The following is a 57,671-nucleotide window of genomic DNA, read 5'->3' as shown; positions in this document are numbered from 1 at the left end:
CGATGGTAAAACCTGCGCTTTCAAAGCGTGCATAAATCGAACCAATCGCATTCTTGGCAACCGCATTAGGTTTTACGATGGAGAAGGTACGTTCTATCGTCATATTGACCTCATTAACTAAACTGTCAGATTACAGCCGGATTATAAGAATTGTATACCCGGCCAGTGAAAGTGGCGCAAATTATAGGTGCAGAGACCTTTGTTGCCTACCAAGGAAATAACATTTTATTAAAAAAATGTTACCTCTCATTTCCTCTTCATTAACGATTACGCCTCGCACTTTTTCGTCCCCCATAGCCCTTGCGCGGGATGTAACAAATCATCGGCGATCACAGTTCTGAAGGTTACTTGTAACGTTATAGGTTATTTGTTTTTAAAACAATAAGATAACTGGAATCTCTTTGTCATTCACTGCTAGCCTTGCTGCTGTACCCACCATAATGGCCAGTAAGAGGGCTGATAATGAAAAGAGCGGTCAATGCATTGCAAAATTTCGGCAAGTCCCTGTATGGGCCGGTGCTGATACTCCCGATTGTCGGGTTATTCATCGCATTTGGGAATGTGTTCGGTAACGGCAATTTAGCGGGCTATGTCCCTTTACTTAATCACCCCTTGATTCAGGATTTTGGCCAACTGGTTTCCAAATCTGCCGTGGCGATTCTGGCTAATTTGGCGCTGGTCTTCGCCGTTGGGATCCCGATTGGATTGGCAAAACGCGATAAGGGCTACGCTGCGCTGATCGGTCTGGTGATGTTCATCATCTTCATTAACGCCATGAATATCACGCTGCAATTACAGGGCAAACTCGTACCAGCCGCAGAGATGCGCGCCGCCGGGCAAGGCATGGTACTTGGCGTTCAGGTACTGGAAATGGGCGTTTTCGCCGGTATCCTGATCGGCGGATTCGCAGGCTATCTGTATAACCGCTATTCCAGTAAACAGTTTAACGGCGTCATGGCGATTTATTCCGGCCACTGCTTCGTCGCCATTCTGGTGATTCCGCTGGCGATTGCGCTGGGCTTTGCGATGAGCGCGCTGTGGCCGTTTGCTCAACAGGGCATTACCTGGCTGGCCTTCGCGATTAAAGGTGCAGGCCCTGTTGGCATCGCGATTTATGGCTTTCTCGAACGCGTGCTGATCCCCACCGGGCTGCATCATCTGGTCTATACCCCGTTCCTGTACACCGAACTGGGCGGAACCGCAGAGGTATGCGGCAAGCTGTATCAGGGCGCACGCAACATCTATTTTGCTGAAATGGCCTGTCAGAACGTCAAACAGCTGAGCTCCACCGTAGTCTGGGACGCGCGAGGCATCAGTAAAATGTTTGGCCTGACGGCCGCCGCATTGGCGATGTACGTCACGGCGAAGCCAGAAAAGCGTCTGGCCGCCAAAGCCATTCTGATTCCGGCTGCGTTTACCTCTTTCTTGCTGGGTGTCACCGAGCCGCTGGAGTTCTCCTTCCTGTTCGTCGCGCCCATGCTGTTTGCCGTTCACGCCGTACTGACCGGCATAGGCATGATGCTGTTCTCCATCATGGGCGTACACGCGATTGGTGCCAACGGCGTCATCGATTTCCTGCTTTATAACCTGCCGCTGGGCATCGAGAAATCCAACTGGCCGATGTACATCGTGGTTGGGCTGACTATGTCGGTGATTTACTTCTTCGTCTTCCGCTTCCTGATTCTGTACTTCGACATGCCAACACCAGGGCGTGAAACCGATGAGGAAGAGACGCGGCTGTATTCCAAAACCGAATATCAGTCCAAGACAGAGAATCCGGCAAAAACGCAGGACGCGGTGAAAGGCGATGCTCTGCTTGTTGGCTCCACCATCATCGCAGGACTAGGCGGTAAACCGAATATCGAGGTGGTGGATAACTGTTACACCCGCTTACGGGTCACGCTGATCGACCCGAATCTGGTAGACGAACAACAGCTTAAGAACACCGGTGCGAAAGCCGTTATCCGACAGGGTAACAACGTACAGGTGGTTTACGGACTTCACGTCAAAACGATACGCGAAGCAGTTGAAAACGCGCTTTAACAGGAGACTGACCATGACGAAACCCCCATTCATTCTGACCATTGCCGGCGGCGGCAGCACCTATACCCCAGGCATCGTAAAGAGTCTGATGGTACGTCTCGCGGATTTCCCGCTGGCAGAGATTCGTTTGTATGACATCGACGGCCCGCGGCAGGACATCATCGCGCCGGTGGTGGAAAAGGTGATTCGCGACCACAGTGACAGCATCGTTTTTACCGTCACGACCGACGCAGAAACCGCATTTACCGGCGCTCACTTTGTCTTTGCCCAGATGCGCGTCGGCCAGTACAAAATGCGCGAACAGGATGAAAAAATCCCACTACGCCACGGCGTCGTCGGGCAGGAAACCTGTGGCCCCGGCGGGCTGGCCTACGGCCTGCGTACTATTCTGCCAATGGCCGAACTGATCGATCTGGTTGAGCGCTATGCACATAAAGAGGCGTGGATCGTCAATTACTCCAACCCCGCCGCGATTGTTGCCGAAGGCGTGCGTCGTCTGCGCCCTAACGCCCGCGTGTTGAATATCTGCGACATGCCCGTTGCCGCGATGCGTAATATCGCCGCCGTGCTGGGCGTCGATCGTCACGACATCACGGTGGACTATTTCGGGCTGAATCACTTTGGCTGGTTTACCCGCGTGCTGGTCGATGGCGTCGATCGGATGCCGGAACTGCGCGAACACATCGCCCGCTATGGCCTGTTGACCGCCGATGCCGCCGATACCGATCCGCAGCACGCCGATCCATCGTGGGTGAAAACCTGGCGCAACATCAAACCCATCATGGATCATTTCCCAGAGTTCGTGCCGAATCCGTATTTGCAGTATTACCTGATGCCGAATCAGATCGTGGAGCATCAGGATCCTGACTACACGCGCGCCAATGAAGTGATGGACGGGCGTGAGAAGAAGCTGTTTGCAGCGGCGGCCAGCTACAAGGAAACCGGTATTCTGTCGGATGCGTTCCACGTTGGCGTGCACGGCTCGTTCATCGTTGATGTCGCCTGCTCGCTGGCGTTCGATCTGCGTCAGCGTCATCTGGTGATCGTCGAAAATAAAGGCGCTATCGCCAATCTGCCGTACGACGCGATGGTGGAGGTGCCCGCTTATATCACCGCGCAAGGGCCAGAGCCGGTGCGGATGGGGAATGTCCCACAGTTCCACCGTGCCTTGCTGGAACAGCAGCTGGCGTCCGAACAGCTGTTAGTGGAAGCCACGCTGGAAGGCAGCTACGAGAAGGCCTTGCAGGCGTTTACCTTGAACCGTACCGTGCCGACGATGCAGCACGCCAAAGCCATTCTGGATGAGATGATTGAAGCCAATCAGGATTACTGGCCGCAATTAAAACAAGCATATAGAGACGGTATCGCCCAATAATCTGCGACTTGTCGGATGAGGGAAAATCGCTGACAATGAATCTACCATTGCACATCAATGGTAGATTCGGGGCTGAATTCGTCGGCCCCAACGTGGAGGATCTATGTCAGCATCGTCTTCTGATTTGCCCGTTTCTCATGAGCGGTTTGTTTCCGCAGACTGGCTTGCCAGCCACCTGAATGACAGCAGTATCACACTCATTGATGCCCGAATGCTGCCACCGGGCAATACCACCCGTGATATTCATGCCGAATACCGCGCCGGCCACCTGCCTGGCGCGGTTTTTTTTGATATTGAAACCCTGTCCGATCACAGCAGCGATCTGCCACATATGATGCCAACGCGCGAAGACTTCGCGCGGGCAATGGGTGAGTTGGGGATTGATAACCAGCAGCATCTGGTGATTTACGATGAAGGCAATCTCTTCTCCGCGCCACGCGCGTGGTGGATGTTGCACACCTTCGGCGCGACATCCCTTTCAATCCTGAGCGGTGGCCTGGCAGGCTGGACAGCACAGAACCTGCCATTGGAACAGGGCGATGTAACGCCGAAGCCAACCACATTTCACGCTACGCTGGATGAGAACGCCATTCGCTCACGCGACGACGTGCTTTCCATCTGTCGGGATAAATCAGAGCAGATTGTCGATGCCCGTCCCGCGCCGCGCTTTCATGCCGAAGTGGATGAACCGCGCCCCGGCCTGCATCGCGGTCATATTCCCGGCAGCCTGAACGTGCCGTGGACCGATTTAGTGCATAACGGTGCGCTGAAACCCAACGCTGAACTGGCAACCATTCTGCATAAGCATGGGGTGGATTTCACTCGCCCTATCGTCGCCAGCTGCGGCTCCGGCGTCACGGCATCTGTCGTGGTGCTGGCGCTAACGCAGTTAAATGTCCCGAATGTGACGCTGTACGACGGTTCGTGGAGTGATTGGGGTAGCCGCGATAATGTTCCGATCGCACGCGATTAATCCCGTTCAGTATTTTATTACCGTCAATCAGGGGTAGCAGGTGGATAATCGGCTGGCATCCTTAATGCAACACGGCCAAGTGCTGACGCGTGCGGAATACCGCGTGCTGGCTTTTATCGCCGAACATTCGTCGCTGATAGGCAAAATCACGGTACGTGAACTGGCGCAGAAAACCTATGTCTCCACCGCAACCATCATGCGGCTGTGCCAGAAAATCGGCTTTAGCGGCTACAGCGAATTCATTTATCACTGTAAAACGCTGCTCACGGATCATCCGCGTCTGGCTCCCTCGCCCGCCGTCACGCCCGATGACGCTTCACTTCCCGATGCCTTCCAGCATTTTGTCGACAATTACCGCCGCACATTTGCCTACATTAGCCATCAGGATAGAGCGACGTTCAGCGCTATCCTGCGACAGAAAAGCCACTTTTTCCTCTATGGCGCGGGGTTTTCCCATCTGTTTGCCGAGTATTTAGCGAAGAAACTGCAGGTGTTAGGGAAAGATGCGTTCTCTTCTGGGTTAGGGGACAGTCGAGGTATTTTTCTCAATAACGCACCGAAATATCAGGTGTTTATCGCCATCTCCCGCAGTGGGGAAACCGAACAGGTTTTGGATAAGGCGCGTATCGCCAAAAACATTGGCATGAAGGTGATTGCGTTTACCCGAGCGTCGTTGAATTCATTAGGCGAGTTAGCCGATTTGCACTTCCGGCTCTACGATGATGCGGTTCACTATGCGGCGGAAGCGGGTGAGATTAGCTCATTTGAATCGAATCTGGTGATGCTGATCGATTTACTGCTATTGCAGGCAACAGCGGAAAAATCGTAATCCGCCGTTGCCTGTATCAAACTTATACCCGGTATCAGGCGTTGCCGGTGGCCTTAAACTCCCTCAGGAAACTCCCCCACTTGCGTTCGTAGAACGGCGTGGTGTGTTTAATCATGTAGTGGCTGATCCCCGGCTCGCCTTCTTTCACCAAACACAGATCGACAGGACGCTCGTCCGGTAAGGTATCACTGGCGACGCTGCCCGCTTCACGGATGATGGTTTCTTCATCCTGATCGACATCAATCCCAATCAGCAGGTGGGGCTGTTCTTCGCCCGGCTCCTGAATCTGCGCCAGAAACGCCCGTTTTACATGGCGATGCTTGGTAAACAGCTGCGTCAGGGAATCAATCATCTGTGCTGGCATCTCGGCTGGCTGACTCAGCAAGACCTGCATCTCTTCTTCGACGATACGCTGCTGAACAAAACCGTGACCTTCGCCAGACAGAATATGTTCAATTTCCTGCGGCAAAAACTCTTTGCCATACGGCAGCTTAGGATTGAGGAACAGCGTGACGCCCTGTGTCATTTCAAACAGCGAACGCGTCGGTAGCGCCAGAAAAGACGCTTCTTCCGTAATCACGCTCTGTAAGGCTTCCAGAGAAGAGAAGAAAGGAATAGCAGATGAGCCATCGTCTTTTTCCCAGTGTTGGATATTCACATTACTGCCCGCATGCAACACCACCTCACCGGATTCATCCCCGTCATCGGTCGTGCCCAACACAAACACCGTGGCTTCCATCAGTTCACTGAAAAACTCAGGACGATGTGCGGGTTCCGTTGCAGCCAGAATCAGCACTTCTTCCAGTTTATTACGTGGCGAAAACTCCATACATCCCTCAACATGATTACGTTAAAAACCGACGCGTGAGGCTCTAATGCCGATCGGTTAAGGATCGAGATACCGGGGGCTACCACGATGCGAGGCATCCCTGCGGGAGCCTCATCACCGTGTTTCCCCCTAAACCCATGCTTAAGTGACTAGCATTACGCATGAGGCGCGGCGTTATGTCTCAACACATTCGGTAAATGGCAGATAAGTCTGAAACGACTATTTGGCGTTGCTCAGCAAGAGATTCGCCAGCGTGCGTACGCCGAGCCCCGTTGCACCTGTCGCCCACTGCTCCACCGCGCCTTTACGGTACGTCGCGGAACAGTCGATGTGCAGCCAGCCCTGTTGGTAATTTTTCACAAAGTGCGACAGGAAAGCCGCCGCCGTGCTGGCACCGGCGGTGTGCGCACCGCTGGCAATATTGTTCAGATCGGCAAAGCTGGACGGCAGGTGACTACGGTGGAACTCTTCCAGCGGCAGACGCCAGAACGGCTCATTCTCTTCTTTCGCACTGTCCTGCAATGCCGCCACCAGCTCGTCATCAAAGCTGAACAGCGCGTGATAGTCGTTGCCCAGCGCCGTTTTCGCCGCGCCCGTCAGCGTTGCACAGTCGATAATCCACTGCGGGTTCTGCTCGGAGGCATCGATCAGGCCGTCCGCCAGTACCAGACGCCCTTCCGCATCGGTGTTCATGACTTCAACCGTCTTGCCGTTGCGGTAGCGAATAATATCGCCCAGTCGGAATGCATTGCCGCTCACCATGTTGTCCGCACAGCACAGATACAACTTCACACGCTGTTGCAAACCGCGTGACGCCGCCAGCGCCAGTGCGCCAGTCAGGGTAGCCGCACCGCCCATATCCGATTTCATGGAGTCCATAGAGCTGCTAGGCTTCAGGCTGTAGCCACCGGTATCAAACGTAATACCTTTGCCCACCAGACAGGCGAACACCGGCGCATCCGCATTACCCGTTGGGTTATAGTCCAGCGCCAGTAGCACCGGCTGACGTTCAGAGCCGCGGCCGACCGTGTGCAGGCCGGCATAATTCTGCTCACGCAGATCTTCACCTTTGGTGATGCGGTAGCTGACGGCATCGCAGGCTACGTCACACAGCAGATCAACTGCGCGGGTCGCCAGTTGCTCTGGCCCCAAATCTTCAGCAGGCAGGTTGATGGTGTCACGCACCCAGTCCACAATCTTCAGGCGAGCGTTCAGCTCTTGCTTGTCGGCGTCGTTCAGTTCCGCCCATTCAACCGTTCTTTGCCCTTTCGGCCCGCGATATCCCTGCCAGAATGCCCAGCTGTTTGCCAGATCCCAGCCTTCACCCGCTAACTTAACGTGTTTAATCCCCTGCCCATCAATTTTGCGGGCAGCACGCTGGATCACCGCCAGTGCAGCTTTGCCATTCAGGGACGCCCCTGCATGAATGGTAAACCCCTGCTCATTCACACTCAGCGTCGCTTTTTCTCCCCAGCGCGCGTCAGCAGGTTGGGTAGAGAGTGAAATCAGCATGGTATTGTTCGTCATAGTGCTTCTCCGATAATGGGTATGCCTGCCACTTTTCATGTTTGCAGGTGCTTTTCATATTTTTGCAGATAAATAAACGGTGCATGATGACATGAAAATGTTACGAATTTTGGCACAAAAATAAAACGAGCCACCAACCTAATACTGGTCACATAAGCCTCATATTAGGAGAAACACGGGGATGAGGTTCCCGCAGGGATACCTCGCCCTGTGGTCGCTCCGTGTATCTCGGTTCTCAAACGATCGGCATTAACCAGGCAGCCCCGTCATTGTGCTATTCTGCTTCATCTAACCAGACCAACAGGATCGCTTCCAGAATTTTTTCATTGGAAGCGTCCGGTCGATCGTCAAATTCATCCAATTCGCAGATCCACTGGTGCATATCCGTGAAACGCACGGTTTTCGGATCGAGATCGGGAAACTGGTCGTAAAGTGCTTCGCCGATAGCCCGGCTGTCTGTCCATTTTAATCCCATCGCGGTTTCTCCTTATTCAGATCAATGCTCGCGTGCATGGTTGATCGTATAGCGCGGGATCTCGACGACCAGATCGTCCCCGGCGATACGCGCCTGACAACCCAGACGACTTTCCGGCTCCAGACCCCAGGCCTTATCCAGCATGTCGTCTTCTTCTTCCGTACTTTCCACCAACGAGTCAAAGCCTTCACGCACGATGCAGTGGCAAGTGGTGCAGGCACAGGATTTCTCGCAGGCGTGTTCAACGTCAATACCGTTACGCAGGGCGACTTCCAAAATGCTTTCACCGCGTTCCGCTTCCAAAACCGCCCCTTCAGGGCACAGATCCTGATGCGGTAAAAAAACTATTTTAGGCATGTTACACCTCATCCACAGAATGGCCTGCCAGCGCGCGACGGATAGAAGCATCCATACGGCGAGCGGCGAATTCCTGGGTTTGTTGATCGACTGTTTTAATCGCGGCCTCAATCGCCACGGGATCGCTTCCCTGCATCATCGTGTACAGGTGTTCGGATGCCGCGACAATGATGCCTTTTTCGTCATTGCTCAATAACTCAGCGTCGGCCACCAGCGCGCTTTGCAAACTTTCCAGCACACGTGCCGCTTCCACTTTTTGCTCTGCCAGACGACGCGCGCCGACATCTTCCTTCGCATTCAGCATCGAGTCGGTGATCATGGTGGCAATTTCTGTATCGCTCAGGCCGTATGACGGCTTCACCTGAATGGATGCCTCAACGCCCGTCGATTTCTCCATCGCCGTCACGCTCAGCAGGCCATCCGCGTCAACCTGAAAGGTCACACGAATGTGAGCTCCACCAGCAGGCAACGGCGGTAAGCCACGCAGCGAGAAGCGAGCCAGCGAACGGCAATCCGCCACCATTTCGCGCTCGCCCTGCAAAACGTGGATCATCATGCCGCTTTGGCCGTCTTTGAAGGTGGTAAATTCCTGTGCGCGAACAACCGGGATCGTGGTATTGCGCGGAATGATTTTTTCCACCAGTCCGCCCATCGTCTCCAGCCCCAGCGACAGAGGAATCACGTCCAGCAGCAGCATTTCGCTGTCTGGTTTGTTGCCCACCAGAATATCCGCCTGGATCGCCGCGCCGATGGCCACGACTTTATCTGGATCGATCGACGTCAGCGGTGTACGGCCAAAAAACGTCCCTACCTGCTCACGCACCAGCGGAACGCGTGTCGATCCGCCCACCATCACGACTTCCAGCACCTCTTCCGGCGTCAGCCCCGCGTCTTTCAGCGTACGACGACAGGACAGCAGCGTGCGTTTCACCAGTTGAGCGATCAGCGAATCAAACTGCTCGCGGGTGATATCACCTTGCCAGCCTGCCACATCTACACGGACTGACTCGGCGCTGCTAAGTGCAATCTTGGCTTTCACCGCGGCATCGCGAAAGGCATGATCCAACTGGCGATCGTCACGATCGTGAATGCCGGCCTGTTCACGCAGCCACTCCGCCAGCAGATGATCGAAATCATCACCGCCCAGTGCAGAATCGCCGCCCGTTGCCAGCACCTCAAAGACGCCTCGGCTCAGACGCAGAATGGAAATATCAAAGGTGCCGCCGCCCAGATCGTAAATAGCGATCACGCCCTCTTTACCGGAATCCAGCCCGTAGGCAATCGCGGCGGCGGTCGGTTCATTCAGCAGGCGCAAGACGTGCAGCCCGGCAAGACGCGCTGCGTCTTTGGTGCCCTGACGCTGTGCGTCATCGAAATAAGCGGGAACGGTAATCACCACGCCATCCGGCACGCCGCCTAACGCCGCTTCCGCACGCGCAGCCAGCGCGGACAAAATATCCGCCGACACCTGTACAGGATTGAGGTTGCCAGCCGAGGTATGAATCAACGGCAGGCCGTTATCGCTGGCATGAAAGTGATACGGTAAATGCGGGTAGCGTTGCTGAATATCATCCAGAGAGCGCCCCATCAGGCGTTTGACTGAGCTGACGGTATTTTCCAGATCGTGGGCAGCATTGTCGCGTGCATCCCAGCCGACGCTGTGACCATCGTGACAATAGTGGACAACCGAGGGCAGCAGGTCGCGCCCGTCGCTATCTGCTAGCGTCTGAGCTTCACCGCTGCGTACGGTGGCAACAAGAGAATGGGTGGTGCCTAAATCAATACCGACAGCCAGACGACGCTGATGCGGTGCGGCGCTAAGGCCAGGCTCACTAATTTGTAATAAGGCCATATTGAGCTTCCATCAATTGGCTGGCGAAAAACCCGGAATGGCAATCACCATCGGGTTACCCGCCGGATTAACCAGTTATCTGTCCAGCAATTGTTCTTCGAGTGCTTCAACCTGTTGCTGGAGCTTGTCTAAAAAGCGTAGCTTGCGCACGGTATCTGCGGCGTCTGTCCACGTCTCATTATCGAGTTCATCACGCATATGCGAACGGCGCTTAACGATCGTTTCCTGCAATCGCTCAGCGAAGGCCGTCAGAGCCTCATCCGCATCCGATCGCTGCGAGATCGCATCCAATTCTTCGCGCAGTTCCAGCTGTTCCATCAGGAACGCCGTGTCCTTCATCGTATGCTGTTCGTTGTTCACATCAAACCCGTGCAACGACAGCATATACTCCGCGCGTTTCAGCGGATGCTTGAGCGCCTGATAGGCATTGTTGATCGTCGCCGCCTGCTGCACCGCCAGCATGCGCTCGCGCTCGGGGCTGGCAGCATAACGGTCAGGATGGAACTGACGTTGCAACGCCTGAAAACGGGATGCAAGCAGGCCGCCATCCACATCATAGCGAATCGGCAGCCCGAATAACGTAAAGTAATCCATAGTGGTACTCAGGGAGTTCTGGGTAGCAGCGCCGATCATTCACTGACAGCACGCGACTACCCGAGAGGGGTCAGACGTTGAAACTTTCGCCGCAACCGCATTCGCCGGAAATGTTAGGATTATTGAACTTAAAGCCTTCGTTCAGCCCTTCTTTGACGAAATCCAACTCGGTTCCATCAAGATAGACCAGGCTTTTGCCGTCCACGATGACTTTGACGCCTTTGTCTTCAAAGACCGTATCGCCGTCGTTCAAATCATCAACAAATTCCAGCACATACGCCATACCAGAACAGCCGGATGTTCGTACGCCAAGACGCAGTCCAAGGCCTTTGCCCCGGTTGGCGATGAAAGCGCTCACGCGTTGTGCCGCACTTTCGCTCAGAGAAATCGACATACTGTTACCTCGATCGTTCGCCACCTCGACGGGAACAGGCACCGGGAGAAACGGTGCCCCGCCGAGTTCAGCCGCAGAGATTACTGCGCGTCGCGTTTACTTTTGTAATCCGCAATCGCTGCCTTGATAGCGTCTTCCGCCAGAATGGAGCAGTGAATCTTCACCGGCGGTAGCTCAAGCTCTTCGGCAATCTGCGTGTTCTTAATCGCTTCTGCTTCATTCAGCGATTTGCCTTTTACCCACTCGGTGACCAGCGAGCTGGAGGCAATGGCAGAACCACAACCGTACGTCTTGAAGCGGGCATCTTCGATGATACCCTCATTGTTGACTTTTATCTGCAACTTCATCACATCGCCGCACGCTGGCGCGCCGACCATGCCGCTGCCGATAGAAGGATCGGCGTTGTCAAATGAACCCACGTTGCGTGGGTTTTCATAGTGATCAATTACTTTTTCGCTGTAAGCCATGATAGTCGTCCCCGATCGGGTGAATTAATGATGCGCCCATTCGATGCTGCTGATATCCACGCCCTGCTTAAACATTTCCCACAGCGGAGAAAGATCGCGCAGACGACCGATGGATTTACGCACCAGCTCGATGGTGTAGTCGATCTCTTCTTCGGTGGTAAAACGCCCCAGCGAGAAACGGATCGAGCTATGCGCCAGCTCATCATTCATGCCCAGCGCACGTAACACGTAGGAGGGCTCCAGACTGGCCGACGTACAGGCAGAACCGGACGATACCGCCAGATCCTTGAGCGCCATAATCAGTGATTCACCTTCAACGTAGTTGAAGCTGACGTTCAGGATGTTAGGCGCGCCCTGCTCGATGTCACCATTCAGGTAGACTTCTTCAATATCATTAATACCGTTCCACAGACGATCGCGCAGCGTGCGCAGGCGATCCATTTCCGCGGTCATCTCTTCTTTCGCGATGCGGTAGGCTTCGCCCATGCCGACAATCTGGTGCACAGGCAAGGTACCAGAACGCATGCCGCGCTCATGGCCGCCGCCGTGCATCTGCGCTTCAAGACGAATACGGGGTTTACGACGAACATACAGTGCCCCGATCCCTTTCGGCCCATAGATTTTATGGCCGGAGAAAGACATCAGATCCACTTTTAGCTGGTTGAGATCGATAGGCAGCTTGCCTACGCTCTGCGTGGCGTCGACGTGGAACACAATACCGCGACTGCGACACATGTCGCCGATCGTTTCGATATCCTGCACAACACCGATTTCATTATTGACGTGCATGATGGAAACCAGAATGGTGTCCTCACGCATTGCCGCTTCGAGTTCCGCCAGATCGATAATGCCATTACGCTGCGGTGCCAGATAGGTGACCTCGAAGCCTTCGCGTTCAAGCTGACGGCAGGTATCCAGCACGGCTTTGTGTTCGGTCTTGCTGGTGATGATGTGCTTGCCCTTCTTCTGGTAGAAGTTGGCAACACCTTTAATCGCGAGGTTATCGGCTTCGGTCGCGCCTGACGTGAAGACAATCTCACGCGGGTCGGCACCGACCAGCTCAGCAATTTGGTTACGGGCGATATCTACCGCCTCTTCCGCCTGCCAGCCAAAACGGTGGGAACGGGAAGCCGGGTTACCGAACGTACCGTCCAACGTCAAACATTGCATCATTTTCTCAGCGACGCGCGGGTCAACCGGCGTGGTGGCTGAGTAGTCGAGATAGATAGGTAACTTCATTGCTCATAAACTCCGTACATCACTTCAAAACGTACAATGCGTTTTGTTTTATTGACAGGCTGTTTATACCCGCAACCTCTCGGGCCAATGCAAAAAATCTGACGATGTCATCGTTGGTACAACATCGTGATAGTCGGGCTAACACCAACGCCACATTGGGCAATGTGGTCAGGATTATGCGGCTATCAGAAAGACAAAACGTGATGAGTAAAGGTACTCATCACGTTGAAGGTGGATCAGGCGCGCAGGTTAACGTTGATCGTTTCCTGGATTCGTCCATTAGCAGTGCGACGAATGTCCGCATCCTGACGATCCGCCACATCCAGCACTTCCTTGTTGTTCACCAGCTCATCCAGCGTGATGTTATTCAGGAAGTCGGTGATACGGTCGCTCAGATCGCGCCACAGCGTGTGCGTCAGGCAGCGATCGCCACCCTGACAGCCTTCACGGCCCTGACAACGCGTGGCGTCAACGGATTCATCGACGGCCGAAATGACCATGCCGACAGCGATTTCATTCGCGCTTTTACCCAGCAGGTAACCACCGCCTGGGCCACGCACGCTGGCAACCAGTCCATTCTTACGCAGGCGTGAAAACAGCTGCTCCAGATAAGACAGTGAAATACCCTGGCGTTCAGAAATATCCGCCAATGGAACTGGCCCTTCCTGGGAATGCAGAGCCACATCGAGCATGGCGGTAACGGCGTAACGGCCTTTGGATGTCAGTCTCATGATAGTGGTACCTGTAGGTAAAACATGTATTATGAAAACATGTATTGGCAGAACATACCGCGAGTCTGACATTCCTGAGTATTTTAGTCAACTATTTAACCGAGCAAAATACTCAAGTATTATTCGTCGTGTGTTTTTTGTACCGAACTCAGTATTCCACGCAGGATGTTAAGTTCCTGACTTTCCGGTCTGGCGCGGGTAAACAGGCGGCGCAGTTTGTTCATCACCTGACCTTGATGCGCCGGTCGGATAAATCCGGTTTGCAGCAGCGTCTGTTCAAGATGCTGATAAAACCGCTCCAGATCGTCAACCAGCGGATACGGGGATTCCTCATGCTGCGGCTGCCCGGCCTGTAACCGATCCAAATGCGCGATACGCACTTCATAAGCGATGATCTGCACTGCCATCGCCAGATTGAGCGAACTGTATTCCGGGTTTGCGGGAATCGCCACGTGGTAATGGCATTTCTGAAGCTCCTCATTCGTCAACCCCACGCGCTCACGCCCGAACACCAGCGCCACCGGTGCGTGCTCGGCTTCCTGCGCGCTGCGAACGCCGCACTCACGCGGTTCCAGCATCGGCCAGGGTAAGGTTCGGGAACGTGCGCTGGTGCCAACGACCAAGCCACATCCTTCGAGCGCCTGATCGAATGAATCAACAATGGTGGCATTACCGATAACATCGCTGGCGCCTGCCGCCAACGCAATGGCCTGTGAATCAGGCTTAACCAACGGGTTGACCAGATAAAGTTTGCTTAACCCCATGGTTTTCATCGCTCTGGCCACTGACCCCATATTGCCAGTGTGCGACGTTTCGACCAGAACAATGCGAATATTGTCTAACATATGAACTCTGTTGTGCGATAGATAGAAGGAAGTGGTGCGAAAAGGAAACCGCCGTACTTTAACACAAACTTAGCTATTTTACTTTTCTGCTGCTATACTCTGCGCCGCTTTCCGTTCTTTAACATTCCAGTGGACCGATACCATGCATCCGATGCTCAACATCGCTATACGCGCTGCGCGTAAAGCCGGTAATTTAATTGCCAAGAACTATGAAACGCCAGACGCCGTCGAAGCCAGCCAGAAAGGCAGCAACGATTTTGTGACCAACGTCGATCGGGATGCAGAACGTCTGATCATTGAAGTCATCCGCAAATCTTACCCACAGCACACCATTATTGGTGAAGAGTGCGGCGAGCTGGCTGGTGAAGATCCGGCAGTACAATGGGTTATCGATCCTCTGGATGGCACCACCAACTTCATCAAACGTTTACCTCACTTCGCAGTTTCTATCGCGGTCCGCATTAAAGGCCGTACCGAAGTTGCCGTCGTTTACGATCCTATGCGTAATGAACTGTTTACCGCGACCCGTGGTCAAGGCGCACAGTTGAACGGCTACCGTCTGCGCAGCAGTACTGCCCGCGATCTGGAAGGCACCGTACTGGCAACAGGTTTCCCCTTCAAATTAAAGCAACATAGCAAAACCTATATCAATGCCATCGGTGCGCTGTTCACCCACTGTGCGGATTTCCGCCGTACGGGCTCTGCCGCACTGGATCTGGCATATGTTGCCGCGGGTCGCGTTGACGGCTTCTTTGAAATCGGCCTGAAGCCGTGGGATTTCGCTGGCGGCGAGCTGCTGGTTCGTGAAGCTGGCGGGATCGTGACCGATTTCGTTGGCGGCCATAACTATCTGGCATCCGGCAATCTGGTTGCAGGTAACCCGCGTGTGGTGAAATCCATTCTGGCCACCATCCGTGAAGAACTGAGCGACGCGCTGAAACGCTAATTCTTACCCACTCCGGCCCACCTCCATAAAAACGACATTGGGCCGGAGTTGTTATTTTTCTTTACATATGAATCCTGTATACGCATTGTTTATCCTTATACGATAATAATTATCAACCGCATTAAACTGATAACTTCATCACATTGATAAACTGTGAATTAGGATCGCTATTATGTTAATAAAATCAGTCAGATCGCTCTTTCTGACCGCACTCCTCACCACCCCGCTTTTCAGCTACGCCACCCAATATCCTCTTACCGTCACTGATTTCGACGGGAGAAGTGTCACCATTAAACAAGAGCCACAGCGCATCATTCTGCAAGATGGGCGCGATATTATGACGATGGCATTGCTTGACCGCGATAATCCCTTTCAGCGTCTGGTCGCCTGGAATAATCTGGCGAAAAAACAGGACACCGCAACCTGGGATATGCTGAAAGGAAAATGGCCTCAGTCCGTTGGCATTCTGGATATGGGCTTCAGTGACAAAGGCAACGTCGATCTGGAAAGCGTACTGTCAAAACAGCCGGATCTGATGATTGCCCAGTTGCGAGCAAAAGCAGCACTGAAGGAAAGCGGTGTGATCGACAAACTCAGCGCGCTGAATATTCCCGTGCTGTTCGTCGATTATGAAGTGAATCCGGCTAAAGATACCGCTCCCAGCGTCGACCTGTTAGGAAAAGTTCTGAACCGTGAAGCCAATGCCAAAGCGTATACCGATTTCTATCGTCAACACTTCGATGCTATTCAGCAGAAAACCGCTGCAATCACCCCGAAACCTAACGTCTTTATTGAACCGATTGCCGGAAACTCAGACTCCTGCTGCTTCACACACAGCAACAGCGGCTGGGGCGGATTGATTGAAGCGGTCGGCGCGAAAAATATTGGTTCGGATTTACTGCCGGGCGCGTCAGGCTTTGTCTCGCTGGAAAAAATTATCAGCATGAAACCTGATGCCTACATCATGACGGGTTCTAAGCGTGGTAACAGTCAGGTCCTACCGTTAGGCTATGGTGCCAGCGTAGAAGACGTTCGTAATCAGGCCACTACGCTGCTAAACCGCACTGGCATTAGCCAAATTCCAGCGGTTCAGGCGAAACACGTTTACGGTGTTTACCACCATTTCTACAATCATCCTTACAACATTGTTGGTATGGAATATCTGGCAAAGGACATTTATCCTCAGGCGTTTTCCAGCCTGAATCCTGATGACACGTATCACCATATCATTCAGAATTTTACCTCGCTGCCTGACAGTGACTTTATCTTTGCCTGGAAACAAGGTGAGTAATTTTTCATGAGTACAACCACTGAACCGGGTATCCGCAATACTGCCGCGGATGCCAACACCATTATGGACAACTATCGCGGCATCATTCGACGCCGCGTGGGTGTTATGGCGATACTGCTGTTGATCATCATCGGCTCGTTGTTGCTGGATTTCACGATGGGGCCTTCAGGGCTGACGCTTGATGTGCTTTGGCAGACGCTGACCGATCCGGCCAGTGCCGATGCGGGTACGCGCGTGATCGTCTGGGATATTCGTCTGCCTTACGCGCTGATGGCTATCGTAGTCGGGCTGGCGCTTGGTCTGGCCGGTGCAGAAATGCAAACCATCCTGAACAACCCGTTGGCCAGCCCGTTTACGCTCGGCGTTTCTTCCGCTGCTGCGTTCGGCGCCGCGCTGGCTATCGTCCTCGGCATCGGTATCCCCGGTATTCCGGCTCAGTGGTTTATCTCTGCAAACGCCTTTATCTTTGCGCTGCTGGCAGCCTTGCTGCTTGATGGGATTACGCGCTGGACGCAGGTCGCCACCTCCGGCGTGGTGCTGTTCGGTATCGCGCTGGTGTTCACCTTCAACGCGCTGGTTTCAATGCTCCAGTTCATCGCCAACGAAGACACGCTGCAAGGCCTGGTGTTCTGGACGATGGGCAGTCTGGCCCGCGCTTCATGGGAAAAACTGGGTATCCTGCTGTTGGTGCTCGCTATCGTGATGCCAATTTCACTGATGAGCTCCTGGAAACTGACCGCACTGCGGTTGGGTGAAGATCGCGCCGTGAGTTTTGGCATTAACGTTCGCCGTCTGCGTCTGGCGACGCTGTTGCGCATCAGCATTTTGTCCGCCATATCCGTCGCGTTTGTCGGCCCCATCGGCTTTATCGGTCTGGTTGCTCCGCATATCGCACGTATGATTTTCGGTGAAGATCACCGCTTCTACCTGCCTGCCAGTGCGTTAACTGGCGCGCTGGTGCTGTCAATGGCGTCCGTCGCCTCGAAAAACCTCATCCCCGGCGTCATTATCCCGGTTGGTATCGTCACATCACTGGTTGGCGTACCCTTCTTCCTGAGTATTATCCTGCGCCACAGAGGAAACGTATGAGCCAGCACACCTCTTCTGGATTACGCCTTTCCCACTTTCGCGCTGGTTACCCCAAGCGTCAGGTGATTCGCGATCTGTCGGTACCACAACTGCCGCGCGGGAAAATTACCGTGCTGCTTGGCCCCAACGGCAGCGGTAAATCCACACTGCTGCGTGCAATGGCCGGTCTGAATGCTTCCGAAGGTGAACTGTGGCTGGATGGCACCAATCTGATGACGTTGCCGTTCGCTCAGCGGGCAGAAAAAGTCGTTTATCTGCCGCAGTCCCTGCCCGCAGGCGTTCACCTGCACGTACTGGAATCGATTATCGTCGCCCAGCGCGCGTCCGGCGGCATGCACAGTGCCGAAAAGCAAGATGAAGTGATGAGCCTGTTGCGTCAGTTGGGTATTGAACATCTGGCGTTGAGCTATCTCGACCAACTCTCCGGCGGACAGAAACAACTGGTTGGATTAGCGCAATCGCTGATCCGTCAGCCTTCCCTACTCCTGCTGGATGAACCGCTCAGCGCGCTGGATCTGAACTATCAGTTCCACGTGATGGATTTGGTGCGCAAGGAAACGCGTAAACGCAACATCATCACTGTGGTGGTGGTACATGACATCAATATCGCGCTGCGCCACGGCGACCACGTACTGATGCTGCAAAACGGTAATTTGATTGCCAATGGCGCGCCGGCTGAGGTTATCAGCCCGGAAAGCCTGTCTGCGGTCTATGGCGTACGCGGACGCATCGAGCGCTGTTCACAGGGCGTGCCGCAGGTGATTATTGACGGCCTGATCAGCGAACCGACCATCTAAGCCCGTCACCCGACGAGTAGACGGTGGGTGCCCTCGCCGTCTTTGCTTCCTTACCTTATCGGCAGGCACTACGACGCTTAATTCACCGCGCCCAAACTATTTATACCGCACACACGTTATACCGTACGCGCAGCGCTTACTCTGACGGTGCCATTATTCAACACAGGACAGGCGTTCAGAACCAAGCATATCGCGCATGTTCGTCAGCATGTTCTCAAACAAACGCAATGCCAGGCCAATGCTATTTACGTTGTAGTATAACGGCGCATCATAATGCTTCAGATAATGTTCGAACTCTGGTTTATCGAGCAGCTTATAAATTGCCGTAAACCGCAAAATAAGGTGACGGCAATTATTGAGGTAGAGCTCGAACGTGCGGTAATCGCTTTTCATTAGCTGAGTAAGCAACACGGTCATATGTTCGAATTCCGTCAATAACGACGCATAATCCCCCAAATTTTCCGCACTGTGCTCAGTCGATTCCATATCGTCGTCCCCCTTGGTTTTTCACCACTGACCAATTGAGCTCCTAGCCGCATGCAGCCTCACTGCATGCGGCTTGAGGGATCAGAAACGCTGCCAGTCCGCTTCATCCTGAGCAACAGCACTTTTTTTCCTCACGGGAGAAAGGCGTGGGGCCGAGGTTCCCGGTAGCACAGCGGCAGAAGTGGAAGCCAGCGCCAGAGGGGTAATCTGTCCCACAATGAACTGCCCCACCAACTGGCTAAGCGTACTCGCCTGCTCTTGTAGCGACTGCGACGCCGCAGAAGCCTCCTCCACCAATGAGGCGTTTTGCTGAGTGACATCATCCATCTGGTTAACGGCCTGATGCACCTGACTGATACCCCGGCTTTGTTCCTCAGTCGCCGCCGCGATTTCATTCACCAAATCCGTCACCTGCTGGATCGCGTCTTTCATCGCTGACATGTTTTTCCCTACATCGCTGGCTTGATCAACGCCCACCGATACCAGCGAGTTTGAAGCATCAATCAAATCCTTGATTTCACGCGCTGCCGTAGATGACCGCTGTGCCAGCGTGCGTACTTCACCCGCAACCACCGCAAAGCCACGCCCCTGTTCACCAGCACGCGCCGCTTCTACTGCCGCATTTAGGGCAAGAATATTGGTCTGAAATGCAATACCTTCGATAAGGGCAATGATATCGGTGATCTTGCCTGAGCTGGTACGAATATGTTCCATCGTATTCAGCATCGTACTAACTGAATCCGCGCTATTAATGGAAATCCGACTGGCATTCCCTGCCAGCAGGCTAGCCTGTTGCGTGTTCTCAGCGTTCTGGCGCACCGTCTCGCTGATTTCCGTCATACTGGCAGCGGTTTGTTCCAGCGACGCGGCCTGTTCTTCGGTGCGGGATGACAAATCTTCATTACCCGCTGCAATCTGCGTCGCCGCGCTGCTCACCGACTGCGATGAAGCACTCACCGAAGCCAGCGCAGAAGAGACCCGATGCATCAGGCTATTAAAGGCGCGGGCAGTATTTCCCACTTCATCCTTGCGCCGATCGTCAGCTTGAATCGTCAGGTCGAGATGGGTGCTCACGCTTTCCATCGTTTGGCTCATATTGTTCAGGCTCTTTCTAATGCCCAGAATGGTTCTCACTGCGAAAAAGCCGATCAACAACAACACCAATAACGTACCGGACAGCAGACCAAACCACGTTTGTTCATAGATCCGTTGATTCACCTGACGCAGGTCATCGCCAATTTTAATATTAAGATCAAACTGATTGCGATAGTTAGCGATCAAATTACGTACGGCCTCACCTGGCCCTCCCATGCCCTGGAGCAGGCCAAGCGCAGTGTCATTTTGATTTGCACGTGATGCGTTCAAAAAAGCAGGTAATGAGGCCTGCAATTTTCCAATGAGATCGATCGCCTTGTTAGTCAGTTGAAGATCTTCTTCGCTCGATATGTCATTTTTCAGGTAATACTCATTGAGCGCCTTCAACTCGTCGATGGTTTTAGTAATGTCCTGTTCAATAACGGGGAGCTTTCCATCATCCACCGTTGTTTGATGGCGATACAAAAAAAGCACCAGCGAATTGCTTTTATCCACCATATTATTTAAATCTTTGATGCTCGGAATCGCATTGTCCTGAACATATTCAAAACGAGACTGGAACCCTGATAACAATGATAAAGTGACGATAACTAATGAGATAAGTGCTAGCGACATTAGTGAAAATGTCAGCAGCAGGCGTTGCGTGATATTCATAACCGCTCCATTCTTGAATTGTTATACCGCACTTTTTTTACTGATTCGGGTATGTCAAATAAGCAACGTCGTCCTCCCTACGTAGCATAGTGAGTAGACATCACACATACCTTTACTACGCTCAATTATCGACACAGAAGTGAGTAGCTTGATAGCATCGATCGCCAAAACAAATTAATAATATTCAATCGATACAAAATTACTATCAAAAAAAGACAATTGATCGTCAAAAACATCTAAAGATCCTGTAACCAGATAAGTGGAAAGGTAAACGTTTGCTTTGCTCTCTCGAAGAATAAAGAATGCGGTAAGTCAATGGCGAGTTGAACCCGTGAAAAAGGCATAAAAATAAAAAAAGCACTGAACGATAAGATTCAGTGCCTTCTTATTACCGGATTTACTGCCTGACGGCGTTATCTCTTCGCTGGCAACGTAACCCAGTAACCAGGCTGATACGGCAGCGGCAGGAATTTCTCATGGAAGGTACGGAACGTCGCGTCAGGATCGATGTCATTAAACAGCTCCGGGTGCATCCATTTTGCTAATACCTGAATCGCCACAAACTGATACGGGCTGTCATAGAACTGATGCCAGATCGCATGAGCGTTACCATTGGTCGCAACAGGCAGCGTTTTAAATGCTGAACGCTCCATCAGTTTTTGCAGGCGTTGCAGCGCTTCTTTCTGATCGGCTCCTGGCCCAACGCCAACCCAACCATTTGCCGTGTTGTAGTTTTTCCAGTTCGCCCCGGTCACCACCACCACATCCGGGCGAGCGCTGATAATCTGCTCAGGGTTCAGCGAACCAAACGTGCCGGGGATGATGTTCTTGGCAATGTTGTCACCGCCAGCGGCTTCAACCATGCGGCCAAAGTTCTCATCACCGAATGACATGCAGCACTCTTCGTCATAGCCGCCCGCGCGATCGATCATCACTTTCGGGCGTGGCCCCTGATAGTTCTTCAACCGATCGGTGACCAGCTCGATCTGCTCACGACGGAATTTAATAATCTCTTCCGCACGCTGTGGTTTACCCACCAGCTGACCCATGATGTGAATGCTTTTTTCTGCGTTCTCAAACGGCTTCTCGCGGAAATCGATAAACACGACCGGAATACCCAGCGAGTTGAGCTTTTCTATCAATTTGCCTTCATCCGTCGCCGCTTTTGACTCCAGATTCATCAACACCAAATCCGGTTTCAGCGTCAGCGCCTGCTCAACGTTGAAGGTACCGTCTTTCGCGCCGCCGAAGGTCGGCAGCTTTTTGATTTCCGGGTATTGCTTTTCATAAGCCAGATAGCCGTCGTAATCCGCTTTTGGCAGATCGTCACGCCAGCCAACCACGCGCTGGAACGGGGCTTCCGTATCAAAGGCAGCCAGCAGATAAATCTGTCGACCTTCCCCTAAAATAATCCGCTTTACTTCGGATTTAATTTCTACCTTCCTGCCACTAACGTCTTCAATAACAATCGGGTTAGCGCTGGCGATAGCACTCGCACTCAGCCCCAACAGAACAACGACTGAGAACAGCCATTTCTTCATTATTATTCCCTTCTGCGATTATGGTTGTAAATGATAATAGTTATCATTATTGAAATAATATCCCGCCGTGATTATCGGAAGCAACGGGTTTTTAGCGCGAGGTTAATAAAAGGTAAAATTAGCCGGAGAATGGCCGAATACCGCCCATCATCGCGGGCTGTGCGTTGAGGTAAAGCAGGACGCCGGAGCCAACCAAAATCAGCCCGCCGGCAAATGCCAGAAGAGAAAACATCGCACGCTGCCATACGGGCGATGCCCGATTTGCCCCTAAACGTTCCACGACACGACGGCAGTAAAAAACCAACACGGCCAGCGCGGAGATGGTGATCGCCGTTCCGGCAGCCATCACCAGCGCAGAGGCGACGCCCCACAGATAGACGCCGATCACTTTAGAGAAAAGCAGCACCAGAATAGCGCCTGAGCACGGGCGCATTCCCATCGCCAGCACAATCATCAGACGCGTACGCCAGCTGCTATCGCGCTCAAGTTCCTCATTGCTCGGGAGATGGCGGTGCCCGCAACCACAGTCGGTATCGTGCTGGTGCAAAGAAGGGAGCGGTGCAGACACCGGGCGAAGCATCATACGTCTATCAGTTGGTACGTTAAGCTGGGTGACACGCAAAATAGTCGCGGGTTTAGGCTGCTGTACGAGGACGGTATACAGCTGTTTCAATGCGCGGAAACAGAGCAAAAGCCCCAGCCCCGCCACCAGCACGAAGCTCCCTTTCTCCATCCAGAAACTGCTGTTGTGCAACGTTCGGCTGGATAGCTGCAAGATCCCTAATACCACCGTCACCAGCGCTACCGCCATCAGCCCTTGAACCAGCGACGCCGCAAGCGTCAACTTCAGGCTGCTTTTCAGCTTCGATGGATGTGTCGCCAGATAGGTCATGATGACCACTTTACCGTGCCCCGGCCCGACGGCATGAAGCACGCCATAGACCAGACTGAACATCATCAGACTCAGCCCTGCCTGATGCGGCTGCTGTTCCACCATTTGCAACAGGTGCGACATTTGCTGATGCAGCGATTTCTGCCAAATCGCGCTTTGCAGCATAAGTTGTGGCCAGTACCCTACGATGTAGTGCAACGCCGAGGCCAGCAGCGCCAAAAACAGCCACAGCGGCCACAGATCGCACAGCCGACTCAACAGCGGACGCCGGCGCGGCAGCGAACCGAGGTTCACTGACATTGCAGCGTCACCCGCTGTGCAAACTGTTTACCCAGCTCCATATCTTCGTCCGGCGCGTCGTTCTTATCCAGCGACAGCGCATAGGATTGCAGTTCAGCGTTAGGTTCCGGCGTGACGAGCGTGGTTTTACAGCGCGAGGCTAGCTCAGGCGCGAGCTTCACAGCCTTGTCGTTCTGATAGGACATATCGACAAAATAGGTAGGATCGTAAGTAGAAATCAGCAAAGGTTTTCCGGCCAGCGGCTGTGGATGTGCCAACGGCAGTACAAATTCCAGTACCGCCTGATTGCCTTTGCGGGAAAGGTGATACTCGGTTGGCAGCGGCGTATATTTCACAGGCTGACCATCACGATAGATATCAGTAAAATAGTGCTGCCCCCAGACATTAGCCATGACTTCCGCCGCCAGTTTTTTCCAGATTTCAGAATCCGTTTTCGCCTTTCCTGCGTCATACAGCAAATCGGCCGACGTGATGGGATCCATTGTCCATTGCATACGTAAACCGATGATGTGGTCGTTCTGGCTCTCAACTGTGGTCTGCATATCAATAAAACTGTGTGGGTGAGCGAAAACGGGTTGGCCGAATGCCAAGCCTGCCATCAGCAACGTTATCCGTCCGCACCCGCGTTTCAAAGCGTTATAATGTAACATTACTTTTACCACACGACGTTATCTTGACAGTAGATAGCACTTTATTAGACCTTTTCGACCGCGGCACGGTGACTGACGGAAGGCCGGATAAACAGTGCAGGCACCGCCAGCAGCGCCATCCCCCAGAACGTGCCGCCCTGCAAATGCTCAAACAGGAAACCGGATACCATCGTCATCACCGCGATACTGCCCCCCATCGCCAGCGCGGAATACACCGCCTGTAGCCGCAGAATGTCACCACCAGAACGTGCAGCGATAAAACGCATCGCGGCCAGGTGGCACACGGTGAACGTACCACAGTGCAATATCTGTATCACAATCAGCCACGGCAGAGCCACCGTCGAGCCCATTAACCCCCAGCGCACCACGCCACACACGGCTGAGAGCAGCAGAAGCTGTCTGGCGCTCCAGCGCCGAAACAGACGTTGGCTGAAGGTAAAGATGACAATTTCCGCGACAACGCCTAACGACCAGAGATAACCGATAATCGAGGCGGAATAACCCGAATCCTGCCAATAAATGACGCTGAAACCATAGTACGCTGCATGTGCGCCCTGTAGCAGAGATACGCAAAGCAGGAAACGCCATACCGCAGGTTCAGCCAGCAAGGTTTTCCACGGCGTCACACTAACCGACTGCGCGGTTGACGCAGCCGCTTGCGGCATCACGCTGGGGCGAAGCAGCATGCCTAACAGCATGACAACCAGCCCCGCGCTGAGAATGGCCAGAATCGCGGGGTGTCCCCAGATAGCGACCAGTTCGCCTGTCGCCGCAGAAGCAATGACAAACGCGATCGAGCCCCAAACCCGTACCTTGCCGTAATCCATCACGACCTGCCGCTGCCAGGTCGCGGCTAAGGCATCGGTCAGCGGCACCAGTGGCGCGAAAAACAGGTTAAACCCAATCATCACGATCATCAGCCACAGCCAGGCATTCCCCAGCCAGAAACCAACGGCCAGCGCCAGTGACAGCAACGCCAGCCCACGTAATACCGTAATCAGTTTGGACGGATCTTTCACGCTGGGCGTGATGACCAGACTGCCGACGAAACGCGCCACCAGACCCGCCCCCAGCAGCATCCCGATCGACTCGGCGGACAGCCCCTCGCCTTTCAGCCATCCCCCCCAAAATGGCAGGAAAACGCCATAGCAAAAAAAGTAGGTGAAATAGCTTAGCGCCAGCCAGCGCGTCGATTGCAAAACCATGATGTCTCCCTTTCGATGACGAACTCTCCTAGCTTCGGCTCTTTTTTGCTGGCTACTCTGTCAGAGTGCATGCGGCGGCGCAACGCGTTATTCGCAATGAAATGCGAACAACGATGTCGACCCGATCGACAGGCATAAAAAATTTCCGGGAGAAATTTTCAACGTCGCTTGCGACGGCCCGCAGGGTGGTGGCCAGGGATGGCCACCATAAAAAACGCCAGCACACAAGCTGGCGTTTGGGAAGTATTCCGACAGTGATGTCAGAGAAACGACCGAATTATGCGTAAACCGGGAAGCGGGCGCAGATATCCAGCACTTTCTGTTTCACGCGCTCAATGGTCGCTTCGTCGTTGATGTTGTCCAACACATCACAGATCCAGCCAGCCAGCTCACGCACTTCCGCTTCTTTAAAGCCGCGACGGGTTGCCGCCGGTGTACCGATACGGATACCGGAAGTCACGAACGGGCTCTTCGGATCGTTAGGCACGCTGTTCTTGTTCACGGTGATATTCGCACGACCCAGTGCAGCATCAGCCTCTTTACCGGTCAGGTTTTTGCTAACCAGATCCAGCAGGAACAGGTGGTTGCTGGTTCCGCCAGAAACGACGTTGAAACCACGTGACAGGAAGACTTCAACCATTGCTTTGGCGTTTTTCGCGACCTGCTGCTGATACACTTTGAATTCAGGCTCCATCGCTTCTTTCAGCGCAACCGCTTTACCTGCGATAACGTGCATCAATGGGCCACCCTGACCACCAGGGAAAACAGCAGAGTTCAGCTTTTTGTACAGCTCTTCGTCGCCGCCTTTCGCCAGAATCAGGCCACCGCGTGGGCCAGCCAGCGTTTTGTGCGTCGTCGTGGTCACGATGTGAGCATGAGGAACCGGGTTAGGGTAAACCTCTGCGGCAATCAGACCGGCAACGTGAGCCATATCGACAAACAGGTAAGCGCCGATGCTGTCAGCGATTTCACGCATCTTCGCCCAGTCAACCACGCCAGAATAGGCAGAGAAACCACCGACGATCATTTTTGGCTTGTGCGTACGTGCCAGTTCCGCCATTTCGTCGTAGTCGATTTTGCCGCTTTCATCGATACCGTAAGGAATAACTTTATACAGTTTGCCTGACAGGTTAACCGGAGAACCGTGCGTCAGGTGACCACCGTGCGCCAGGTTCATACCCAGAATGGTGTCGCCCGGTTGCAGCAGCGCGGTGTAAACGGCAAAGTTAGCCTGGGAACCAGAGTGCGGCTGCACGTTGGCATAATCTGCGCCGAACAGCGCTTTCGCACGATCGATCGCCAACTGCTCAACCACGTCAACATACTCACAGCCGCCGTAGTAACGTTTGCCCGGATAACCTTCAGCATACTTGTTCGTCAGCTGAGACCCCTGAGCCTGCATAACGCGTGGGCTGGTGTAGTTTTCTGACGCAATCAGTTCAATGTGCTCTTCCTGACGCACCACTTCTTGCTCCATTGCTTGCCACAGGTCGGCATCATAATCGGCAATGTTCATTTCACGCTTTAACATCCGGATCTCCTGACTCAGCTAACATAAATATACTGGGAATTAATGGCCCGTTTGGGAATTGGGCTACCCTCTTGGGGAATGTCGTATAGTGTAAACCGTTTTTCCCTAATGAAGATAGGTCTTGACAGAGGTTTTTACGCAAACGATTAACTACAGGCAGCACAAGGCTTCAGCAAATTCGAGGCGTGTGGTGGTCAACGGATTTTTCTTCATTCTCAACCTGCTATTCCTTCATGTTATTCCTTTTGGTTCCCGCCTAAAAAATCCCTACCACTAAAAAGGTAATTTACAGTGACGGACAAACCCAATAAGATGCATATAAAATACAACTTATAAATCATGCCAATAATAAGGAGTCACCATGCTGGATAACCACACTATCGCCATTGTTAAATCGACCATTCCTCTGCTGGCGGAAACCGGCCCGAAACTGACTGCGCATTTTTACGATCGCATGTTTACCCATAACCCTGAACTCAAAGATATTTTTAACATGAGCAACCAGCGCAATGGCGATCAGCGAGAAGCGCTGTTCAATGCCATCTGTGCGTATGCGACGAATATCGAAAATCTGGGTGCTCTGCTGCCTGCGGTTGAGCGTATCGCCCAGAAGCACGCCAGCTTTAACATTCAGGCCGATCAGTATCAGATCGTGGGTAATCACTTATTGGCAACGCTGGATGAAATGTTTAGCCCAGGACAAGCGGTGCTGGACGCCTGGGGTAAAGCCTATGGCGTGCTGGCGAATGTCTTTATCCAGCGCGAAAGCGATATCTATCGCAACACCGAAGCGAAAAACGGCGGCTGGGGCGGTGTGCGACCTTTCCGTATTGTGAACAAGCAATCGCAAAGCGCCGTGATTACCAGTTTCACGCTGGAACCCACCGACGGCCAACCTATTGCTGATTTTCAGCCGGGCCAGTATCTGGCGGTTTACATCAAGCATGGCAGTTTTGCCAATCAGGAGATTCGCCAATACTCTCTGACTCACGCACCAAATGGAAAATCCTACCGGATTGCGGTGAAACGTGAAGCACAGGGCACCGTTTCCGGCTATCTGCATGATACCGCGCGCGAAGGCGACATCATTCATCTGGCAGCGCCGCACGGTGATTTCTTCCTTGATATCTCCGCTTCCACACCGGTGGCCCTGATTTCCGGCGGCGTAGGGCAAACTCCTATGCTGGGCATGCTGCATACGCTCAAACAACAGGATCATCAGGCGAAGGTGTTATGGCTACACGCAGCGGAGAACGGCACAGCGCATGCGTTTGCGAATGAAATCAAACAGACGGGGCAGGCGCTGCCGCAGTTCCAGCAGCACATCTGGTATCGGGAACCACAGCCGGACGATCGTCCGGGTGAAGATTATCACCATAGTGGACTAATGCAGTTGGCCTCGCTAAAAGAGGAGTTAACCACGCCAGATATGCACTATTACCTGTGTGGCCCTGTGGTTTTCATGCAGTTTATCGCACAGCAACTGCTGGCAATGGGGATCCCGGCCGAGCAGCTACATTACGAATGTTTTGGTCCACATAAAGTTGTCTAACCCTCATTGATAACGGATCAAACCCAAAGGTCGCTTTTGCGGCCTTTTTTCATTTTTCAGACCGTCCCCCTTCCCAAAAATACTTTACCGATCACAATTTTATGTGCTGACACACGAGCGCTCCGCTAAAAAAGAGGTGGGTCACAAAAAAACACGCTCTATTAAAATAACATTTCATTTTTAATGAATAGTTATTTCACCAAAAAGGACCTGCGTATATAGCCTAAATAATTCGAGTTGCAAGACAAAACGTTAGCGTTTTGAACAACGCAAAGCGTTGGCCCGTTAGGGCGAGGCGCATTTATGTGCCTTGTAACGCGGCAAGCGAGGGACAAATTCGTCGGGAACGAATTTGACCAGCCAAAGGCTGGCCTCCGGTGAGAGACAGGATGTCTCTCATTTCATCCCGATGAGCTTACTCAGGTAAGTGATTCGGGTGAGCGAACGCAGCTAACGCACGTGCAACTTGAAGAATGACGGATATAGGCATCGCCCTTGAGTCGGCTTGGGTGCACAATAAAGCCCCCGACGTTTTCTCTAAAGGCCGTGACAAGAACGATAAAAAACAGCGACCTTCCTTTGACAACGCTTGGGTTCATTAACTGTTTTCGATTAATCAACAAGGGATATGTCTAACCATGGCAAAACGTTTTTCAGAAAGTGTCGCTTTAGCTCTGATACTTTCTGCCCCTTTCACACAGGTACATGCTAAAACTTCCGCCGCTGCACAGCAGAGCGCCACAACGGACAGCGCTAAATTACTGTCAGGCGCAATGCTGGGTGAAAAAACCGGCTTATCGGGTAACGTCACCGTACGGGATATTCATCTGCCCGCGACTATCATAATCAGGGATCAACAAGGCCAGAAGCGACAGACAAAGACGGATGAGCAAGGCAAGTATCAGCTTGATATTTCAGGTCTCACGCCGCCGTTACGTCTTTTAGCTATTGAGTCCGGCGGCAATAACTGCCTGTTGAATAATATTCCTCGTGCCATTTGCCTATCCGCTGTCGCCCCTTCATTACATGACGGGAAAGAAAATATCGCCAATATCAACCCGATGACTGACCGCATCACCTCTGATATCGCGGTGGCGGCAGGCTACATTGGCCCACAGCAACTAACGGACGACACGGCATCACCGAAACTGGATGCCGCAGCCTGGAAAAAAGCCTACGCGGATTTCCACGCAGGCTTCAATGACGCGTTAAAACAGGTGGGCATCAGTACACCTACCCGTTTCGATCCCCTTACCTACCCTGCCGCTCAGCAGGACGCTGTCACCAACATCGTCAGCGTCATTAATCATAACCGCAATTATCACAACAATACGGGCTACTCAGGCCATACGGTGCTAACCGACAGCGCCTTCCACCCGATTGTCGGTCTGAACGATAAAGGCGACTATGAACCGCTGGATTATCGCTCTGCTCGCCAGAACCTGGACGCAATCCAGAAAGCGCAAACCCGTATTTTCATCGTCGGCGACTCGACTGCAGCAACCTATGAAAAAATGCGCTTCCCGCGCATGGGGTGGGGACAGGTTTTTGAACAACAGTTCAGCAAAAACAGCGGCGTAAAAGTTGTTAACGGCGGACGAGCAGGTCGTAGTTCACGTGACTATTTTTACGAAGGCTGGTTCCGTCAGATGCAACCACTGATGAAAGAAGGCGATTTCCTGTTTATCCAAATGGGACACAACGATCAAAACTGCAATGGGGCCAAAGCGGTACGTGGTCCTGCTGATGTCGCTAACCTCTGCACTTACCCGAACGATGCCGCAGGGAAAAAACAGGCCCCGCAGGGCAAAGCCGATATGTCATTCCAGACGTCGCTGGAACGCTACATCACCTTCGCCCGCCAGCACAAGCTCACCCCCGTTCTGCTGACGCCAACTACCCGAGTGAAAACGGCTGAAGGCAAAGAGGGTACACCCGCCGTACACAGCCATTTCACCAAGCAAAATGCAGATAACGGCTACGCCTTCATCGGCGATTACAGCCAGACCATCAGGGATACGGCAGCGGATAACAAGGTGATTTTACTGGACGTGGAACCTGCCACTATCGCGCTGGCGAATCAGGGCAACAGCGACCACTGGAAACAGTATTGGTTAGTGATCGATCCCAAACAATACCCTTACTATCGCGATCAGGCGGGTAGCCTGAGCAAACCGGATACTACCCATTTCCAGAAAAAAGGCGCTATCGCCGTGGCGGGAATTGTCGCCGACGCCATTCGGCAAGAACCTGCGTTAGCATTGCTGGCGGAAAAAACGGCCAGCAAACACAAGTAGTGATCAGTCAGACAAAACGATAAGACAGAACCGCGCGGTGTGACCTTGCCGCGCGTTACACACCTTTCCTTTACCGATTACAGGATTCTAGACATGATAAAAGCCTCAACCCCCTGCAAGACGCTGACCTTAGCCATGTTAATTACCGCCCCTTTATCGCTAGCACAGGCAGCCGACTACAATGCGCTGGTTTCTACCAATTCAGGGGACACTAAAGCCTACAAAACCATTACTGAAGCGATTGCCAGTGCACCGGCAGATAGCTCACCATTTATTATCTATGTGAAAAATGGTGTGTACCACGAACGCCTGACCATTACGCGCCCTAACATCCATCTCCAGGGCGAAAGCCGTGACGGCACCGTGATCACCGCAACCACCGCAGCCGGGACACTCAAACCCGATGGCAGCAAATGGGGAACTTACGGCAGCAACACGGTGAAAGTCGATGCGCCCGATTTCAGCGCCCGTTCCTTGACCATTCGCAATGATTTCGATTACCCCGCCAATCAGGCCAAAGCCAACGACGATCCTACAAAATTAAAAGACTCGCAGGCCGTTGCGCTACTGGTCGCCGAAAATAGCGATCGTGCGTGGTTCCATGATGTCAGTCTGGTTGGGTATCAAGACACGCTCTATGTGAAAGGGGGACGCAGCTTCTTCTCACAATGCCGGATAAGCGGCACCGTTGACTTCATCTTTGGCGACGGCACTGCATTATTTGACAATTGCGACATCGTCTCGCGTAACCGTACCGACGTGAAAGATCAGCCGCTTGGCTATCTCACCGCTCCAAGCACTGACATTAAGCAAAAATATGGGCTGGTCATTATCAATAGCCGGGTGATTAAAGAGAAAGACGTCCCGGCGAAAAGCTATGGTTTGGGTCGCCCCTGGCACCCAACGACCACCTTTGAGGATGGCCGCTATGCCGATCCTAACGCCATCGGCCAGACTGTCTTCCTGAACACCAGCATGGACGACCACATCTATGGCTGGGATAAAATGTCCGGTAAAGATAAACAAGGCGAGAAAATCTGGTTCCATCCGCAAGACTCACGCTTTTTCGAGTATAAATCCAGCGGAAAAGGAGCAGAGAAAAACGATCAGCGCCGTCAGTTAAGCGACGCGGAAGCAGCGGAATACACCGCAGATAAGGTGTTGGCAGGCTGGGTGCCTACCGCGCCTAAAGGGAAGTAGAAGTTAGAGTAGAAGTCAATGTGACGAAGCCAGCCCTCATCAGGCTGGCTTCTAAAACGGAACAATGCAAGGCGAGACGATTAAATCGCTTCCTCGTCCTCTTCGCCGGTACGAATACGGACAACGCGCGCCACATCAAAGACAAAGATTTTACCATCGCCGATTTTACCTGTCTGCGCGGTCTGCGTGATGGTTTCTACACAGGTATCGACGATATCATCCGCTACGACAATTTCGATTTTTACTTTTGGCAGAAAATCGACCATGTATTCTGCGCCACGATACAGTTCCGTGTGGCCTTTCTGACGACCAAAACCTTTCACTTCCGTTACCGTCATCCCTGTGATGCCCACTTCAGCTAACGCTTCACGCACATCGTCCAGTTTGAACGGCTTAATAATCGCATCAATTTTCTTCATGGAGGAACCTTTGTGTTATCTATGTTGCGGCCAAAGCCGTGCATCAGCAAATGAACAGCATGTCAGAACTCAGACGGACAATCTATATCCATCACACCTCAGACTGCTTGTGCGTTGTTCAAAACACTAACGTTTTGTCGCGCAACGCAAATAATGTAGATTAATAACCCACCCGCATTACGCTGCGGGCGCACTGCCAGCGCTTTCAGCGCTAGTCTTTAAAATCGTTGGCATCCAGCTCATGGCGGCCCAACAGTTTATAAAATTCCGTTCGGTTACGCCCAGCCATTCGCGCAGCCTGCGTCACGTTGCCTTTTGACATCTGTAATAATTTTCGCAGATAGTTAAGTTCAAACTGATGGCGCGCTTCAACAAACGTTGGCAGCGCCGTGTTCTCACCTTCCAACGCCTGTTCAACCAGCGCGTCGCTGATAACCGGTGCGCTGGTCAGCGCCACACACTGTTCAATGACATTCACCAGTTGGCGCACGTTACCCGGCCAGCTCGCCGTCATCAAGCGCTTCATCGCATCGGTTGAGAAGGTGCGCACAAAAGGCTTGTGACGATTGGCGGATTCACGCAGCAGATGATTTGCCAGCAGCGGGATATCTTCGGCACGTTCATGCAACGCAGGCAGCTTCATATTCACCACGTTGAGCCGATAATACAGATCTTCGCGGAATTCATTTTTCGCCATCGCCTTCGGCAAGTCCCGGTGCGTGGCGGAAATAATCCTCACGTCGATATCCAGATCGCGGTTGCTACCCAGCGGGCGAACTTTCCGCTCCTGAAGCACGCGTAGCAGTTTAACCTGCAAAGACAGCGGCATATCGCCGATTTCGTCTAAAAACAGCGTACCGCCTTCCGCCGCCTGAAAAAGCCCCTCACGGCTGCTCACCGCACCGGTAAAAGCGCCTTTTGCATGACCGAATAACTCAGATTCCAGGAGTGGTTCCGGCAGCGCGCCGCAGTTAATGGCAATAAACGCTTTCTTCGCACGCGGGCTAGCCGCATGAATGGCCTGAGCCAGTACCTCTTTCCCGGTTCCGCTCTGGCCATTAATCAGCACGCTGACGTCCGACTGTGCGACCATTCTGGCCTGTTCCAGCAGGCGCAACATTATCGGGCTGCGCGTTACGATAGTTTCACGCCAGCTTTCATCGCCCGCCGGCGCGGACAGAGCCAGTGCTTCATCTATCGCTTTGTAGAGCGCATCACGGTCAACGGGCTTCGTCAGGAAGCTGAATACCCCCTGCTGCGTGGCGGCGACGGCATCGGGAATCGAACCGTGAGCGGTTAAAATGATCACCGGCATCCCAGGCTGATAGCGCTGAATTTCGGAAAACAGCGCCATGCCATCCATCTCGTCCATACGCAGATCGCTAATCACCAAATCGAACGTCTCGCGCGTTAACCGTCGCAACGCTTCTTGGCCGCTCTCTGCCGTCATCACGCTAAATCCTTCGCTGGTCAGGCGCATACCCAATAACTTCAGCAGGCTGGGGTCATCATCCACGAGCAATAAACTTGCCGTTTTGCGGGCTGTCATTGTCTTGTTGACTCCTTCTTCGTCGTCGGTTTGTCCGTATGCGATTCCATCGGTGGCGTATAGGTGTCATCCGCATCCACTGGTTCCTTTCTGGATTTTGTTGCTGAATTGCGCGAACCGTCTCGATTCACACCCGCGCCGCCACGGCGCTCGGTATCGTTATCCGGCATTTCCCCCGACAGTTGCTTACGCGACGACAGTTGACGTTCAATATCCGTCAGGTTTTCCAGTTTCTGCGTGGTCGTTTCTAACTGGTATTGCAGGTGATTTTGCTGAACGCGCAGGGCATCTAACTGCTTGTCGTTGGATTCCTGTAAACGCTTATAGCGCAAGCGCTCATCCGACAGTGCCAGAAACAACGTTTGTCTGTCACGCCAGGTTTGCATCAGTGGACGCAGCGCCGCAGGGAAAGCCAGACGGTATAAATTGATCTGTTCCAGCACCTGACGCCGTTCGGCCTGAGTAATACCAGCGTTATCCAGCAGGATGCCCTGCTTAAATACGCTATCCCAACGCTCCCCCGCAACCTGCCCCGCTTCCTCACGGGCCTGGGATTGCGTCAAACGCCCGGCACAGTCCATCGCCCGTAACCAATAAAGGGCGTTATTCATGGATTCACGATCGTCTATCTGCCACAGGTGTTGGCATTGCGCGATACGGAAATCCGCAACCTGCTCTTTCGGCGGCACCGCTTCTGCTTCCAGCAGCGCTGAACCCTGGTTCACATGGCTATTACACGCCGCTAAAACGAGTGGCGATGACATAAGCGCCGCCTTCAAAAGACGGGAAAAGACGCTATTCTCAAGCCATCCCTTTATAAACCATGCATTCATTATCTATTCATTCTCAGGCGTTATTCATTATCGGACTATTCGTTATCGGACAATAAGGGCAACTCGATGCGGAAACATACATCAGCATAGTCCACGGTAATCAGGCTAAGCTCACCACGCATACGACGAATGCAATCACGCGCAATGCTTAGCCCCAAGCCGCTTCCTTTAACCGCGCCACGGCGCTGATGGCTTCCCTGATAAAAAGGCTCAAAAATCATGCTCCGTTCTGCCTCGGGAATAGGCGTACCATTGTTGGCGACATCAATCTGAACGCGATTGCCAATCTGACGGCTATAAATCCAAATGTTACCGGATTCCTTACCGTAGTGCACCGCATTGGAATAGAGATTATCAATCACTCGCATCAACAGCGTCGTCTCCGCCCAGCAGTGCCCAACGGCCAGCGTCACATCGGTATGAATCATTTTGGCACGGGCGGGTAGGCTGTGGGACGACACGACAATATCGACGATCTCTTCGATTTCAACACGCTCCAACTCGGTCGGCGTATCCGCCAGTTTGCGATTGTAGTCCAGCAGTTGATCGATCAGCTGTAGCAGGTGGCGACTGCTGCTATCAAGGATAGCGACGACCTCTTTCTGATCGGCAGTCAGCGGGCCAACCACCTCATCGGCCAGCAGTTCAGTGCCTTCCCGCAGGCTCGCCAGCGGCGTCTTGAGTTCATGGGAAATATGGCGTAAGAATTCATGTCGCTGCGACTCCAGCCACGACAGACGCTCGCTTAGCCAGATAATGCGCTGCGCCAGCGTCCGGATCTCACGCGGGCCTTTGAAGGTGCTGGTGTTACCCAGCGATCGACCTTCGCCAAGGCGGTTGATCATCCGCTCTACGCCATTAACCGGACCGATAATCATCCGTGTAAAGAGAACCACCAGCAGCACGCTGACCAGAAACAAGAGCAGCGCCTGCCAGCCAAAGAACTGGCCGCGTTCGGAAATAGCCTGCTGGAGCTGTTGCCCGCGGGAGAACACGACATCACGCGTTACCTGCACCATCTGTCCGTTAGCACGAGAAAACCCTTCCAACAGACTCGATGCGGTTTGTTCCGGGCCGCTGTTATGGCAGCGAATTTCACCGAGCTGAGTAAGAAGCTGACGCAGCGTCTGGTAATAACGGGGATCGGGCAGCACCTGCGCGTGAGAGTCCAGCATTTGCGAATACTGTTTACGCTGGTTCTGGTAGAGCGTTGCCAGTGTCTGATCGTCCAATACGCAGTACTGCCGGTAGCTACGCTCCATTGCCAGCGCCACGCTGGTCATCGATTCACTGCGGCGGGCATCCGCCAGCGTTGTCCGGTTGATATCGGCAGCCTGTTCGCTCAGCATGTTCAGGCTTTGGTAAGCCTGATAGGCCAGCACCAACAGCGGCAGCAACACCAACAAGAACGCCATAATTACTAATTGCCGCAGGGAACGCGGGAATAAACGCCATCGTTTCAAAGAAATCATCTCGTTACCTATCGAATCCGCATTGATGCTAACCGAGTATTATAAAAGTTCAACGTTTTCCCTTGCGACATGCGCAACACTTCGCAATACGGCATGTATGCCAATGTAACGTCGTAGCCAATTTCACGACGTAGCCAATGTCACGACGTAGAAAGTAACGCCGTAAAAGGCCATCAAGGGGGATTGGATTCTCTGGAGGAGAGGTGACGGGGAGTAAAACGTCACGCGGCCAGAAGAATCGCTCCCTCTGGCCGCATAACTGAATAGGCGGTGCCTCACTCAACGTGTCGCCCGATGCTTGATAACGTTCGTTTTCACGCCCTGTTATCGGTCTGGTGGACGATAGGCACCCTTTCTTTTGGCATCATTCTAGATGTTATGAGCGAAAATATTTGCCAGTCAGCAACGCAATCATAACCAGTTGAATGAGCAACATGAGTTATATAGCACTTATCATGCCAATCATTGATGGATAAATTTAATACACTGATTATAAATGATATTTAACTTAATTTTCGCCAAAAAAACCATTATCCAGGAATAGCAATAACGGAAATACGCGCGAAAGCAGCCATTTATGTCGCTAAAAACAGACAGCTTTATAAAAACACCATGTTTCCAATATAAATCAATCAGTTAAGTGTCACCCATTAGAGACAACAAAAAACCAGTCCGTCGCAAAAAAACGACAAACTGAGAAAACGGGCGTAAAAAAGGGGCCGAAGCCCCTTCACTATCAGGCATTCACTCAGCCAAGCTGTCTGCGTGCATTACGGAACATACGCATCCACGGACCATCCTCGCCCCATTCTTCCGGATGCCAGGAGTTACTAACAGTACGGAACACACGTTCAGGGTGCGGCATCATGACGGTTGCCCGACCGCTGGTACTGGTGACCGCCGTAATACCGTTTGGCGAACCATTCGGGTTAGCCGGATAGTTCTCGGTTACCTGACCGTAGTGGTTGATATAACGCAGCGCTACCAGACCATGTTCTTCAATCGCCGCCAAGTGCGCGCCGTCACGGACTTCAACCTGACCTTCACCGTGTGAAACGGCAATTGGCATGCGCGAACCAGCCATGTCATTCATGAACAGCGACGGGCTTTTCTCCACTTCGACCAGACTGAAGCGTGCTTCAAAGCGATCGGATTTATTGCGAACAAAACGCGGCCAGAGGTCGGCACCTGGAATCAGTTCACGCAGATTGGACATCATCTGGCAACCGTTACATACGCCCAGCGCCAGCGTCTGCGGGCGCAGGAAGAATTCCGCGAATTCATCACGCACGCGAGAGTTGAACAGAATAGATTTAGCCCAGCCTTCACCCGCGCCTAGCACATCACCGTAAGAGAAACCACCGCAGGCAACCAGCGCCTGGAAATCCTGCAAATTACGGCGATTCGCCAGCAGGTCGCTCATGTGGATATCAATGGCATCAAAGCCAGCGCGGTGGAATGCCGCCGCCATTTCTACATGCGAGTTCACGCCCTGTTCACGCAGGACAGCCACTTTAGGGCGGACATGCTTAGCAATATAAGGTGCCGCAATATCTTCCTGCGGATCGAAGGTCAGCGACACGTTAAGACCGGGATCGTTATCATCCTGTCTGGCGATATGTTCCTGATCGGCACACTGTGGATTATCACGCAGGCGCTGCATCTGCCAGCTGGTTTCTGCCCACCAGCGGCGCAACGTTGAACGGCTTTCCTGATAGACCGCTTCCGCCCCTTTATTGATGGTAAAACGCGTCCCTTCCTCAGCGTGACCGAGATAATGCACACAGTCGGCTAACCCATGCAGCGCCAGAACGGCATTCACTTCAGCACGGCGTGCAGCAGGGATCTGGATTACGGCACCCAACTCTTCGTTAAACAACGTCGCCAGCGTATCTTCACCCTGAGAGGCGATATCGACGGTAATGCCACAGTGGCCAGCAAACGCCATCTCTGCCAGCGTAACCAGCAGGCCGCCGTCTGAACGGTCGTGGTAGGCCAGAAGCGCGTTGTCCGCGACCAACTGTTGTATGGCATTAAAGAAGCCCGCCAACTGTTCTGGGCTATGCACATCTGCCGTCTTACGGCCCAACTGACGATAAACCTGCGCCAGCGCCGTCGCGCCCAATGCTTTATTGCCTGCACCCAGATCGATGAGCAGCAGCGCATTATCCTGTCCGGTACGCAGCTGTGGCGTTACCGTGTTACGCACGTCTTCAACGCGGGCAAACGCAGAGATCACCAGCGACATCGGCGAGGTTACCGCGCGATCTTCGCCCTCTTCCTGCCAGCGAGTTTTCATCGACATGGAGTCTTTACCCACCGGAATCGTCAGACCCAGCGCCGGGCACAGCTCCTCGCCCACGGCTTTCACCGCTTCGTACAGTCCGGCATCTTCGCCTGGGTGCCCTGCGGCCGCCATCCAGTTCGCAGACAGCTTCACACGAGTAAGCGGGCCAATGTGCGTAGCCGCAATGTTCGTTAACGCTTCACCGACGGCCAAACGCGCGGAGGCAGCGAAGTTACGCAGCGCCACTGGGGCACGTTCGCCGATAGACATTGCCTCGCCGTAATAGCTATCCAGGCTGGCGGTAGTCACGGCACAGTCAGCCACCGGCACCTGCCACGGACCGACCATCTGATCGCGTGCTACCATGCCGGTAACTGAGCGGTCGCCGATCGTGATCAGGAAGGTTTTTTCTGCCACGACAGGCAAGTGCAGCACGCGCTCAACCGCTTCGGCCAGATAGATTTCGTCACGTTGTAGCAGGGCACCTTCAACCCGCTTACGCTCAACGTCACGCAGCATCTTCGGCGTTTTACCCAGCAGCACATCCAGCGGCAAATCGATAGGTTTGTTGTTAAAGTGACGATCGTTCATCGTCAGATGCAGTTCTTCCGTCGCCTCGCCAATCACCGCATAAGGTGCGCGTTCACGACGGCAAATCTCATCAAACTGTGCCAGTTGCTCTGGCGCAACGGCCAGAACATAGCGCTCCTGCGATTCATTACACCAGACTTCCAGCGGGCTCATGCCCGGTTCATCGTTCAGAATATCGCGCAGTTCAAAGCGACCACCGCGGCCACCGTCGCTCACCAGCTCTGGCATTGCGTTGGACAGACCACCTGCGCCAACATCATGGATAAATAAGATCGGGTTGGCTTCACCCAATTGCCAGCAGCGGTCGATCACTTCCTGACAGCGACGTTCCATTTCCGGGTTATCACGCTGTACAGAAGCAAAATCCAGATCCGCATCGGACTGACCCGATGCCATAGAAGAGGCTGCCCCGCCGCCCAGACCGATATTCATGGACGGCCCGCCCAGTACAATCAGCTTGGCACCGACGCTAATTTCACCTTTCTTGACGTGATCGGCGCGGATGTTGCCAATACCGCCCGCCAGCATGATCGGTTTGTGGTAGCCGCGCAGTTCTGTGCCATTGTGGCTATCGACGCGCTCTTCATAAGTACGGAAATAGCCCGTCAGTGCAGGACGACCGAATTCGTTGTTGAATGCCGAGCCGCCCAGAGGGCCTTCAGTCATGATATCCAGCGCGCTGACAATACGCTCTGGCTTGCCGAACTCTTCTTCTTCCCAGGGCTGAATAAAGCCAGGAATACGCAGGTTCGATACGGAGAAGCCCACCAGACCCGCTTTCGGCTTGGAGCCACGGCCTGTTGCGCCTTCATCACGAATTTCACCACCGGATCCTGTTGCTGCGCCCGGCCACGGCGAAATCGCGGTTGGGTGGTTATGCGTTTCAACCTTCATCAGGATATGTGCATCTTCCTGATGGTAAGCATATTGCCCGTTGGCATCGGTGTAGAAACGGCCGACAGCAGAACCTTCCATGACGGCGGCGTTATCTTTATAGGCAGAGAGAACGTGATCGGGCGTGTGTTCAAAGGTGTTTTTAATCATTTTGAACAGTGACTTTGGCTGAGCGACGCCGTCGATCACCCAATCAGCGTTAAAAATCTTGTGGCGACAGTGTTCAGAGTTCGCCTGCGCGAACATATACAGTTCGATATCGTTAGGATTGCGGCCCAGTTTGGTGAAGGCTTCCAGCAGATAATCAATTTCATCTTCCGCTAATGCCAGTCCCAGACGGACGTTCGCTTCTTCCAGCGCCTGACGCCCTTGCAGCAGAATTTCGATGCGTTTGAAAGGTGCAGGCTGATGATGGGAGAACAGCGCTTCGGCCTGTTTCAGGTCGCTAAATACGCTTTCCATCATCCGGTCATGCAGCAATGCCCCCAGTTGCTGCCACTGCTCATCGCTCAGCGTAGGCGCATGAATATAGAAAGCCAGACCGCGTTCCAGACGCAGCACTTTGCTTAATCCACAGTTATGGGCGATATCTGTGGCTTTGGAAGACCACGGTGAAATTGTGCCGGGACGCGGCGTGACCAGTAACAGATGGCCTTGCGGCTCGTGCTCCGCGAGAGAAGGACCATACTTCAGCAAACGTGTCAGTTTGGCCTGTTCATCGGTGTTCAGCGGGGCGCTGACATCGGCGAAATGTACGTATTCAGCATAGATATCGCTAACCGGCAAAACGTGCTCTTTGCAGCGGACCAGCAATTTATTAATACGAAAAGCCGATAAAGCAGGTGAACCACGCAGTATTTCCATAATCTAAAGTTCTCTCGTCTTCGATGCACTGGCTGCGATGCAGCCATTGGGCACAACAGGGGGGAAACGCGCACATTATAGAGAATCCTTCTCCCGGACGAAACCGTTTGCGTGGCGATAATTTCACATCGCATCAGGAGAATGATTAATCGGTGACCAAATCAATAAAAGTTGCACACTGGCGGTTTGTTAAGCAAAATGCCCCCACTCTGGGAAATGACGTATAAAAAAACTGCCGTTACAGACAGACTGGCCACACGGCCGCCGAGAGATAACTATTTGAAGCCTTTAAAATTAAATTATTTTTTCATCGGGATTATCACGTTACTGCTGGCGTTAGCGCTATGGCCTAGCATTCCCTGGCGCAGCAGCCAGGATGTTCAGCTCAGGCAGATCCTCTCACGCGGTGAGTTGCGTATCAGCACGGTTAATTCACCGCTGACTTATGCCTTGAGCAACGGATCCCCGACTGGTCTGGATTATGAACTGGCAAAACGTTTCGCCGACTACCTCGGCGTCAAGCTGGTGGTGTCGTCACGTAAGAATCTTGACGAACTGTTTGACGATCTGGACGGTGACGACGCCGATCTATTGGCTGCCGGGCTGATTTATAATCATGAACGTCTGGAACGCTTCCGGACCGGCCCAACCTACTATTCCATTTCACAACAGATGGTCTACCGTCTTGGATCGCCCCGTCCGAAAACCCTGGACAAGCTGCAAGGTCGGCTCATCGTTACATCCGGCTCCGCGCACGCGGCCACGCTGCGCGATCTAAAAGCAGAGAAATACCCGCAGCTCAGTTGGGAATCCGCCTCTGACCAAAGCACGCAGGAATTACTGAAGCAGGTTGCCGACGGCAAGCTGGACTACACGCTGGGTGATTCAGTCACCATTGGCTTGATGCAGCGAATTCACCCGCAGCTCGCCGTCGCCTTCGATCTCAGCGACGAAGAACCCGTCACCTGGTATATGCGTCGTTCGCACGATGACAGCCTGTCTGCCGCGCTGCTGGACTTCTTCAGCCAAATTGTCGAAGACGGCACGCTCGCACGTCTGGAAGAGAAATATCTCGGTCACGTTGGCGAGTTTGACTATGTCGATACCACTACGTTCCTGAGTGCAATTGATGACACGCTGCCGGACCTGCGCCCGCTATTTGAAAAATACGCCACCGATATCGACTGGAAGCTGCTGGCCGCCATCTCCTATCAGGAATCACACTGGAACCCGCAGGCGACATCACCGACCGGCGTACGCGGGCTGATGATGCTCACGCGCAACACCGCAGAAAGCCTGAACGTCACCGATCGGGTCGACCCTGAGCAAAGTATTCGCGGCGGCGCACAGTATATGTCGCATATGATGCAGAAAATGCCGGACACCATCCCGGAAGATGAAAAAATCTGGTTTGCGCTGGCGTCTTACAATATGGGGTACGCCCATCTGCTTGACGCGCGTAAATTGACTGAAAAACAGAAAGGTAACCCCGACAGTTGGGTCGATGTGAAAATGCGCCTGCCAATGCTGAGCCAAAAGCGCTATTACACGCAAACCACCTACGGCTACGCGCGCGGACATGAAGCCTATAACTACGTGGAAAACATTCGGCGTTATATGGTGAGTCTGGAAGGTTACCTGATAGAAAAAGAAGTGAAAGCGCAGCAGCAGACCCAGATCGCACAAGGCTATCCAGCCGTGCCTCTCAACAAGGTGCCAGAGTAAGACTACATCCAGAGTAAGACTACATAAAGAAAAAACGCCGCAACTCCTGCACTCGTGCTGGTCACGTCAGCTTCATTTTAGGAGAAACACGGGGATGAGATTCCCGCAGGAACACCTCGCCCCGTGGTAGCTCCGTGTATATCGGTTCTAAAAGATCGGCGTTACACTATTCCTGCGCGGCGTTTTTCTCGTTTTTTTCTGCCGCACGACGGGCTTTATGCTGTTCACGGCGCAGGCGAAAGAAGGCGCTGAGCGTGGCAGAACATTCATCAGCCAGAATGCCGGATTCAATCATAATCTGATGATTCATGCCGGGGTGGCGCAGAATATCCACCAGCGACCCCGCCGCCCCCGTTTTCTCATCTGACGCGCCGTAAACCAGACGACCAATCCGGCTGTGTATCATCGCGCCTGCGCACATAATGCAGGGTTCCAGCGTGACGTACAGTGTCGTGTACAGCAGGCGATAGTTCTGTAGCACTTTCCCACCCTGCCGCAGCGCCATAATCTCAGCGTGCGCGGTAGGATCGTGATGCCCAATCGGCCGGTTCCACCCTTCGCCGATCGCCTCGTTATCCAGCACCAGCACCGCGCCAACTGGCACTTCGCCTTCATCCTGAGCACGCTGAGCCAGCGTTAATGCGTGGCGCATCCAGTATTCATCGTTACGCAGGCTACTCACGTTTCCTCACTTAGAACCTATCCTATTAAGGCTATTTTACTTGCCATTTTGGCGGCGCATTATACCTATATGGATGGCGTATTGAAGGCGTTACTCCAACTGTTGCAGGCTGCCTTCGGGGGTGACGCGCCAGCGGTATTCGCAGAAATAAAGCAGTGGATTGTCTTGTTTACTGTCGCTGTAGCCGCTGTAGAGTTTGAGCGGCGCGCCCAGACGCTGTTCCATCTGAACGACTTTTTCATGCCCCAGACAGCGCAACGTCAACACCCAGCCACCGTAGCGACGTGTAATCTGGCTCCCCATCAGTCGCACGCCGGGTAGGAAAGGTGAATCATAATAGACCTGTTCCACCAGCCGCTGCGGCGATCCGGTCACCAGCCAGACCTGCGCATCGCTGTCTTCAAGATAGGTTTTCAGCCGCTGCTGAACCTGCGGAAACGGGATGACATCATGGCGAAACGCGCCAACAAACTGCTTTTCCAGTTGAACCAGCTCATCTTCATCGCGCCCAAACGTAATCGCCCACAGCAGCCAGCTCATCGGCCACCGCGCCGCACGACCACGGATCAATAATCCCAGTCCAATAATCGGTAATAGCGGGATAACCAAAACCAGATTTAGCGGCAGTCGACGAAGTAAAAAGCGCAGAAAGCTGCCAAACATGTCCTGCTGATGCAACGTGCCATCTAGATCAAAAAAAACAATGCGTTGCTCTCGCTTATCACTCAAAACGTTTCTCCCGACTTACATCAAGATAATCTTATCCGCCAATTAGCGCCTCACGCAGATAACCATTGTGCTGTTTCAGACGCTCACGCGCCGCTGCCACGTCAATATTAGCCAGAAGCATCAGAATCGCAGGCTTCACTTCGTTACCCGCCAGCACCAGCGCCTGCCGCGCCCTTTCCCGCTCGGCCCCCGTCGCTTCAACAACGATGCGGCAAGCCCGGTCCAACAGTTTCACGTTGGTTGCCTTCACATCCACCATCAAATTCTGGTACACCTTCCCCAGCTTAACCATTACGCCGGTAGAAATCATATTCAGGACGAGTTTTTGCGCCGTTCCTGATTTCAGCCGCGTCGAGCCCGTTAACGCTTCCGGGCCAACCACCGGAGAAATCGCCACCTGCGCCTCCTGTGCGATAGGCGAGTGTGGATTGCAGGAAATCGCCGCCGTCCGACAGCCTACACCACGCGCATAGCGCAGCGCGCCAATCACATACGGCGTCCGGCCTGATGCCGCAAGGCCAATCACCATATCCGCAGCGGTTAAATCCAGCGCTTGCAAATCCGCTTCACCGAGTGCGGGATCGTCTTCCGCACCTTCCACCGCCTTCAGCAGCGCGCCCGGCCCACCCGCGATCAGGCCGATAACCAGCCCGTGCGGTACGCCAAACGTCGGCGGGCATTCAGAGGCATCCAGCACACCCAAACGGCCGCTGGTCCCCGCGCCCAGATAGATCAATCGCCCGCCCTCTTGCAGTGACACCGTCGCCAGATCGACAGCCTCGGCAATGGCGGGTAAAACCTGCGCAATGGCTTCAGGCACTTTCCGATCTTCCTGATTAAACGCATGCATCATCTCCAGCGTAGAGAGCTGATCCAACGCCATCGTTGCCGGATTTCTCGTTTCGGAAACCAGCTTCCCTAAATTAAGACTCTCTCCATCCATCACATCTGAACGCATTCCACTACCTCATGCTTTGTATCGGCGTTTTACACACCTATGACAAACAACCCTTTTCACCACTATACTGCTTTTGGGGAGTATGAAAGTACGCTATTCTGCATCGAATTCACTCTCCACATTTATCTCGCAAGGTAAACAGAGAAACCTCAGTGCGGCTCCCCGGGTTCAGACTCTCCAGTTACAAGCTCTTCTTTATTAGCTGTCTGCTGTTTCTGCTGGCGGGTTCCCTACGCGCTGACTGGGATTTTATTACCATTAATCAGCGAACCGAACAGCTTTATGGCCCGGCAACGCCCGATGCTCGCCGCCGAATAGATGAATGGCAGACGCTGTTGGCCAATTCCCGCAATAAAGAGGAAAAGGCGCTGCTGAGCAGCGTGAACCAATTTTTCAATGACCGTATGCTGTTTCGCGATGATATCGTCGTCTGGAATCAGGAAGATTATTGGGCAACCCCAATTGAGGCACTGCGTAAAGGTGCCGGGGACTGTGAAGATTATGCGCTCGCCAAGTATTTTACGCTGCGCCATTTAGGAATCCCGGCGGATAAATTGCGTATTACCTATGTTAAAGCCCTGCGTCTGAATAAGGCGCATATGGTGGTGACTTATTATCCCACGCCCACCTCGATTCCACTGGTGCTGGATAATCTGACCGACAAGATCCAACCGGCGACAGAACGCAATGATTTAGTGCCGGTGTACGCCTTTAATGGCGGTGGCCTCTGGCTACCGGGCGCTAGCGGCAGCAACAAACGCGTCGGTGACAGTAAACGACTTTCACGCTGGCAGGATGTATTAACCAAAATGCGTGCCGAAGGGTTTTCAATTGAGGAGTAAGGGTAGGCTATGTCTCTATACAAACAATTACTGATAGCCATCTGCCTGTTTGTGCTAATTATTTTCAGCGGGAGTTTTTTCGTCAGCCTGGAAAATTCGCGTGAACAGTACAATAACCAGCTTCACTCTCACGCGCAGGATGCCGCCACCGCGCTTGGGCTTTCCCTGACGCCGAATATCGATGACCCGGCAATGGTGGAACTGATGGTCAGCTCGATTTTCGACAGCGGCTATTTTTCCAGTATTCGCGTGCGAGATTTAAAAACCGGCAACGTCACGCTGGAGCGTACCGCTTCGCCGGATATCCCTGACGTACCGGCCTGGTTTGTCCGGTTAGTGAATCTGCAACCCGGCGCAGGCGAAGCCATCGTGATGCGTGGCTGGGAACAGGCTGCAAAAGTTGAAGTCATCAGCCACCCGATGTTCGCAGTCACCCGCCTGTGGCGCAGCAGCACAGCCACCTTCCTGTGGCTGCTCGGCTGTGGCACGCTGGGCGTGTTTATCGGCGCGCTGTTCTTGCGCCGTCAGTTGCGTCCGCTCGATTATATCGTCGATCAGTCGCTGGCGATTACCCGCCGCGAATTCCTTAGCCAGCCAGATTTACCCAATACGCCGGAATTTCGCCGCGTCGCACAGGCGATGAATCTGATGGTCAGCAAGCTCAAAACGCTGTTCGAAGAGGAAGCGGAACGCAGCGAGCGCTTACGTCAGGAAGCCTATCAGGATCCTCAAACCGGATTGAATAACCGCCGCGCGTTTGACATGCAGTTCAGCGATAAGCTGGCTGATGAAGAAACGGCCCCTGGTTTTCTGATTATGATTCGCGTGCAGGATCTGGCAGGTATGAACCAGCGTCTGGGCGGCCAGCGTACCGATGCACTGTTAGCCTCTGTCGGGCATATCCTGCGCAAAACGCAGAAACAGCATACCAATGCAGAAAGCCTTCTGGCGCGCATCCGCGGCGGAGAATTTGCGCTGTTCTGTCCCGGTTTGGTCGATAAAGAAGCCTATGCGCTGATTGGCGAATTGACACGCAACATCGAAACCTTGCATCTGACAGGCGAAACCGACGTCTCTCCTGTCGCCCAATTCGGCATGGTGCCTTTCCGCCCCGGCGACACCGCACAATCGCTGTTTATCCAGGGCGATCAGGCGCTCACCCGGGCAGAAAGCAATACCGATACCAGCGCCCCTCACGAGATTCCGTCCGTCAGTGCCGAACAGGTCGAAACCGATCGCCATAGATGGTTTAACCTGCTCGACCCTATCCTTGAACAGGAACGTTTGCAGCTTTTCCTGCAACCCGTCGTAGCCTGTGACGATCCCAGTCAGGTTCTGCACCATAAGGTACTGGCTCGCATTCAGGACGAGCAAGGGAACAGCATCGCCGCCGGTCGCTTCCTACCGTGGATCCAACGCTTTGGCTGGGATGCCCGGCTGGATCAGACCATGCTGCGCGAAGTACTGGATTATCTCCGCCAGCACGATGGTAATCTGGCGTTAAGCCTGTCCGGCAACACCGTCCAGAACCTTCACCTGATCGCCGATCTGCTTGCCCCGCTGAAGCATCAGCCTGACATCGCCAGACGACTGATTCTGGAGCTGGATGAGAACCAATTGCCAGACAGCGCCCAACTGGAAGCCTTAATCAAGCTGCTGAATGAACATGGCTGTGCGCTGGGGCTACAGCATTTTGGTGGGCGCTTTAATATGATCGGCAACTTGTCCCAATGGGGGCTGGCTTATCTGAAAGTCGATGGCAGCTACATCCGTAATATCGATCAGGAAGACGATAAGCAAATGTTTATCGAAGCGCTGTATCGTGCCACCAACAGTATTGCCCTGCCGCTTATCGCCGAACGTGTTGAAACGGCGGGTGAACTGAAGGTGCTTCAGGAGATGGGATTACAGGGCGCGATGGGACGGCTACTGGGTGAACCGGCACCTGCGGTCAGAGTATGATGCCACATCGTTTGGGTTAACGGTGCATTAACGACCCCGGCTTCTCGCTACGATATGGAGAAGCCGGAAATGGCTGAACAGAACGCTAAGACATTATTTCTTCAAAACATTATTTCGTTAAAACATCCGGCCCTTAAAACATGGCCTCTTCGTCGTCGCCAATCAGCTTGTTCAATCCCCCATTCAGCGCTTCACGCGCCTGCGCACGGTTGATTAACTTCAGCTGTGCCGCCTGAGGGAAATCGGTAATGCTCACCACACCTTTCTGAATCAACACCTGAATTAAATCTTCCAGCACGCGCACCATTTCCAGATCGCTTTGCCGCAACTGCTGCAAGCTGGACATCGCCGCCTGATGGCTGCGGAACCAGGCCTGTGCCTCGCGCGAATCATCCGGCAACTCGCCGTTCATTTCAGGAAAAGGACTCTTTTCGACCTTCATCAGGTGGCCATCACTGTCGCGCTGGATATAAAACATTCTCGGAGACCTTTTAAGTTTTTGATAAAGAAAGGAGCCGGGCAGGCTAATGCCGATCGGTTAAGGATCGAGATACCGAGGGCTACCACGATGCGAGGCATCCCTGCGGGAGCCTCATCACCGTGTTTCCCCCTAAACCCATGCTTAAGTGACTAGCATTAGCCGGGCAGGCTCCCCCTTTTCGTCAGCTCGACTGTTCTGGTTTGCTGACCAGGCTTTCAAGCGACGGCAATGCACCGTTATAGTGTTCCAACGTAATCGACACTGCAACCGTTCCGCCTTTATCCGCCGTAAAGTTCCCCTCCGTGCTAACCTCAATCGTCGGTGAACCATGATTGTCGGTGATACGAATATAGCGGCTAATATCGGTTCCTTCCTCCAGTTCGCCCACTAGATCGCTGAGATCAATCCGGTCGCCCTCTTTGGCGTTAAAGTCTTTGATCACATCGTTACCGATATCGCCAGCCTGCCACTTAAAGATATCCGCGCCCGCGCCGCCGATAAGCGTATCGCCCCCCGGCCCACCGATCAGGATGTCATCTCCCGCACCGCCGTAGAGTAGATCATTACCTTCCCCGCCAATCAGTGTGTCATTTCCACCCTGACCGAAAAGAATGTCATTCCCCGCTCCACCGTTGAGTGTGTCGTTGCCATCTTTCGCCGACGACAGATCAAACTCCGCGCTGTGCGTGGCAATATAGCTATGCATCTCTTTCGCCGTCGGAACGCCGGTTTGCATACCTAACTGCTTGCCGATGTAGTTCTGCAAGGCGGTGATACCGTTGCCGTCGATATTAGGAAACGACACCACATCGCCGAACAGAATGTCATTCCCCAACCCACCATTCAGTTGGTCATTACCTGCATGTATTGACTCACTGCTGCCCAGAATCGCTTTATTAAGGTTAGCTGGATCAATATGATCCTGAACCACACCGTCGGTGTCATAGCGCTTCAGCGTATCGCCATGTAAATCCGCACCAATACCGATCGCTTCAATGGTCGACTGCTTCTTCAGTAAACTGAAAGCCTGAGCCGCATTGGTGTTGCTGACATCGCGGTTGCCTGAATTATCAACCCAGTACCAGTTGCCGCGGTAGTCCTGCGCCCAGTAGCTGCTGTTATTACCCACGCCGCCCAGAGAGGAGATTTCATACGTTCCATCCCCCTGCGCGTGTACCTGACCAATCACCGTACCCGTGACTTGATTGCTCTTATCACTCCACGCATATTGATAGACGTTCCCTTTGCTATCAATCACTTCACGCACAGCACCGCGAACATCCATCGAGTAGGACTGACCTGGCTTGTAGGCGAAGCTATCGATATTCAGCGTTTGGTTCCAGTCACTCACTTTCACGACATCGCCTTCATTCTTCTGATAGAACGTTGGCTCACCGTCGGTAATGAAATACGTCAGGTTATTACCCACATTCTTTTTCACCACATCGCTTTGGAACCAGTTAGCCGTCGTCTTGAACACATCTTCATAGTTGGTTCCACCGCCTTTCTCCGATCCGCCCACCATTGAATTCAATACGGCGGTCAGCTTATTCAAGGCGCTGGCGTCGTTCAGATTCACAGAAATGGTGTTCCCCACCTGCGTATCAAAATCAGCCAGAAAAACGTTTACCGTACCGGAATTCACACCGCTAGCACTATTGATCAGGCTTTTGAACACGTTGCTCAACGATGTACGCGTATTCTCGATATCCGTTGACGACATACTGCCGGATGAATCAACCATAAAGGCAATGTTGTAATTCTTGCCTTCAATGATCTGCAAGCCGGAGACATCCGCGACCATCACATCGTGGCTATGCGTGCCGGACATGTTGTCATCGCCTATCGTACCGACGCTCATCCCATACTGCTCAACGCCTCCGGCAGAGTAGCCGGTCGCCGTATCATGGTTGGCAATTTCTGTCGATGTCGCCTGCGCCACTACGTTGAATTTGCCCGCATCGACTGGCACGTCGAGCGTAATCTTGCCAGCCAGCGTCTGGGCATTGCTGGCGTTCTTGATGAGATACGATCCATCGTCACCAACGGTATACTTCACGTTGTTAATGTGGTCGGTCAGCACCGTTCCTTTCGGGATCCCCGTGAGCGTAATCCCTGACAGGGTTTCACTGCCGTCGCGATCGGTCAGGGCTGCCGAGACATCAAGCGTATGCGTCTGTGTACCTGCCTGACCGGGCACTTTTTCCACCGTCGCACTATTGGTGCCCGGGGTGTATGTCGTACCGTCGCTATAGATCACGCCTTCAATATTGTTGCTAACCTGCGAGGTAAACGAGCCTGACTTGCCGCTGCCATCGGTATAGTTAACTTTCAGTCCGTCCAGCGTGTTAACCGACGTATCCTGATTGTTGTTCGTACTATAGGTTGCGTTATAGGTGTAACCCGTCTCTTTCATAACGAACACGTAGTCAGAATGCGCGCTGCTGCCGTTATTCGTCCGGTTACCGTTAAACGAATCCAGATCGCGATGATCCTTACGATCGGCCGGCCAGTCACTCTGTCGATAGAAATACCCACTGTTGGAATGCACAACGAAGATATCGCTGTAGCTGCCATCGCCGCTGGTATTACCCTGACTGTAGTACGCTACCTTGCCATTGCCGACCACCGTAGGTACCGGATCCCCCTCGGTCAGCCAAACGCGGACACCGTTGCCTACGGCAACAATTTTCCCATTTTGTACATCGAAGCCGCCGTTGGCACTACCGCCATTGACCTTAATAATTTCCGAAGAGGTCGGCGTTGTCGCACCACTGGTGATGCTCAGGCTCACTACCGGCGCATCGGCTACAGGTGTTATGCCAATGTGCAGCGCGGCTTTATCGCCGGTGTTACCCGCAACATCAACGGGCCGATAACCAATATCACCCAGCGATGCGCCAGAGAGATTACCCACTGGCGTAAAGCGCAGATCGGTGTTGCCAGCGGTAAAGGTTTGCCCAACCGTGACCGCTTTCCAACTCCCGCTATCGTTAAAATAGAGCGTACCCGCGCTGGCTGGCGGTAAAGACGAAATCACGATGCTTGTGGTATCGCTCGATACGCCCAGATCGCTCCAGCCAATATGGAGCGGCGTGTCTTCCATGCCAGAAACCGTATTGTCGTGTGCAGCTGGCGGCGTAATATCCATGATCGCCTGGCTGTTATCATGCGCCTGATTGCCTGCCGCATCGGTCGCCGTCGCGCCAGCGGTAATCTTGCCTTCCGCTAACGTACTCAGATCGACATTCGCCTGCCATTTACCATTCGTCACAGGCACGTCATGCAGCGTAACCGACTTACCATTCACATCGGTAAAGACCAGATCGACCGTTTTCTCGTTACTGGTACCGCTAATTACCGTATTTTTCGATTCACTCTGGCTAACATACCCATCGTTACCGGCAAAATTCGTAATATCAATTTCAGGAGCCGTCGTATCTACAGCATAGGCATGATGGGTGTTCGCCGTGGTGGCGTTACCCGCCGTATCGCGGGTGGTGACCGTCGCGCTCACATCACTATTCGCCGCCAGCACGGAGCCGGGAACATTCACACTCCAGGTTTTGCCATCCGCATTGACGGTCGTCTGATAGGTCTCGGTCCCGACTTTCACCGTAACCGCATCACCCGCTTTGACGTCATTATCCACCTTACCGGTGACGGCTATGGTCTGACCGGATTCGGCCGCATTGATGACGTTATCCGACGTGACGTTATCGATAGTAATCGACGCGGTTGGTGCAACGGTATCCACGCCGTAAGCGTGGCTGGTGTTTGCCGTGGTAACGTTACCCGCCGGATCGCGTGTGGTGACGCTAGCACTCACATCGCCGTTGGCGGCTAATACCGACCCCGGCACATTGACACTCCAGGTTTTGCCATCAGCATTCACGGTGGTCTGGTAAGTCTCGGTACCGACTTTAACGGTAACCGCATCGCCCGCCTTCACGTCATTATCGACTTTACCGGTGACCGCAATGGTCTGCCCGGACTCGGCCGCATTGATGACGTTATCCGACGTCACGTTATCAATAGTAATAGAGGCGATTGGTGCGACCGTATCCACGCCGTAAGCATGATTCGTGTTGGCGGTAGTGACATTGCCTGCGGTGTCACGCGTGGTGACCGTGGCACTCACATCACCGTTGGCGGCTAACACCGAACCGGGAACATTCACGCTCCAGGTTTTGCCGTCCGCATTGACGGTGGTCTGGTAGGTTTCGCTGCCCACTTTAACGGTAATGGCATCGCCGACTTTCACATCGTTATCGACTTTACCGGTCACCGTAATGGTCTGGCCGGATTCGCTGGCATTGATGACATTGTCGGACGTGACGTTATCGATAGTAATCGACGCGGTTGGTGCAACCGTATCGACACCGTAAGCGTGGCTGGTGTTGGCCGTGGTAACGTTACCCGCCGGATCGCGCGTGGTGACGGTAGCACTCACATCGCCATTGGCGGCTAATACAGAGCCCGGCACATTCACGCTCCAGGTTTTGCCGTCCGCATTGACGGTGGTCTGGTAGGTCTCGCTACCGACTTTCACCGTAATGGCATCCCCGGCTTTCACGTCGTTATCGACGTTACCGGTGACGGCGATGGTCTGCCCGGACTCGGCCGCGTTAATCACGTTATCGGACGTGACGTTATCGATAGATATCGATGCCGTTGGTGCAACGGTATCGACACCGTAAGCATGAGAGGTGTTGGCAGTGGTGACGTTACCTGCGGTGTCACGCGTGGTGACCGTCGCGCTTATGTCACCATTCGAAGCTAATACAGAGCCCGGTACGTTAACACTCCAGGTTTTGCCGTCCGCATTGACGGTGGTCTGGTAGGTCTCGGTCCCGACTTTCACCGTAACCGCATCACCCGCTTTGACGTCATTATCCACCTTACCGGTGACGGCTATCGTCTGGCCGGATTCACTGGCGTTAATCACGTTATCGCTGGTGACATTGTCGATAGATATCGAGGCAACTGGTGCAACGGTATCGACACCGTAGGCATGGGTCGTATTCGCGGTAGTGACGTTGCCTGCGGTGTCGCGGGTGGTGACCGTCGCGCTCACATCACTATTGGCGGCTAATACAGAGCCCGGCACGTTCACGCTCCAGGTCTTGCCGTCGGCATTCACCGTCGTCTGGTAGGTTTCGCTGTCCACTTTAACGGTAATGGCATCGCCGACTTTCACATCGTTATCGACTTTACCGGTGACGGATATGGTCTGGCCGGACTCGGCCGCATTGATGACGTTATCCGACGTCACGTTATCAATAGTAATAGAGGCGGTTGGTGCAACCGTATCGACACCGTAAGCATGGCTGGTATTGGCAGTCGTAACGTTACCTGCCGCATCGCGCGTAGTGACGGTAGCACTCACATCACCGTTAGCAGCCAGTACAGAGCCCGGAACGTTCACGCTCCAGGTTTTGCCGTCCGCATTGACGGTGGTCTGGTAGGTCTCGGTGCCCACTTTAACGGTAACCGCATCGCCCGCTTTCACGTCGTTATCCACTTTACCGGTCACGGCTATCGTCTGGCCGGATTCGCTGGCATTAATCACGTTATCAGACGTGACGTTATCGATAGTAATCGACGCCGTTGGTGCAACCGTATCGACACCGTAAGCGTGGCTGGCATTCGCAGTCGTGACGTTGCCTGCCGCATCGCGCGTGGTGACTGTCGCGCTCACATCACCATTCGCGGCCAGCACAGCCCCAGGCACGTTCACGCTCCAGGTTTTGCCATCCGCATTCACCGTCGTCTGGTAGGTCTCGCTGCCCACTTTAACGGTAACCGCATCACCCGCCTTCACGTCGTTATCGACGTTACCGGTTACCGCAATGGTCTGGCCAGACTCGCTGGCATTGATCACGTTATCGGACGTCACATCGTCGATAGTAATCGAGGCGGTTGGTGCAACGGTGTCTACACCGTAGGCATGAGTAGTATTGGCGGTAGTGACATTGCCCGCGGTGTCACGTGTCGTCACCGTCGCGCCCACATCACCATTGGCGGCCAGCACGGAACCGGGAACATTGACACTCCAGGTTTTGCCGTCCGCATTCACCGTCGTCTGGTAGGTCTCGGTGCCGACTTTAACGGTAACCGCATCACCCGCTTTGACGTCGTTATCGACTTTACCCTTCACCGCAATGGTCTGACCGGATTCGCTGGCATTGATGACATTGTCGGACGTGACATTGTCGATGGTAATCGAGGCGGTTGGTGCGACGGTATCGACACCGTAAGTGTGATTTGTGTTTGCCGTAGTGACGTTGCCTGCGGTGTCACGGGTGGTGACGGTCGCGCTCACATCACTATTGGCGGCTAATACAGAGCCCGGCACGTTCACGCTCCAGGTCTTGCCGTCGGCATTCACCGTCGTCTGGTAGGTTTCGCTGCCCACTTTAACGGTAATGGCATCGCCGACTTTCACATCGTTATCGACTTTACCGGTGACCGCAATGGTCTGCCCGGACTCGGCCGCGTTAATCACGTTATCAGACGTGACGTTATCGATAGATATCGATGCCGTTGGTGCAACGGTATCGACACCGTAGGCATGGGTCGTATTGGCGGTAGTAACATTGCCCGCCGGATCACGTGTGGTGACTGTCGCACTCACATCACCATTAGCGGCTAACACCGAGCCGGGAACATTCACACTCCAGGTTTTACCATCAGTATTGACGGTGGTCTGGTAGGTCTCGGTACCCACTTTAACGGTAACCGCATCGCCCGCCTTCACGTCGTTATCGACCTTCCCCGTCACCGCAATGGTCTGGCCGGACTCAGTCGCATTAATCACGTTATCGGACGTGACGTTATCGATAGTAATCGAGGCGGTTGGTGCAACCGTATCCACGCCGTAAGCATGATTCGTGTTGGCGGTAGTGACATTGCCCGCCGGATCACGCGTGGTGACTGTCGCACTCACATCGTCATTGGCGGCTAGTACCGAACCGGGAACATTCACGCTCCAGGTTTTACCGTCGGCATTGACGGTGGTCTGGTACGTTTCCGTGCCGACTTTAACGGTAACCGCATCCCCGGCTTTCACGTCGTTATCGACTTTACCGGTCACCGCAATGGTCTGACCGGACTCGGCCGCGTTAATCACGTTATCAGACGTGACGTTATCGATAGTAATCGACGCCGTTGGTGCAACGGTATCGACACCGTAAGCGTGGCTGGTATTGGCAGTGGTGATGTTACCTGCTGCATCGCGCGTGGTGACGGTAGCACTCACATCGTCATTGGCGGCTAGTACCGAACCGGGAACATTCACGCTCCAGGTTTTGCCATCAGCATTCACGGTGGTCTGGTAGGTCTCGGTACCCACTTTAACGGTAACCGCATCGCCCGCTTTGACGTCGTTATCCACTTTACCGGTCACGGCAATGGTCTGGCCGGACTCACTGGCATTAATCACGTTATCGCTGGTGACATCGTCGATAGTAATCGACGCCGTTGGGGCCACCGTATCGACATCATAAGCATGGCTGGTATTGGCGGTAGTAACATTGCCTGCCGCATCGCGGGTGGTGACCGTGGCACTCACATCGCCGTTGGCGGCTAATACGGAGCCGGGAACATTCACGCTCCAGGTTTTGCCGTCCGCATTGACGGTGGTCTGGTAGGTTTCAGTACCAACTTTAACCGTAACCGCATCGCCCGCTTTCACGTCGTTATCGACGTTACCGGTCACCGCAATGGTCTGGCCGGATTCGGCGGCATTAATCACATTATCCGACGTCACATCGTCAATGGAAATTGAGGCAACTGGCGCAACCGTATCGACGCCGTAAGCGTGAGAAGTATTCGCCGTGGTGACATTGCCTGCCGCATCGCGCGTGATGACGGTAGCACTCACATCACTATTGGCTGCTAACACCGAACCGGGAACATTCACACTCCAGGTTTTACCATCAGTATTGACGGTGGTCTGGTAGGTCTCGGTACCCACTTTAACAGTAACCGCATCGCCGACTTTGACGTCGTTATCGACTTTCCCGGTCACCGCAATGGTCTGCCCGGATTCGCTGGCATTGATGACGTTATCCGACGTGACATCGTCGATAGTAATCGAGGCAGTTGGTGCAACGGTATCGACACCATAAGTATGATTCGTGTTTGCCGTCGTAACGTTGCCCGCGGTATCGCGTGTCGTCACCGTCGCGCTCACATCACCATTAGCGGCTAACACCGAGCCGGGAACATTCACACTCCAGGTTTTACCATCAGTATTGACGGTGGTCTGGTAGGTCTCGGTACCCACTTTAACGGTAACCGCATCGCCCGCTTTGACGTCGTTATCCACTTTACCGGTCACGGCTATCGTCTGGCCGGATTCGCTGGCATTAATCACGTTATCAGACGTGACGTTATCGATAGTAATCGACGCCGTTGGTGCAACGGTATCGACACCGTAAGCATGGGTCGTATTGGCGGTAGTAACATTGCCCGCCGGATCACGTGTGGTGACTGTCGCACTCACATCACCATTAGCGGCTAACACCGAGCCGGGAACATTCACGCTCCAGGTTTTGCCATCGGCATTCACGGTGGTCTGGTAGGTCTCGGTACCCACTTTAACGGTAACCGCATCGCCCGCCTTCACGTCATTATCGACTTTACCGGTGACTGCAATGGTCTGGCCGGATTCGGCCGCATTGATCACGTTATCCGACGTCACATCGTCAATGGTAATAGAAGCCGTTGGTGCAACGGTGTCCACGCCGTAGGCATGAGTGGCATTCGCGGTGGTGACGTTACCTGCTGCATCGCGCGTGGTGACTGTCGCGCTCACATCACCATTCGCGGCTAACACCGAACCGGGAACATTCACGCTCCAGGTTTTGCCATCAGCATTGACGGTGGTCTGGTAAGTCTCGGTACCGACTTTAACGGTAACCGCATCGCCCGCCTTCACGTCATTATCGACTTTACCGGTGACTGCAATGGTCTGCCCGGATTCGCTGGCATTGATGACGTTATCCGACGTGACATCGTCGATAGTAATCGACGCCGTTGGTGCCACCGTATCCACACCGTAAGCGTGAGTCGTATTGACGGTGGTGACGTTGCCAGCGGTATCGCGCGTCGTCACCGTCGCAGAGACATTGCCGTTGGCGGCTAGTACGGAGCCGGGAACATTCACGCTCCAGGTCTTGCCATCGGCATTCACCGTGGTCTGGTAGGTCTCGGTACCGACTTTAACGGTAACCGTATCACCAACTTTCACGTCGTTATCGACCTTCCCCGTCACCGCAATGGTCTGGCCGGATTCGGCAGCATTAATCACGTTATCGGACG

43 protein-coding genes (2 of these 43 running past the window's edge) are annotated in these 57,671 nt (G+C 53.5%); 14 read left to right on the top strand and 29 right to left on the bottom strand.

Annotated features, from left to right (window positions below; translation table 11 throughout):
• On the bottom strand, positions 1-103 hold the beginning of the coding sequence (gene ndk, locus O1Q74_RS05730) for a nucleoside-diphosphate kinase (protein ID WP_039360680.1). The gene continues 326 nt to the left of window position 1, outside the view; 103 of the gene's 429 nt are visible here — the first part of the coding sequence; the start codon lies at positions 101-103; the stop codon falls past the left edge of the window.
• A 359-nt stretch (positions 104-462) separates the two neighbouring features.
• On the opposite strand from ndk, the gene O1Q74_RS05725 reads away from it, so the two are divergent.
• The 4 genes from O1Q74_RS05725 to O1Q74_RS05710 all read left to right on the top strand — a co-directional run bounded on the left by O1Q74_RS05725 (position 463) and on the right by O1Q74_RS05710 (position 5,220).
• On the top strand, positions 463-2,043 hold the full coding sequence (locus O1Q74_RS05725) for a PTS transporter subunit EIIC (RefSeq protein WP_271876930.1): 1,581 nt from the start codon (positions 463-465) through the stop codon (positions 2,041-2,043).
• A 13-nt stretch (positions 2,044-2,056) separates the two neighbouring features.
• On the top strand, positions 2,057-3,418 hold the full coding sequence (locus O1Q74_RS05720) for a 6-phospho-alpha-glucosidase (protein WP_271876928.1): 1,362 nt from the start codon (positions 2,057-2,059) through the stop codon (positions 3,416-3,418).
• A 103-nt stretch (positions 3,419-3,521) separates the two neighbouring features.
• On the top strand, positions 3,522-4,391 hold the full coding sequence (gene sseA, locus O1Q74_RS05715) for a 3-mercaptopyruvate sulfurtransferase (RefSeq protein ID WP_271876926.1): 870 nt from the start codon (positions 3,522-3,524) through the stop codon (positions 4,389-4,391).
• A gap of 40 nt (positions 4,392-4,431) precedes the next feature.
• A complete protein-coding gene (locus O1Q74_RS05710; RefSeq protein WP_271876924.1) occupies positions 4,432-5,220 on the top strand; it encodes a MurR/RpiR family transcriptional regulator in 789 nt (262 codons plus the stop codon).
• A 34-nt stretch (positions 5,221-5,254) separates the two neighbouring features.
• Here the strand turns inward: O1Q74_RS05710 and sseB are convergent, their stop codons facing one another.
• From sseB to trmJ, 11 genes are all read right to left on the bottom strand, one after another.
• On the bottom strand, positions 5,255-6,049 hold the full coding sequence (sseB, locus tag O1Q74_RS05705) for an enhanced serine sensitivity protein SseB (RefSeq protein WP_263057816.1): 795 nt from the start codon (positions 6,047-6,049) through the stop codon (positions 5,255-5,257).
• Positions 6,050-6,268: 219 nt separating this feature from the next.
• Positions 6,269-7,576, bottom strand: a complete 1,308-nt coding sequence (pepB, locus tag O1Q74_RS05700; RefSeq protein ID WP_271876921.1) for an aminopeptidase PepB — start codon at positions 7,574-7,576, stop codon at positions 6,269-6,271.
• Between the two features lie 274 nt (positions 7,577-7,850).
• Positions 7,851-8,051, bottom strand: a complete 201-nt coding sequence (iscX, locus tag O1Q74_RS05695) for a Fe-S cluster assembly protein IscX (RefSeq protein WP_010280073.1) — start codon at positions 8,049-8,051, stop codon at positions 7,851-7,853.
• A 21-nt stretch (positions 8,052-8,072) separates the two neighbouring features.
• Positions 8,073-8,408 carry an ISC system 2Fe-2S type ferredoxin gene (gene fdx / locus O1Q74_RS05690; protein ID WP_039475101.1) on the bottom strand — a complete coding sequence of 112 codons (336 nt, stop codon included), beginning with the start codon at positions 8,406-8,408 and terminating at the stop codon, positions 8,073-8,075.
• Position 8,409: 1 nt separating this feature from the next.
• Complete coding sequence (gene hscA / locus O1Q74_RS05685; RefSeq protein ID WP_271876916.1) at positions 8,410-10,260, bottom strand: Fe-S protein assembly chaperone HscA; 1,851 nt, start codon at positions 10,258-10,260, stop codon at positions 8,410-8,412.
• A 75-nt stretch (positions 10,261-10,335) separates the two neighbouring features.
• Entirely contained in the window at positions 10,336-10,854 is a 519-nt protein-coding gene (gene hscB / locus O1Q74_RS05680) for a co-chaperone HscB (protein WP_271876913.1), read from the bottom strand.
• A gap of 70 nt (positions 10,855-10,924) precedes the next feature.
• Complete coding sequence (iscA, locus tag O1Q74_RS05675) at positions 10,925-11,248, bottom strand: iron-sulfur cluster assembly protein IscA (RefSeq protein WP_010307854.1); 324 nt, start codon at positions 11,246-11,248, stop codon at positions 10,925-10,927.
• An 80-nt stretch (positions 11,249-11,328) separates the two neighbouring features.
• Positions 11,329-11,715, bottom strand: a complete 387-nt coding sequence (iscU, locus tag O1Q74_RS05670) for a Fe-S cluster assembly scaffold IscU (protein WP_005970177.1) — start codon at positions 11,713-11,715, stop codon at positions 11,329-11,331.
• Positions 11,716-11,739: 24 nt separating this feature from the next.
• A complete protein-coding gene (locus O1Q74_RS05665) occupies positions 11,740-12,954 on the bottom strand; it encodes an IscS subfamily cysteine desulfurase (RefSeq protein ID WP_271876904.1) in 1,215 nt (404 codons plus the stop codon).
• Positions 12,955-13,190: 236 nt separating this feature from the next.
• The gene (iscR, locus tag O1Q74_RS05660; RefSeq protein ID WP_015841206.1) at positions 13,191-13,685 is read right to left on the bottom strand and encodes a Fe-S cluster assembly transcriptional regulator IscR; all 495 of its coding nucleotides are present in this window, start codon (positions 13,683-13,685) and stop codon (positions 13,191-13,193) included.
• 119 nt (positions 13,686-13,804) lie between these two features.
• Positions 13,805-14,530, bottom strand: coding sequence for a tRNA (cytosine(32)/uridine(32)-2'-O)-methyltransferase TrmJ (gene trmJ / locus O1Q74_RS05655; RefSeq protein ID WP_010280090.1), 726 nt, complete (start codon positions 14,528-14,530; stop codon positions 13,805-13,807).
• Between the two features lie 142 nt (positions 14,531-14,672).
• Between trmJ and suhB the strand changes: the two genes are divergently transcribed.
• From suhB to O1Q74_RS05635, 4 genes are all read left to right on the top strand, one after another.
• Complete coding sequence (gene suhB, locus O1Q74_RS05650; RefSeq protein ID WP_271876901.1) at positions 14,673-15,476, top strand: inositol-1-monophosphatase; 804 nt, start codon at positions 14,673-14,675, stop codon at positions 15,474-15,476.
• Between the two features lie 172 nt (positions 15,477-15,648).
• The gene (locus O1Q74_RS05645) at positions 15,649-16,767 is read left to right on the top strand and encodes an ABC transporter substrate-binding protein (RefSeq protein ID WP_271876899.1); all 1,119 of its coding nucleotides are present in this window, start codon (positions 15,649-15,651) and stop codon (positions 16,765-16,767) included.
• 105 nt (positions 16,768-16,872) lie between these two features.
• Positions 16,873-17,856: a FecCD family ABC transporter permease gene (locus O1Q74_RS05640; RefSeq protein WP_370586400.1), complete on the top strand. Its 984-nt coding sequence runs from the start codon at positions 16,873-16,875 to the stop codon at positions 17,854-17,856.
• The gene (locus O1Q74_RS05635) at positions 17,853-18,653 is read left to right on the top strand and encodes an ABC transporter ATP-binding protein (protein ID WP_271876895.1); all 801 of its coding nucleotides are present in this window, start codon (positions 17,853-17,855) and stop codon (positions 18,651-18,653) included. The genes O1Q74_RS05640 and O1Q74_RS05635 overlap by 4 nt, the downstream gene beginning before the upstream one ends.
• A 153-nt stretch (positions 18,654-18,806) precedes the next feature.
• Here O1Q74_RS05635 and O1Q74_RS05630 read toward each other — a convergent pair whose 3' ends face one another.
• The 7 genes from O1Q74_RS05630 to glyA form a co-directional block, all read right to left on the bottom strand.
• A complete protein-coding gene (locus O1Q74_RS05630; protein WP_271876892.1) occupies positions 18,807-19,139 on the bottom strand; it encodes a hypothetical protein in 333 nt (110 codons plus the stop codon).
• 81 nt (positions 19,140-19,220) lie between these two features.
• A complete protein-coding gene (locus O1Q74_RS05625) occupies positions 19,221-20,888 on the bottom strand; it encodes a methyl-accepting chemotaxis protein (protein WP_271876889.1) in 1,668 nt (555 codons plus the stop codon).
• A gap of 413 nt (positions 20,889-21,301) precedes the next feature.
• Complete coding sequence (locus O1Q74_RS05620; RefSeq protein WP_271876886.1) at positions 21,302-22,429, bottom strand: ABC transporter substrate-binding protein; 1,128 nt, start codon at positions 22,427-22,429, stop codon at positions 21,302-21,304.
• 118 nt (positions 22,430-22,547) lie between these two features.
• Positions 22,548-23,621 carry a nickel/cobalt transporter gene (locus O1Q74_RS05615; protein WP_271876883.1) on the bottom strand — a complete coding sequence of 358 codons (1,074 nt, stop codon included), beginning with the start codon at positions 23,619-23,621 and terminating at the stop codon, positions 22,548-22,550.
• Entirely contained in the window at positions 23,612-24,271 is a 660-nt protein-coding gene (locus O1Q74_RS05610) for a DUF1007 family protein (protein WP_442953126.1), read from the bottom strand. The genes O1Q74_RS05615 and O1Q74_RS05610 overlap by 10 nt, the downstream gene beginning before the upstream one ends.
• A gap of 44 nt (positions 24,272-24,315) precedes the next feature.
• The gene (locus tag O1Q74_RS05605) at positions 24,316-25,476 is read right to left on the bottom strand and encodes a 3-phenylpropionate MFS transporter (RefSeq protein WP_271876877.1); all 1,161 of its coding nucleotides are present in this window, start codon (positions 25,474-25,476) and stop codon (positions 24,316-24,318) included.
• 277 nt (positions 25,477-25,753) lie between these two features.
• Complete coding sequence (gene glyA / locus O1Q74_RS05600) at positions 25,754-27,007, bottom strand: serine hydroxymethyltransferase (RefSeq protein WP_271876874.1); 1,254 nt, start codon at positions 27,005-27,007, stop codon at positions 25,754-25,756.
• A gap of 361 nt (positions 27,008-27,368) precedes the next feature.
• Between glyA and hmpA the strand changes: the two genes are divergently transcribed.
• From hmpA to pemA, 3 genes are all read left to right on the top strand, one after another.
• Positions 27,369-28,559, top strand: a complete 1,191-nt coding sequence (hmpA, locus tag O1Q74_RS05595; protein ID WP_271876871.1) for an NO-inducible flavohemoprotein — start codon at positions 27,369-27,371, stop codon at positions 28,557-28,559.
• 638 nt (positions 28,560-29,197) lie between these two features.
• Positions 29,198-30,856: a pectin acetylesterase PaeY gene (gene paeY / locus O1Q74_RS05590; RefSeq protein ID WP_271876868.1), complete on the top strand. Its 1,659-nt coding sequence runs from the start codon at positions 29,198-29,200 to the stop codon at positions 30,854-30,856.
• A gap of 93 nt (positions 30,857-30,949) precedes the next feature.
• On the top strand, positions 30,950-32,056 hold the full coding sequence (gene pemA / locus O1Q74_RS05585; protein WP_442953125.1) for a pectinesterase PemA: 1,107 nt from the start codon (positions 30,950-30,952) through the stop codon (positions 32,054-32,056).
• A gap of 80 nt (positions 32,057-32,136) precedes the next feature.
• On the opposite strand, the gene glnB is transcribed toward pemA, so the two are convergent.
• From glnB to purL, 5 genes are all read right to left on the bottom strand, one after another.
• Complete coding sequence (glnB, locus tag O1Q74_RS05580) at positions 32,137-32,475, bottom strand: nitrogen regulatory protein P-II (protein ID WP_015841221.1); 339 nt, start codon at positions 32,473-32,475, stop codon at positions 32,137-32,139.
• Between the two features lie 211 nt (positions 32,476-32,686).
• Positions 32,687-34,024: a two-component system response regulator GlrR gene (glrR, locus tag O1Q74_RS05575; protein ID WP_271876860.1), complete on the bottom strand. Its 1,338-nt coding sequence runs from the start codon at positions 34,022-34,024 to the stop codon at positions 32,687-32,689.
• The gene (gene qseG, locus O1Q74_RS05570) at positions 34,021-34,857 is read right to left on the bottom strand and encodes a two-component system QseEF-associated lipoprotein QseG (RefSeq protein WP_271876857.1); all 837 of its coding nucleotides are present in this window, start codon (positions 34,855-34,857) and stop codon (positions 34,021-34,023) included. The genes glrR and qseG overlap by 4 nt, the downstream gene beginning before the upstream one ends.
• Before the next feature lie 35 nt (positions 34,858-34,892).
• On the bottom strand, positions 34,893-36,329 hold the full coding sequence (locus O1Q74_RS05565) for a sensor histidine kinase (RefSeq protein ID WP_271876854.1): 1,437 nt from the start codon (positions 36,327-36,329) through the stop codon (positions 34,893-34,895).
• Between the two features lie 748 nt (positions 36,330-37,077).
• Positions 37,078-40,965, bottom strand: a complete 3,888-nt coding sequence (gene purL / locus O1Q74_RS05560) for a phosphoribosylformylglycinamidine synthase (RefSeq protein WP_271876851.1) — start codon at positions 40,963-40,965, stop codon at positions 37,078-37,080.
• A 216-nt stretch (positions 40,966-41,181) separates the two neighbouring features.
• On the opposite strand from purL, the gene mltF reads away from it, so the two are divergent.
• Positions 41,182-42,690 (top strand): membrane-bound lytic murein transglycosylase MltF, encoded by a 1,509-nt coding sequence (gene mltF / locus O1Q74_RS05555; protein WP_271876848.1) that lies wholly within the window; start codon positions 41,182-41,184, stop codon positions 42,688-42,690.
• Between the two features lie 166 nt (positions 42,691-42,856).
• On the opposite strand, the gene tadA is transcribed toward mltF, so the two are convergent.
• The 3 genes from tadA to murQ all read right to left on the bottom strand — a co-directional run bounded on the left by tadA (position 42,857) and on the right by murQ (position 45,059).
• Positions 42,857-43,342 carry a tRNA adenosine(34) deaminase TadA gene (gene tadA / locus O1Q74_RS05550; protein ID WP_271878766.1) on the bottom strand — a complete coding sequence of 162 codons (486 nt, stop codon included), beginning with the start codon at positions 43,340-43,342 and terminating at the stop codon, positions 42,857-42,859.
• Positions 43,343-43,462: 120 nt separating this feature from the next.
• On the bottom strand, positions 43,463-44,101 hold the full coding sequence (gene yfhb, locus O1Q74_RS05545) for a phosphatidylglycerophosphatase C (RefSeq protein ID WP_271876845.1): 639 nt from the start codon (positions 44,099-44,101) through the stop codon (positions 43,463-43,465).
• 31 nt (positions 44,102-44,132) lie between these two features.
• The gene (gene murQ / locus O1Q74_RS05540; protein ID WP_271876843.1) at positions 44,133-45,059 is read right to left on the bottom strand and encodes an N-acetylmuramic acid 6-phosphate etherase; all 927 of its coding nucleotides are present in this window, start codon (positions 45,057-45,059) and stop codon (positions 44,133-44,135) included.
• A gap of 152 nt (positions 45,060-45,211) precedes the next feature.
• Here murQ and lapG point away from each other — a divergent pair, with 152 nt between their 5' ends.
• Both lapG and lapD read left to right on the top strand, forming a co-directional pair.
• Complete coding sequence (lapG, locus tag O1Q74_RS05535; protein WP_271876841.1) at positions 45,212-45,901, top strand: cysteine protease LapG; 690 nt, start codon at positions 45,212-45,214, stop codon at positions 45,899-45,901.
• Between the two features lie 9 nt (positions 45,902-45,910).
• Positions 45,911-47,863, top strand: coding sequence for a cyclic di-GMP receptor LapD (gene lapD / locus O1Q74_RS05530; protein ID WP_271876839.1), 1,953 nt, complete (start codon positions 45,911-45,913; stop codon positions 47,861-47,863).
• A gap of 133 nt (positions 47,864-47,996) precedes the next feature.
• Here lapD and O1Q74_RS05525 read toward each other — a convergent pair whose 3' ends face one another.
• Together O1Q74_RS05525 and O1Q74_RS05520 are read right to left on the bottom strand one after the other, a co-directional pair.
• Positions 47,997-48,341, bottom strand: a complete 345-nt coding sequence (locus O1Q74_RS05525) for a tryptophan synthase subunit beta (protein ID WP_271876836.1) — start codon at positions 48,339-48,341, stop codon at positions 47,997-47,999.
• A gap of 184 nt (positions 48,342-48,525) precedes the next feature.
• Positions 48,526-57,671 carry the 3' portion of an Ig-like domain-containing protein gene (locus O1Q74_RS05520; RefSeq protein WP_442953124.1) on the bottom strand. It continues 3,331 nt past the right edge of the window, so only the last 9,146 of its 12,477 coding nucleotides appear in the window; the start codon falls outside the window, past its right edge; it ends in the stop codon at positions 48,526-48,528.

The sequence above is a fragment of the Pectobacterium sp. A5351 genome (genome assembly GCF_028335745.1).
GTDB lineage: Bacteria > Pseudomonadota > Gammaproteobacteria > Enterobacterales > Enterobacteriaceae > Pectobacterium.
The sequence above is the reverse complement of the archived record's forward strand: the minus strand, read 5'-3'. Positions and strand labels throughout refer to the sequence as shown.

Coding starts and splice junctions, on each gene's coding strand:
- lapD (WP_271876839.1), top strand. CDS start 45,911: ATGTCTCTATACAAACAATTACTGATAGCCATCTGCCTGTTTGTGCTA.
- O1Q74_RS05605 (WP_271876877.1), bottom strand. CDS start 25,476: ATGGTTTTGCAATCGACGCGCTGGCTGGCGCTAAGCTATTTCACCTAC.
- hmpA (WP_271876871.1), top strand. CDS start 27,369: ATGCTGGATAACCACACTATCGCCATTGTTAAATCGACCATTCCTCTG.
- O1Q74_RS05665 (WP_271876904.1), bottom strand. CDS start 12,954: ATGAAGTTACCTATCTATCTCGACTACTCAGCCACCACGCCGGTTGAC.
- pepB (WP_271876921.1), bottom strand. CDS start 7,576: ATGACGAACAATACCATGCTGATTTCACTCTCTACCCAACCTGCTGAC.
- glrR (WP_271876860.1), bottom strand. CDS start 34,024: ATGACAGCCCGCAAAACGGCAAGTTTATTGCTCGTGGATGATGACCCC.
- iscR (WP_015841206.1), bottom strand. CDS start 13,685: ATGAGACTGACATCCAAAGGCCGTTACGCCGTTACCGCCATGCTCGAT.
- O1Q74_RS05525 (WP_271876836.1), bottom strand. CDS start 48,341: ATGTTTTATATCCAGCGCGACAGTGATGGCCACCTGATGAAGGTCGAA.
- O1Q74_RS05620 (WP_271876886.1), bottom strand. CDS start 22,429: ATGAAGAAATGGCTGTTCTCAGTCGTTGTTCTGTTGGGGCTGAGTGCG.
- glnB (WP_015841221.1), bottom strand. CDS start 32,475: ATGAAGAAAATTGATGCGATTATTAAGCCGTTCAAACTGGACGATGTG.
- O1Q74_RS05645 (WP_271876899.1), top strand. CDS start 15,649: ATGTTAATAAAATCAGTCAGATCGCTCTTTCTGACCGCACTCCTCACC.
- qseG (WP_271876857.1), bottom strand. CDS start 34,857: ATGAATGCATGGTTTATAAAGGGATGGCTTGAGAATAGCGTCTTTTCC.
- O1Q74_RS05610 (WP_442953126.1), bottom strand. CDS start 24,271: ATGTTACATTATAACGCTTTGAAACGCGGGTGCGGACGGATAACGTTG.
- suhB (WP_271876901.1), top strand. CDS start 14,673: ATGCATCCGATGCTCAACATCGCTATACGCGCTGCGCGTAAAGCCGGT.
- sseA (WP_271876926.1), top strand. CDS start 3,522: ATGTCAGCATCGTCTTCTGATTTGCCCGTTTCTCATGAGCGGTTTGTT.
- hscB (WP_271876913.1), bottom strand. CDS start 10,854: ATGGATTACTTTACGTTATTCGGGCTGCCGATTCGCTATGATGTGGAT.
- purL (WP_271876851.1), bottom strand. CDS start 40,965: ATGGAAATACTGCGTGGTTCACCTGCTTTATCGGCTTTTCGTATTAAT.
- murQ (WP_271876843.1), bottom strand. CDS start 45,059: ATGCGTTCAGATGTGATGGATGGAGAGAGTCTTAATTTAGGGAAGCTG.
- iscA (WP_010307854.1), bottom strand. CDS start 11,248: ATGTCGATTTCTCTGAGCGAAAGTGCGGCACAACGCGTGAGCGCTTTC.
- O1Q74_RS05640 (WP_370586400.1), top strand. CDS start 16,873: ATGGCGATACTGCTGTTGATCATCATCGGCTCGTTGTTGCTGGATTTC.
- glyA (WP_271876874.1), bottom strand. CDS start 27,007: ATGTTAAAGCGTGAAATGAACATTGCCGATTATGATGCCGACCTGTGG.
- hscA (WP_271876916.1), bottom strand. CDS start 10,260: ATGGCCTTATTACAAATTAGTGAGCCTGGCCTTAGCGCCGCACCGCAT.
- mltF (WP_271876848.1), top strand. CDS start 41,182: ATGACGTATAAAAAAACTGCCGTTACAGACAGACTGGCCACACGGCCG.
- iscU (WP_005970177.1), bottom strand. CDS start 11,715: ATGGCTTACAGCGAAAAAGTAATTGATCACTATGAAAACCCACGCAAC.
- tadA (WP_271878766.1), bottom strand. CDS start 43,342: ATGCGCCACGCATTAACGCTGGCTCAGCGTGCTCAGGATGAAGGCGAA.
- sseB (WP_263057816.1), bottom strand. CDS start 6,049: ATGGAGTTTTCGCCACGTAATAAACTGGAAGAAGTGCTGATTCTGGCT.
- O1Q74_RS05565 (WP_271876854.1), bottom strand. CDS start 36,329: ATGATTTCTTTGAAACGATGGCGTTTATTCCCGCGTTCCCTGCGGCAA.
- paeY (WP_271876868.1), top strand. CDS start 29,198: ATGGCAAAACGTTTTTCAGAAAGTGTCGCTTTAGCTCTGATACTTTCT.
- iscX (WP_010280073.1), bottom strand. CDS start 8,051: ATGGGATTAAAATGGACAGACAGCCGGGCTATCGGCGAAGCACTTTAC.
- O1Q74_RS05725 (WP_271876930.1), top strand. CDS start 463: ATGAAAAGAGCGGTCAATGCATTGCAAAATTTCGGCAAGTCCCTGTAT.
- pemA (WP_442953125.1), top strand. CDS start 30,950: ATGATAAAAGCCTCAACCCCCTGCAAGACGCTGACCTTAGCCATGTTA.
- O1Q74_RS05615 (WP_271876883.1), bottom strand. CDS start 23,621: ATGTCAGTGAACCTCGGTTCGCTGCCGCGCCGGCGTCCGCTGTTGAGT.
- fdx (WP_039475101.1), bottom strand. CDS start 8,408: ATGCCTAAAATAGTTTTTTTACCGCATCAGGATCTGTGCCCTGAAGGG.
- O1Q74_RS05625 (WP_271876889.1), bottom strand. CDS start 20,888: ATGAATATCACGCAACGCCTGCTGCTGACATTTTCACTAATGTCGCTA.
- O1Q74_RS05635 (WP_271876895.1), top strand. CDS start 17,853: ATGAGCCAGCACACCTCTTCTGGATTACGCCTTTCCCACTTTCGCGCT.
- trmJ (WP_010280090.1), bottom strand. CDS start 14,530: ATGTTAGACAATATTCGCATTGTTCTGGTCGAAACGTCGCACACTGGC.
- O1Q74_RS05720 (WP_271876928.1), top strand. CDS start 2,057: ATGACGAAACCCCCATTCATTCTGACCATTGCCGGCGGCGGCAGCACC.
- O1Q74_RS05630 (WP_271876892.1), bottom strand. CDS start 19,139: ATGGAATCGACTGAGCACAGTGCGGAAAATTTGGGGGATTATGCGTCG.